This window comes from Aeromonas sp. s8 (assembly GCF_040907785.1).
Taxonomy (GTDB): Bacteria; Pseudomonadota; Gammaproteobacteria; order Enterobacterales; family Aeromonadaceae; genus Aeromonas; species Aeromonas veronii.
In genome coordinates this window covers 115,344-172,056 of sequence record NZ_JBFOCL010000057.1, presented here as the reverse complement: position 1 = coordinate 172,056, position 56,713 = coordinate 115,344, and the positions used below count along the sequence as shown (strand labels likewise).

Here is a 56,713-nt window from a genome sequence, read left to right as displayed (position 1 = left end):
TGCTCGGCGATCTGGTGATCTGCCGTCAGGTGGTAGAGCGCGAGGCCGAGGAGCAGGGCAAGCCCCTGATGGCCCACTGGGCCCACATGGTTGTGCACGGCAGTCTGCATCTGCTAGGTTATGACCATATCGAGGATGAGGAAGCCGAAGAGATGGAAGCGCTTGAGCGCGACATCATGCAGGAGCTCGGTTTTGCCGATCCTTATCTGAACGACGAAGAGTAAAGAACCGGATGGTCATCGTCTTGAAACAGCAGATGGCCATCCTTATATAACCCGAACTATTTCAAGTGTGTTCATACGAGTAACCAAGAGAGAAAATGACCGACGATCACCCTAGTACCGGCTCGCCGAAGAAAACCTGGCTCGACAAACTCAGCCAACTCTTCCAGGGCGAGCCAAAAGACCGCAATGATTTGGTAGACGTGATAGCCGATGCCGAAGAGCGCGACCTCATCGATCAGGACACCAAGGACATGATCGAGGGGGTGCTGGAGATCGCCGATCTTCGCGTGCGCGATATCATGATCCCCCGCTCCCAGATGGTGACCATCGAGAAGTCCCAACCGGTGGATGCGATCCTGCCGGTGATCATCGAGTCCGGTCACTCCCGCTTCCCGGTGATCAACGAGGACAAGGATCATGTGGAGGGCATTCTGCTCGCCAAGGATCTGCTCCCCTTCGGGTTTGGCGGCCATCACGCCAGCGAGCCGCTACAGCTCGAGAAAATCTTGCGCCCCACGGTGATCGTGCCGGAAAGCAAACGGGTTGACCGTCTGCTCAAGGAGTTCCGTGAAGAGCGCTACCACATGGCCATCGTGGTCGACGAATTTGGTGGCGTCTCCGGTCTGGTGACAATCGAAGACATACTGGAACTGATCGTTGGCGAGATCGACGACGAGTTTGACGACATCGAGGATGAGCCGGACGAGATCCGCCGCCTCAGCAAGCGGGTCTTCTCCATCAGCGCCCTGACCGAGATCGAGGATTTCAACGACTTCTTCGGCACCAAATTCAGCGATGAAGAGGTGGATACGGTAGGCGGTCTGGTGATGCACGCCTTCAGCCACCTGCCCAAGAAGGGTGAGGAGATCGAGCTGGATGGCTACCTGTTCAAGGTGATGCATGCCGACCGGCGTCGTCTGCAGCAGCTGCAGGTGAAGATCCCCGAGCACCATGCGGCGGCGCAATCCGAACCGCAATAAGCAGATCCGCTCGATGTGTGAAACAACGCCCCGACCTCGGGGCGTTGTGCTCTCTGCCACCGGTATCGAGGCTCGCCGTTGCCCCGCTTACAGGTTAAGATACCGGCCATTCGACCCCAGTTGCACACCAAGACGAGCACCATCGCCCGTGAGATTATCCCCTGTTACTTCCAAAATTCTGTTAAGCCTCAGTGCATTGGCCTCTGGTGCCATCGCCGTGCTGGCCTTCTCCCCCTTCGGCTACTGGCCGCTGGTGATCCCCTCCCTGCTTGGCCTCTACGCCCTGCTGGACAAAGCCACGCCGAAACAGGCTGCCTGGCGCGGTTTTGGCTACGCCATGGGACTCTTTTTGCCAGGCCTGTGGTGGATCCATGTCAGCATGACCGAGTTTGGCGGCATCCCGCTGCCGGTCGCCTTTGTGCTGCTGGCCGGGCTCTCCGCCTATCTGGCCCTCTACCCGACGCTCGCCAGCTGGGTTTTTGCCCGCTTCTTTGGCGGCCGTCACTGGAGCCGCTGGCTGCTCGCCTTCCCGGCCCTGTGGTTAGTGGCTGACTGGCTACGCGGCTGGGTGATGACCGGCTTCCCCTGGCTCTGGTTTGGCTACAGCCAGATCGACGGCCCCCTCAAGGGCTTTGCCCCCATTCTCGGGGTGCAGAGCATCACCCTCGCCCTGTTGCTGTCCGCCTCCGCTATCTGGCTGGTGTGGAAATCCCGCTCGCCACTGTGGCTGACGGTGCCTGCCCTGCTGGTGGCAGGTGCTCACGGTCTGATGCAGCTCAACTGGGTGACCCGTGGCGAGCCGGTCAAGGTGGCACTGGTGCAGGGCAATATCGCCCAGTCCCTCAAGTGGGATCCGGAGGCGCTGGCCCCCACGGTGCGCACCTATCAGGACTTGAGCCGCGAGAATCAGGATGCCGACATCATCATCTGGCCGGAGTCGGCGATCCCGGCCATCGAGAAGGCGATGGGCCCCTATCTGGAGAATCTGGACAAGGCGATGAAGGTGAACGATACCGGCCTGCTGGCGGGGATCATTCACTACGACGAGCAGCAACAGCGTTTCTACAATACCGTGCTCGGCATGGGGGTGCAGGATGCGGATGGCAAGGAGTCCTACTTCTACAACCACTCCAACCGCTACAACAAATACCACTTGCTGCCCATCGGAGAGTTCGTGCCGTTTGAAGATCTGCTACGCCCCATCGCCCCCTTCTTCAACCTGCCGATGTCCTCCTTCAGCCGGGGTGACGAAGTACAGCCAAACCTGATCGCCAAGGGGCTCAAGTTTGCCGCCGCCATCTGCTACGAGATCATCTTCCCGGAGGAGGTACGCCGCAACGTCAATGCCGATACCGACTTCCTGCTGACCGTCTCCAACGACGCCTGGTTCGGCACCAGCATCGGCCCCTGGCAACACATGGAGATCGCCCGGATGCGCGCGCTGGAGCTGGCTCGTCCGCTGCTGCGCGACACCAACACCGGCATCACCATCGTGACCGAGATCGATGGCAGCATCATCGGCCAGATCCCGCAGTTTGAAGCGGGCGTGCTGCGCAGCGAAGTGCGTCCCGCCCACGGCGAGACCCCCTACATGCGCTTTGGCAGCTGGCCCCTCTATGGCCTGACCGTGCTGCTGCTGGGTCTGGCGCTGGCGCTGCGCCCCAAGGCGCACCCCTGGGCCCGCGAGCTGTAATGACCACCCGCAATTCCCGATAAACAACGAGGCGCCCGCAGGCGCCTCGTTGTTTACGACAACTTATCACGCATCTTTTTGCAGGCAGCAGATCACATAGCCGTAACTGCCCAGATATTGGCGGTGGATGGCCACTTCCCGGTTCAAGTCCTGCCAGGCGGCACTCTCCCCCAGCTCGTCTCGATAGCGCACCAGATTGACCTCGATAGGGTCCAGATAGTTGTTCCAGGCGCTCATCGGCAAGGGAGTGTGTGACAGGCAGCGGTAGCCTGCCGCTTGTATCGTCTCAAGCAGGCCCGCCAGCGTCTGCATGGCGGGATAATCCTGCTGCCAGAATGCCAATGCCTCCTCGGGCGGGTTATCGGTCAGCCAGACCGCATCACTCAGCACGATGCAAGCCTGTGGGCTCGCGAGCAGCGGGCTCCACGCCTTCAGTGCATTGGCAACCCCCATCACGTAAGCGCTCCCCTCTGCCCAGATGAGGTCGGCTGGGGCCAGATCGTCCGGCAGTGCCGCCATGTTGGCGCAGAGGGTGGAGACATGCTCAAAGCCTGCTGCACGGGCGGAGTGCGCCACGGCGGCCAGTGCCTCCTCTTCCAGATCGATGGCTACGATGGCGGCATCGGTCACCTGAGCCAGCGCCATGGTCGAGGCACCGCGCCCGCAACCCATGTCGAGGATCCGGCGCGGCCGGATGGGCAAGGCGGCAAACTGCTGCTGGGTGAAGGCGCGATCCCCCGGCCCCCAGTAACTCATGCCATCCAGCAGCTGGATAAAGTCCTTGATGTAACGCTCATGTTCATTCATGTCTTTGCTCAACCATTGCAAGTGGTAGCGATCTTTCTCGCTAAAACCCTGTTTCATCACCCACGCGAAGTAGGCCTCCGGAGCCTCGCGCTGCAGTTGCAGTTGCAGCTGCCAGGCCTTGAATTCCTCACCGGAGCGCGGGCGCAGCCCTGCCAAGTCCGCCAGCAGATCCCGAGCACGCTGCATCCGCGCCAGCTCCTCATCCAGCTCCCTGACCCGGGCCTGCAATGCTGCTTGATCTATCTCGCCAGCCAGACAGGCGAGGCACTGCTTGAGGCTGAGACCACCCGCCTGCAGGGCCTGCACCATCTGCAGTCGCTGCAGATCCCCCTCGTCATAATGGCGATAGCCGTTGGCGGCCCGGGTACCGGCAATCACCCCCAGCTTCTCGTAATAGAGCAGGGTGGAGCGGGCGAGGCCGCAGCGGCGGGCCAGTTCGGATATTTTCATGGCAATCACTCACGGTGCGGGCCCTCAAGTGACCCGATAGAGATGAGCTTAAACTGTGAAGCTATAGACAGGTCAACGCCCTTTTCCAGAGGTCCGCCATCAAAAACGGCCACCCAAGGGTGGCCGTTGTCAGCGATGTCAGCGATCAGAGCAGCAATGCTACCGGCTCAGAGACCGGCCGCCTCCAGATGTTCCACCAGCAGCTGCACGCTGCGGTTGCCGCGCCACTCGTTGACGTCAAGCCGGTAGACAAGCCGCACCCGCTTGACCGTGGCATCGGGCCAGCGCTTGAGATCGACGCCAAAGGCGATGGCATCCACCGCGTGACCGGAATCGGTTGTCAGCATCATCTTGAGGTGCTTCTCCCCCACCAGCCGCTGCTGAACCAGCACGAACTCGCCGTCGAACAGCGGCTCGGGGAAGGCCTGACCCCAGGGGCCGGAGGCGCGAATAAGCTCCGCCAGCTCGAGGTTGAGCTCGTCTGGCAACAACTCGCCATCGGTGAGCAACACCCCGGTCAAAAGCTCCGGTGTCACCAGCTCACTAATGACCGCCTCAAAGGCCCGACCGAACGCCTCGATGTTGGCCTTGGGCAGGGTCAGCCCCGCCGCCATGGCGTGACCGCCAAACTTGCCCATCAGGCCCGGATGACGAGTGTCGAGCAGTTCCAGTGCATCGCGCAGGTGCACGCCGGGGATAGAGCGGCCGGAGCCCTTGAGCTCGCTCTCGCTGCTCTCGGCAAAGGCAATGACCGGGCGGTAGTACTTCTCCTTCACCTTGGAAGCCACCAGCCCCACCACCCCCTGATGCCATTCGTTGCGGTGCAGCACTATGCCCGACGGCACCTCGCCATCGCGAAAACGGATCTGCTCCAGGGTGGCGAGGGCCTCCTGCTGCATCCCCTGCTCAATCTCCTTGCGCTCCTGATTGAGGCTGTCCATCTCGGCCGCAAGCTGGCGCGCCAGATTGAGATCATCGCAGAGCAGACAGGCGACCCCGAGGGACATGTCATCGAGGCGCCCTACCGCATTGAGGCGTGGCCCCAGTGCAAAACCGAGGTCGGCGGCGGTGAGGCGGCGACCATCGCGGCCCGACACATCCACCAGCGCCTGAATGCCGGGACGACAGCGCCCGGCCCGGATCCGCTGCAAGCCCTGATGGACCAGAATGCGGTTGTTGCCATCGAGCGCCACCACATCGGCGACCGTGCCGAGGGCCACCAGATCGAGGTAATCCGCCACATTGGGGGCGCGTAACCCTTGCCGTTCGTACCAGCCGAGCTGACGCAGATGGGTGTTGAGGGCCGCCATCAGGTAGAAGGCCACCCCCACCCCGGCCAGCGACTTGGAGGGGAAATCGCAACCGCGCTGGTTCGGGTTGACGATGGCATCGGCGTCAGGCAGCTCCTGACCCGGCAAATGGTGATCGGTAACCAGTACCTGCATGCCGGCCGCCTTGGCTGCCGCCACCCCGGCGATGCTGGAGATGCCGTTATCCACCGTGATCAGGAACTCGGCGCCACGGGCCACCGCCAGCTTGACAATCTCGGGGGTGAGGCCGTAGCCAAACTCGAAGCGGTTGGGCACCAGAAAATCGATGTGGCGACCGCCCATGGCGCGCAGGGCCAGCACACACAGGGCCGAACTGGTGGCACCATCGCAGTCGAAGTCGCCGACAATCAGGATCCGTTTCTGGGCGGTCAGGGCATCCGCCAGCAGCGGCACCGCCTGTTCCATGCCATAGAGGCGCTGGGGCGGCAACAGCTGGCTGGCGCTGCGCTCCAGCAGGGCGGGATCCTCTACGCCACGGCTGGCGAAGATTTGGCGAAGCAGGGGATGCAGGGTGGCAGGCAGATGGGAATCATCAACTCGCGGACGACGACGGATTTGCAGGGACATCAATATGATCCAGTATCTTGAGCAGCTGTTCGGGGCTCTGATACCCGCGCACCAGATCCCCGTCGGAGGAGACCCAGGCCGGCAGTACCTTGACCCCCAACCATTGGCTCAGGCCAATATTTTGGATAAGGGTCTCACTACATGCCGTTTGAGGCAAATAGGCTTTTAACGGATCATTTTGCAGCAGGGGATCGCTGCACCAGTCGGCGGCCCGTTCGGCGTGATCAATCACCGGATAGAGAGCCACGCTCACCCCGGATGCCTGCAGGTGTTGCAAGGTGCCGGAGAGCTGACGACGCTTTGCGTCCTGCTCGCCGAGAAACAGCGCGACCCGGTGACGCTCATCCCGAGCCTTGAGCACGATGGGGGCATGGGCCACCTGTGCCAAGCCAAGTCGGCGCTGCTCGCGCATACCCGAAATGGTCAGGTTCTTCATGTCGCGGGTCATATCCAGCATGACCCCCTGCACCACATAATCCCCTTTGGCATCGCTGTAAAGCACCCCCTGTGAGGTGCCCAGCATATACAACCCCGCGATCGGGGTCGGTTCAACCAGATAGACGGGGACCCCCAGCCGGGCTGTGATGGTCTGTTTCAAGGCTTGGGTATCCATCCCCGCTCTGGCAGCAAATGTGCACAAAAGCATCATTCCCAGTAGTAAATACTTCACTTGTTTACTCACGTGGTATGAATGAATCGACCCAGCAAACTACAGCAGCACAGCTCATCATTCAACCAGCTACTTACCAAAAAATTAATATCACTTTGTACCAAAAAAATGGTTCCCCCCGATTGCCAAGGACTCATAACGCCCGCAAGCTAGTCAGGACGACAGGAACAACGCGGCTTAGCCTCTGTTTTTCCTGACAAGAGTTCGCCCTTTGGCAAGGGTAATCAACGCGCTATCTTGTTTAATTTCGGAGGAAATAATGAGTCTGATTCAAGAGTTCAAAGCCTTTGCCGCCCGCGGCAACGTCATCGATATGGCGGTCGGTATCATCATTGGTGCCGCCTTCGGCAAAATTGTCTCCTCTTTTGTCGGTGACGTGATCATGCCGCCCATCGGCCTGATCCTGGGCGGCGTGGACTTCAGCGACCTGGCGGTCACCCTGAAGGCCGCAGAAGGTGCAACACCCGCCGTAGTTATCGCCTATGGCAAGTTCATCCAGACCATCATCGACTTTCTGATCATCTCCTTCGCCATCTTCATGGGACTGAAGGCCATCAACACCCTGAAGAAGAAGCAGGAAGAGGAAGCCGCCGCCCCGGCAGGCCCGACCAAGGATCAGGAGCTGCTGACCGAGATCCGTGATCTGCTGAAATCCCAGCAAGGGAAATAAGCGCCATCTCCTGTCGTGTAGAGATAAAAAAACCGCCTGCTGGCGGTTTTTTGTTGTTGGGAGGCCAGCCACTCAAGCTCTGGGGTGATGCTCACCGTGCAGCGCCTTGAGCCGTTCGTTGGCCACATGGGTGTAGATCTGGGTGGTGGAAAGATCCGCGTGACCCAGCAGCATCTGCACAACCCGCAGGTCTGCGCCGTGGTTGAGCAGATGGGTGGCGAAGGCGTGGCGCAAGGTATGGGGGGATAGCTCGCCGTTGATCCCGGCCCGCAGGGCATAGAGCTTGATGCGATGCCAGAAGGTCTGGCGGGTCATCATACGGGCCTGCTTGGAGGGAAACACCACATCCGAGCTGGTGCCCCCCAGCAGCAGGGTGCGGGCCTCGCGGTAGTAACGCTCCAGCCAGTGCATCGCCTCCTCGCCCATGGGCACCAACCGCTCCTTGTTACCCTTGCCAATAACCCGCACCAAACCCTGACGTAAACTGACATGCTCGGCGGTGAGCCCCACCAGCTCGGAAACCCGCAGCCCGGTAGCGTAGAGCAGCTCCAGCATCGCCTTGTCCCGCAGCTCCAGCGGGTCATCCACCAGCGGCGCACTCAGCAACGCATCCACTTCCGCTTCGCTTAAATCAGAGGGAAGTTTTTTCGGCAGCTTGGGCCCCTCCAGCAGCACGGTCGGATCGTCGCTGCGCAGCTTCTCGCGGTTGAGATACTGGTAAAAACGGCGCAGGGCCGAGAGAAAACGGGCGGTGCTGCTGGCCGCAAACTGGTGATCGACCCGCCAGGCAAGGTAGTGCTGGATCTCGTCCATCCCCGCCAACAGCAGCGAGCTCCCCTGCTCGTCGAGCCAGAGGGAGAACTTCTCCAGATCGCTGCGATAAGAGCTGACCGTGTTGTCAGACAATCCCCGCTCCAGCCAGAGAGCATCGAGAAAGGGTTCAATCAGGGGATGGGGGTCGGGTTTGCTCATAGTGCGCTGCAATCAGGGGAAAGATGGCCCATTGTAACGCGCCAACTCCTTGGAAAGACAAGGCACTTTCATTGGAAAGATAAGGCACGTTTGCCACGCCCCTTGCCAGGCGGTGAAGGTCGAATGGCAATCTGCTAGACTGGCGCCCTCCCATTACGTTACCCATCGTGTTGCCAACATGGCGCAACCCACACGAGCATGCGAGAACGCGCCAAAAGCAAGCGAGAAAGCGCCAACAGAGAGAAGAGCGATGAAGATTGGTCTGTTTTACGGTTCCACCACCTGCTACACCGAGATGGCTGCCGAGAAGATCCGCGCCCTCATCGGCCCCGAGCTGGTGGATATTCACAATATCAAGGATGTCTCCCTGCGCCGGATGGAGGATTACGAGATCCTGATCCTCGGCATCTCCACCTGGGATTTTGGCGAACTGCAGGAGGACTGGGAGTCCCGCTGGGAAGATATCGCCGATCTCCATCTGGAGGGACGCATCGTGGCCCTGTTTGGCCTCGGCGATCAGCTCGGTTATGGCGAATGGTTCCAGGACGCCCTTGGCATGCTGCACGATCAGCTGGTGCCAAAAGGGGTCAAGCTGGTGGGCTACTGGCCCAACGAAGGGTACGAATTCGATGCCTCCAAGGCACTGATCGACGATGGCCGTCACTTCGTCGGGCTGGCCCTTGATGATGCCAACCAATATGACCAGACCGATCCGCGCATCGAGCAGTGGGTCGAGCAGATCCTGAGCGAAATCCACGCCCTGCTCTGATCTTTCCCACGTTTTGGCAAAACGACCCTGAGCGCCTGGCCCTGGCCGTCGGGCGCAGTTATCGCACCGATTTTCTCAATCGGTATCATCGCATGACGCTATAGCGACTTTTTTGTGCTGGTCTGCAACAATGGACTCGACATCCCATAACAATCAGAGCCGGATGTCGGAAGCAAACGGACAGACCAGAAAAGGATATTCTATGACCCCATTCTCCCTGTTGGCCCCCGCCATTGCCCGTGACGTGCTCGATCACGCGCTGGCGCTGGGTGCCGATTTTGCCGAGCTGTTTGTGGAGCGCAAGCGCCGCAGCCAGCTCAGCCTGCTCTCCAGCCAGATAGAGAACATCAGCGGCGGCCTCGATTTCGGCATCGGTGTGCGCCTCTGTTACGACCACAAGGTGCTCTACGGCTACACCAATCTGGCCAACCGCGACGAACTGCTGCGCATCGTCACCCTGCTGGCGGCCAAAGACCGCCGCGACCCAGTGGTGACCGCCACCGCCTTCGATTTCACCCGCTTGAGCGATCGCAACCCGGTGGCGCTGCCGCTCTCGGCAGACAAGCTGCTGGAGCAGAAGATCGCCTATCTGCACGCCATGGATGCGGCGGCCCGCGCCGAGAGCAGCAAGGTGAGCCAGTTCTCCGGCAACGTGCTGGGCTGGGAGCAGGAGGTGGAGATCTTCAACAGCGAAGGGCTGCAAGTGGCCGATCGCCGCCACTACAACCGCATCATGGCCCAGACTATCGCCATGGAAGGGAGCGAGCAGAGCGTCGGTTACGAGGCCCCCGGCGCCCTGATGGGGTGGGAGCATGCCGATCGCATCGATCCGCGCGAGCTGGCCCTCACCGCCACCCGTCAGGCACTGGTGAAGCTGGGCGCGGCTCCCTGTCCGAGCGGCACCCTGCCGGTCATCATGGAGAACGGCTTTGGCGGCGTCATCTTCCACGAGGCGTGCGGCCACCTGCTGGAGACTACCTCGGTGGCCAAGAAGGCGTCGGTGTTCCACGACAAGATGGGCCAGCTTATCGCCAATCCGGTGGTCAATGCGGTGGATGAAGGCTTGCAGAGCAACGCCTGGGGCTCCATCAACGTCGATGACGAGGGGATGGCGACCCAGCATACCCAGCTCATCAAGGACGGCGTACTGACCGGCTTTCTGGTGGACAGAATGGGTGCCCTCAAAACGGGCTACGCACGCACCGGCTCGGGGCGGCGCGAATCCTACAAGTACGCCCCCACCTCGCGCATGCGCAACACCTATATCGAACCGGGCCACCACAGCCTCGACGATATGCTGGCCACGGTAGAGCACGGCATCTACGCCAAGAAGATGGGGGGCGGCTCGGTACAGCCCGGCACCGGTGAATTCAACTTCAATGTGCAGGAAGCCTACCTCATCGAGCACGGCAAAATCACCAAGCCGCTCAAGTCAGCCACCCTTATCGGCACCGGCCCGCAGGTGCTGAAAGAGATCTCCATGGTGGGCCGCAATCTGGCGCTGGCTGCCGGCATGTGCGGCTCTGTCTCGGGCTCGGTCCCCACCTCGGTGGGCCAGCCGGCGCTGAAAGTAGACAATATTCTGGTGGGAGGGAACGCCTGATGAGCCAGCTCGACATGAACCAACTGCTCACTCGCCTGCTCGACAAGGTGGCCGACCTCAACGCCGAGGCAGACATCATCGCCAATCAGGAGAAGGCCTTCTCCCTCAAGGCAGACAAGGGCGAGCTGGGTGAATACAAGGTCACCAGCAGCCAGCAACTGGGTATTCGCCTGATAAAAGAGGGTCGGGTCGGCATCGCCTACTCGGAATCCCTCGATGAGCTGGCGCTGGATGCCATGCTGCAGGATGCGCTCGATGCCAGCCGCTTTGCCAAGGTGGATGCGGATCAGCGCATCTCGGTGGCCAATAGCCGGATCACCACAGATTGCGCCGAGATCAACCAGCCCGATACCACGCCGGTTGAGGAGAAGATCGCTCTGGCCCTGCGCCTGGAATCTGACATGCTGGCCATGCCCGATGTGAGCGGCGCTCCCTACAACAGCTTCTTCGAAGGGGAGAGCCAGCTCTGGCTCGCCAACAGTCAGGGCACCCTCTGCCAGCACGGCGAGTTCAGCGTCGGCTGCTACACCTCGGCGCTGGTGGAACGGGATGGCCGCCAGTCGATGCACTCGCAGGGCCAGTATGGCCGTCGCTTCGACGAGCTGAACAGTCAGGCCCTGATCGAGCAAATCTACGCCATCGCCGATGGTCTGCTGCCCGGTGAAGCGGTGCCGAGCAGTCGCTACAGCGTCATCTTTAGCACCAACTGCTTCGCCAGCCTGTTTGGCTGCTTTCAGGGGGTGCTGTCGGGCAAGTGGGCCCAACAAGGGATCAACCCCTGGCGCAGCAAGGTCGGCCAAAGCGTAGCGTCACGCTGGCTTACTCTGGAGAGCCGGGTCTATATGCCGGGCGGCATGAACATCAAGGCGTTTGATGGCGAGGGGGCGGCCAGCTCTGATCTGCTGCTGATTGGCGAAGGGGAGCTGAAGACCCTGCTCCACAACAGCGCCACTGCCCACCACTTTGGCGTCGCCAGCAACGGCTCGGCCGCTCGCGGTGCCCGCAGCGCCCTCGATGTGACCGCTCGCCATCTGGTGTTTGGCGCGGGCCCCCACTGCGAAGCGGAAGTGCAGAGCGGCGACTATCTGGAGCTGGTCAAGCTGGATGGCCTGCATTCCGGTGCCGATGCGGTGAGCGGCGACTTCTCGTTTGGCGCGTCGGGCTTCCTCTGCCGCGATGGGGTGCGACTGCAGCCGGTGCGCGGCATCACGGTAGCAGGCAACTTCTACCGCCTGCTGGGCGAGCTGGAAGCGGTCGGGGATACCCTGCACCACAACGACGGCAAGGGCTTCTACGCCCCGCTTATCCGTTTTGGTGGCCTCTCCATCGCGGGCAAGTAAACGTCCCGACGAAACCTGCAAGCAAGAAAAAGGCGCCTGATGGCGCCTTTTTGCTCGTTGTCTCGTCCGCCTTGATGGCATGACTCAGGGCGAGAGCGGCTCGCGGTGATACTCGGCGCAGCCGCATTCGGGGCAAGTATCGAGCTGCTGGGGATGCAGCACGGTATGGCGCCAGCCACACTGGTCGCACACCATGACCCCGAGCCCTACCCAGTCACCCGCTTCGTAAACACCCTTGTGCTCCAACTCGTCGGCCAGCTCCCGCCACTCCACCTGGGCGCGGTCGGTCACATCCGCCAGCCAGGACCAGGCGGTGTCTTTGAGGGCCAACATAAAGGCAGACTCTTCGACCTGCGCACTATCGTCATGGCGCCCCTCGTCATAGTTGCCCAGATCCCGCTTCACGTACTCGGCGATCAGCGCCAGTTCGTCCTGAGTCAGGTCGCTGGCCGCCTCCAGATAGGCCTGCACCTTGGCAATCATCCGGTTGAGGCGCTCCCCCTGGAACTCTTCAGTCTCTTGCCACTGTTTTTGCAGCTCGGCAATGAAGGCTTCGTACCCTTTTTGACGTTTGTCCATGGCTCTAACTCCTCTACTAAACCCTGATCTGGCCCGGCTTAAGGCCCAAGGGACGCTGGCGGTTGTTGCCGCCGCAGGATATGGGTATTCTATTGCGATTTCCCAGCTGATTTATCTATTCATTTCACAGATCCGGATGTCACCAATGCAAGAGCAATACGTTCCCCAATCAATCGAACCAGCAGTGCAAAAGCACTGGGATGCCAAGAAAACCTTCAAGGCCGTGGAGAAGGTAGACAAGGAGAAGTTCTACTGCCTGTCCATGTTCCCCTATCCGTCTGGTCGACTACACATGGGGCACGTTCGTAACTACACCATAGGTGATGTGATCTCCCGTTATCAACGCCTCAATGGCAAGAACGTGCTGCAACCCATAGGTTGGGATGCATTCGGTCTGCCGGCCGAGAACGCCGCGATCAAAAACAATACCGCACCGGCGCCCTGGACCTACGAAAACATCGAATACATGAAGAACCAGCTGAAGATGCTGGGTCTGGGTTATGACTGGGATCGTGAAGTCGCCACCTGCAAACCGGATTACTACCGCTGGGAGCAGTGGTTCTTCACCAAGCTCTACGAGAAGGGTCTGGTCTACAAGAAGACCTCCTCCGTCAACTGGTGCCCGAACGACATGACAGTGCTGGCCAACGAGCAGGTAGTCGACAACTGCTGCTGGCGCTGTGACACCCCGGTGGAGCAGAAAGAGATCCCCCAGTGGTTCATCAAGATCACCGACTACGCCGAAGAGCTGCTCAACGACATCGACAATCTGGAAGGCTGGCCAGAGATGGTCAAGACCATGCAGCGCAACTGGATTGGCCGCTCCGAAGGGGTCAACATCAGCTTCGCCATCGAGGGTCAGGCTGAGCAGCTGGAGGTCTATACCACCCGTCCGGACACCTTCATGGGCGTCACCTATGTCGGTATCGCTGCCGGTCACCCGCTGGCGCTGCAAGCAGCCCAGAACAATCCTGAGCTGGCCGCCTTTATCGAAGAGTGCAAGAACACCAAGGTCGCCGAAGCCGAGTTGGCCACCATGGAGAAGAAGGGCATGGCCACCGGCCTCTATGCCATTCACCCGCTGGATGGCCGCAAGGTACCGGTCTGGGTCGCCAACTTTGTGCTGATGAACTACGGCACCGGCGCCGTGATGGCAGTTCCGGCCCACGATCAGCGTGACTTCGAATTCGCCACCAAATATGGCCTCGACATCAAGGCGGTGATCAAGCCGGTTGATGGCGACGTCGACGTGAGCGAAGCCGCTTACACCGAGAAGGGCGTGCTGTTCAACTCCGGCGAGTTCGACGGTCTCGACTTCCAGGGCGCCTTCGATGCTATCGCCAGCAAGCTGGAAGGGCTCGGCAAGGGCAAGCGCACCGTCAACTACCGTCTGCGTGACTGGGGTGTCTCCCGTCAGCGTTACTGGGGTGCCCCCATCCCGATGCTGACTCTGGCTGACGGTACCGTAGTGCCGACGCCGGAAGACCAGCTGCCGGTACTGCTGCCGGAAGACGTGGTGATGGATGGTATCCAGAGCCCGATCAAGGCCGACGCCGAGTGGGCCAAGACCACTTACAACGGTCAGGAAGCGTTCCGCGAGACCGATACCTTCGACACCTTTATGGAGTCCTCCTGGTACTACGCGCGCTACTGCTCCCCGGACTACGACAAGGGCATGCTGGATCCGGCGGCTGCCAACCACTGGCTGCCGGTGGATCAGTACATCGGCGGTATCGAACACGCCTGTATGCACCTGCTCTATGCCCGCTTCTTCCACAAGCTGCTGCGTGACGCGGGTCTGGTCAACAGCGACGAGCCGTTCAAGCGCCTGCTCTGCCAGGGCATGGTGCTGGCCGACGCCTTCTACTACAAAGACGAGAAGGGCGGCAACGTCTGGGTCAGCCCGACTGACGTCAAGGTAGAGCGTGACGAGAAGGGTCGCATCACCAAGGCCATCGATAACGAAGGCCGCGAAGTGCTCCACTCCGGCATGACCAAGATGTCCAAGTCCAAGAACAACGGCATCGACCCGCAGCTGATGGTCGAGCGTTACGGCGCCGATACCGTCCGTCTGTTCATGATGTTCGCCTCCCCAGCCGAGATGACCCTGGAGTGGTCCGACTCCGGCGTAGAGGGTGCCCAGCGCTTCCTGCGTCGCCTGTGGCGCGTCACCTTCGAACACGTTTCCGGTGGCGCCGTTGCCGCACTGGATGTGGCTGCTCTCACCAACGAGCAGAAAGCGGTACGCCGTGAACTGCACAAGACCATCGCCAAGGTAAGCGATGACGTGGGTCGCCGTCAGACTTTCAACACCGCCATCGCCGCCATCATGGAGCTGATGAACAATCTGGCCAAGCTGGGCAACGACGAGCAGGACCGCGCCCTGATGCAGGAAGCGCTGGAAGCCGTGGTGGTCATGCTCTACCCCATCACCCCGCACATCGGCTTCGAGCTGTGGAAGATGCTGGGCAAGGGCGACGACATCGATCACGCAGCCTGGCCGGTGGCCGATGAAGCGGCCATGGTCGAGACCGAGAAGCTGGTGGTGGTACAGATCAACGGCAAGATGCGCGGCAAACTGACCGTGCCGGCCGAGATCAGCCAGGCCGACGTCGAGAAGCTGGCGATGGCCGATGCCTCCGTGCAGAAGTTCACCGACGGTCTGACCGTGCGCAAGGTGATCTATGTACCGGGCAAGCTGCTCAACATCGTTGCTAACTGATCGGTTGCCAACTGATCATTGCCAATCTGTGACAGCAAACGGATGATAACGGCGGGCCCTGCGCCCGCCGCTTTCCCTTAATGCAAAGAGGATTTTCTATGGGCACCATCTTCACCCGCTGGATGGCCATCGTGCTGGCTGGTCTGCTGCTGCAAGGCTGCGGCTTTCACATGCGCGGTAACGGCATTCCGAGCGAGCTGATGACCATGAAGGTCGTGGGCGACAACAAGAGCGACTTCTACCGGATGGTTACCACCCGCCTGAAGGCCTCTGGCGTGACCCTGGCCGACAAGGAGGGCATTCCGGTGCTCACTCTGGGCGGCGTAGGCAGCACCAGTCAGGTTGCCTCGGTCAACGCACTGGGGACGGACACCGAATATGTGCTGGGCTTTGGTACCCAGTTCACCATCTCGGTACCAGGCAAGCCGACTCAGGTCTTCCCCATCAACTTCAACCGCAGCTTCCTCAACAAGCCGGATGCAGCGCTCGCCTCCTCCCGTGAGCAGGAGCAGCTCAACCGCGAGATGCAGGAGCAGGCGGCCAATCAGGTGATCCGGCAGTTGAGTCAGGTCAGCTTCTGATGCGAGTACTTTGATGAGAGTCTACCCCGAACAATTTGGTGACCACCTCAAAGCAGGGCTTCGGCCCTGCTATCTCGTTTTTGGCGACGAGCCCCTGTTGCGACTGGAGGCAATCGATGCCATCCGTCAGATCGCCCGCAAGCAGGGTTTCGATGAGCGCCACACCTTCGTGGTGGAACAGGGGCTGGACTGGAATCAGGTCTACGATGCCTGTCAGGCCATGAGCCTCTTCTCCGCCCGCCAGATCATCGAGCTGGAGCTGCCCGCCAAGGTGGACAAGGATCTGGCCGCCCGCATCAGCGAAATTGGCAAGCAGCTTCATCCCGACCTGCTGCTGGTGCTGAGTGGCGGTCGCCTCAACCAGACCCAGATGAAAGCAGCCTGGTTCGACAAGCTCTACCAAATTGGCACCTATGTGCCGGTCAACCATCCGGAGCCCAAGTTTTTCCCGCGCTGGATGAGCGCCCGTTTTGCGCGTTTCGGCCTCAAGGCGCTGCCGGATGCCATCAACTTCATGTGCCACTCCTACGAGGGCAACCTGCTGGCCGCCAGCCAGGAGATCGAGAAGCTGACCCTGCTCTCGCCGCCCCAGCCCATCAGCGTCACCTATCTGCAAGAGACCATTATCCGCCACGCCCACTTCACCCCGTTCCAGCTGGTCGATACCCTGCTGGAGGGCAAGGTGAACCGGGCCCAGCGCATTCTGGCCGCCCTGCGGGCCGAAGGCACCGAGCCGGGGATGCTGGCCTGGACCCTTTGCCGCGAGCTGGAGCAGCTGACCGAGCTGTCGTTGGCGATGCGCAACGGCCAGCCGCTGGGTGAGCACTTCAGCCGCCTGCGCATCTGGCAGAGCCGCCAGCAGCTCATTCAGCAAGCACTGACCCGACTGCCATTTGCCAAGTTGCAGCAACTGTGGCAACTGATGGCCCAATTGGACGATGCCCAGCGCCGCTTCGATACCGAACAGGCGTGGCTGATGCTGCAGACCATTGCCCTCGGCTTTCGTGATGGCACCCCGCTGCCGCTGGTGATGGAGAGCAGCCCGTGCTGAAGGCGCCTGTCGGTTTGCTTGGCGGCACCTTCGACCCCATCCATATCGGTCATCTTCGCCCGGCCATCGAGGCGCGTGATGCCCTAGGTCTGGCCGAGATGCGGCTGATCCCGAACCATATCCCGCCCCACCGTGCCAATCCGTTCTGCTCGAGCGAACAGCGCCTCGCCATGGTCAAGCTGGCGGCGGCGGAGAACCACCACTTTGTGGTGGATGAGCGGGAGCTGAAGCGGGATAAACCCTCTTACACCATCGATACCCTGATCGAGCTGCGTCGTGAACTGCCCGATACGCCGCTCTGTTTTCTGATGGGGATGGATTCCCTGCTGAGCCTGCCAAGCTGGCACCGCTGGCAGGAGCTGCTCGACTATGCCCATCTGGTGGTGAGCGTGCGGCCGGGCTGGCAACCGGATTATCCGGCCGGGGTGGCGCAGCTGCTGGCGCACCATCACACCACGGATGCCAACGCGCTGCATCAGCGTCTGGCCGGTCATATCTGGCTGGCGGACAACCAGCCCATCGAACTGTCAGCCACCCGACTGCGAGCCTTGCTGGACGCGGGACAAGACACCCGCTACCTCTTGCCCGAGTCGGTTGCGCACTATATTGATCAACAGGGGCTCTACCGCGCCAACCGCCGCTAGCCCCTGTCGTAATCCCGCCCCACCCGATGGGAAACGGGAGTGACCATGATATAATCCGCCGCCCTGACGCAAACGCTGCGCGCCGGAATACAGGAGAGACTCATTGCAAGGCCAAGAATTGCATGCCTTTATCATCGACAAGATCGATGACATGAAAGGCCGCGACATCATCACCCTCGATGTACGCGGCAAATCCAGCATTACTGACACCATGATCATCTGTTCCGGCAACTCCAGTCGTCACGTCAGCGCCATTGCCCACCATCTGGCCAGCGAGGCCCGCCACGCGGGTCTGGATCTGCTGAGCGTGGAAGGACAACTGAGCGGTGAATGGGTGCTGGTAGATATGGGCTCGGTGATCGTGCATGTGATGCAGGATGAACATCGTGACTTCTACCAACTGGAAAAGCTGTGGAGCGGTGCCGCTCAAATGAATACGCAATAAGAGCACAAGTGTAACGACCATGAAGATCCAGTTGATTGCGGTGGGCACCAAGATGCCCGCCTGGGTAGAGCATGGCTTCGAAGAGTATCGTCGCCGCTTCCCCAAAGACATGCCGTTTGAACTCGTCGAGATCGGCGCTGGCAAACGGGGCAAAAATGCCGACATTCCGCGCATCCTGCAGAAGGAAGGGGAAGCCATGCTGGCGGCTGCGGGGCGCTCGCGCATCGTCACCCTCGACATTCCGGGCAAGCCCTGGACCACGGAGCAGCTGGCTACCCAGCTGGAGGCGTGGAAACTCGATGGCCGCGATGTAGCCCTGCTGGTAGGCGGGCCGGAAGGCTTGTCCCCCGAGTGCAAGGCTGCCGCCGAACAGAGCTGGTCACTGTCACCGCTCACCCTGCCCCATCCGCTGGTGCGGGTGCTGGTGGCAGAGAGCCTCTATCGGGCATGGAGCATCACCACCAATCATCCGTATCATAGAGAGTGAGCCATGCGTCTCTGGAGTCTCACCTCTCATATCCACCCCTATCACAGAGAGTGAACAATGCAGTTCCTGCTCTTATTGCCCCCAAGGGTCTTGAGGTAAAGGCATGCTGAAACAACGCATCGAAATGCGCGATCACAGTGCCGAGGGCAATCTGTTCTTCCGGCGCACCCTGGTAGCCTACATCGGCATCGTCGTGCTGATGCTGGTGCTGCTGGGCAATCTCTATTATCTGCAGGTCGAGTCCTACGACACCTACCAGACTCGCTCCAACTCCAACCGCATCCGCGTGGTACCGGTGGCGCCGCCACGGGGCCTCATCTATGACACCAACGGTGTGCTGCTGGCGGAAAACCGCCCGGTCTACAGTCTGGAAATCGTGCCGGAAGAGACCAAGGATCTCGAAAAAACCGCCGACCAGCTGATCACCCTGCTGGGTCTGCCGGAAGGCACCAAGGAGAAGTTCCTCGCCGAAGTGAAGCGCCAGCGCCGCTTCAAGCCGGTCGCCCTCTACGAGAAGCTGACCGAATATCAGGTGGCCCTCTTCTCGGTCAACCAGCACAACTACCCGGGTGCCAGCATCGAGGCCTACCTCAAACGCTACTACCCGTTTGGTGACACCCTCACCCACGCTTTGGGCTATGTGGCCAAGATCAATACCCGTGACGTGGAGCGCCTCGAGAAGGAAGAAAAACTCGCCAACTATGCGGCCACCAAGGATATCGGCAAGCAGGGGGTGGAGAAGTATTACGAGGATGAGCTGCACGGCGTGGCGGGCTATCAGGAGGTCGAGGTGAACAACCGCGGCCGGATTGTCCGCACCCTCAAGTTCCAGCCGCCTATTCCCGGCAAGGATATCTACCTCAATATCGACGTCCGGATGCAGCTCAAGGCCCAGCAACTGCTGGCTGGCCAGCGCGGTGCCATCGTGATGATGGACCCGAAAACCGGCGCCATCCTGGCCCTGGAGTCGAGCCCGAGCTATGACCCCAACCTGTTCGTGACCGGTATCTCCAGCGCCAACTACTCGGCGCTCCTCAACGATCCGGCGCGGCCACTGGTGAATCGCACCACTCAGGGCATTTATGCCCCTGCCTCCACCGTCAAGCCCATGATGTCCATCATGGGTCTCAACGAGGGGGCCATCACCCCGGGCTACCGCTATTTCGGCGGCCCGAGCTTCTCCATTCCCGGTACCACCAAGAAGTTTCGCGACTGGCGCCGCTGGGGTCATGGCTGGCTCGACGTCTATCGCGCCATCGAGGTCTCGGCAGATACCTACTTCTACGATCTCGCCTATCGAGTCGGCATCGACAAGATCCACAGCTACATGACCAAGTTTGGCTTCGGTCAGTACACAGGGGTCGATCTCTATGAAGAGACCAAGGGAGTTATGCCGTCCCGTGACTGGAAGATGGCCCGCTGGCGCCAGCCCTGGTATCAGGGTGACACCATCTCTGTCGGTATCGGTCAGGGCTACTGGAGCGCCACCCCGCTCCAACTGGCCAAGGCGATCAGCATCCTGACCCAGAATGGTCACGACGTCACCCCGCACCTGCTCAAGAGCACAGCCTCCCAGGCGGGGGTGGTCGATGCCCCCATCAACCCCAATATCGCCCTCAAGCTCAAGAACGACAGCTTCTGGAAAGTGGCGCAGGATGGGATGTGGCGAGTCAACCATGGCAGTGAAGGCAGTGGCCGTCACTCGTTTGCCAAGGCGCCTTACTCCTCAGGCGGCAAATCGGGCACAGCCCAGGTAGTCGGTTTGAAGGAAAATCAGGTTTACAACATCAAGACGGTCAAGGCGGAGCATCGCGATAACGCTTTGTTCGTTGCTTATGCCCCCTTCGAGGCACCCAAAGCGGTGGTAGCTCTGGTACTGGAAAACTCCATCGGAGGTGGTGGTGGTCGAGCTGCATCGCCCATTGCACGCCAGATGCTGGATGCCTATCTGCTGCCCCCTGATCCGCAACTGCCACCGGCACCGGAAAAGCCGTCCCAACCGAGTGAGGTCGCTCCCAATGAGTAATTCTGCCCGCCAGCAGAGCATCTGGTACAAGCTGCATATCGACTTGCCCCTGCTGCTCGGTCTGCTGGCCGTGATGACCCTCTCCATGGTGGTGCTCTACTCCGCCTCCGGTCAGGATATGGACTCTATCGTGCGCCAGCTGGTGCGCGGCGGCCTCGCCTTTGCCCTGATGATCGGCCTGGCCCAGCTGCCCCCCTCCCTCTACGCCCGCTGGTCGGTGCCGCTGTTCGCCGTGGTGGTGCTGATGCTGATTGCGGTGGACGTATTCGGCCACATCGGCAAGGGGGCCCAGCGCTGGCTCGATCTGGGCTTTATGAAGTTCCAGCCCTCCGAGGTGATGAAGCTCTCCATGCCCATCATGGTGGCCGCCTGGCTCAGTCGCCACTCGCTGCCCCCCAAGTTCAGCCATGTGGTGATCGCCCTCATCATGGTGCTGCTGCCCACCCTGCTGATCGCCGCCCAGCCTGACCTTGGCACCTCCATTCTGGTGGCCGCCTCCGGCTTCTTCGTCATCTTCCTGGCGGGGCTCAGCTGGTGGCTGATCGGCTTGGCGGTCCTGCTGATGCTGGCCTTTATGCCGGTGCTCTGGTTCTTCCTGATGCACGACTACCAGCGCCAGCGGGTGCTGATGCTGCTCGACCCGGAGAAAGACCCGCTCGGCCGCGGCTACCACATCATCCAGTCCAAGATTGCCATCGGCTCCGGCGGCGTCTTCGGCAAGGGGTGGCTGCAAGGGACCCAGTCCCAGCTGGAGTTCCTGCCCGAGCGCCATACCGACTTTATCTTCGCAGTATTCAGCGAGGAGTTCGGTCTGGTAGGGGTTGCCCTGCTGCTGGTGCTCTACCTCTACGTCATCAGCCGCTGCCTGTTTATCTCGATGCAGGCCCAGAACAGCTTCGAGCGACTGCTGGGTGGCGCCATCACCCTCACCTTCTTCGTCTATGTGTTCGTCAACATGGGCATGGTAAGCGGCATCTTGCCGGTGGTAGGGGTGCCCCTGCCGCTGGTGAGCTATGGCGGCACCTCCATGGTGACCCTGATGGCCGGATTCGGTATCCTGATGTCCATCCAGACTCATAGAAGACTGCTCGCCTGATGAGACGGGTTGGATTGCTACTCTCGCTCGCCACCACGATGGCGACCGCCGCCGTGTCGCCGGATCGGTTGGCCCTGCTCGCCGAACAGCAGCAGGTGCCGCTGGCGGAGCTGCAGGCGGCCGTCGCCAGCGCCCAGTTGCGCCAAGAGGTGCTCGACACCATCAGCAAGCCGTGGGAGGCCAAGCCCTGGCATCGCTACCGGCCGCTGTTTGTTACCCCGGATCGCATCCGTGATGGCCAGCAGTTCTGGCAGCAGCATGCCGAAACGCTGGCCCGCGCGGAGCAGACCTATCGGGTGCCCGCCTCGCTCATCGTGGCCATCATAGGGGTCGAGACCTTCTACGGTCGCCAGATGGGCCGCCATCCGGTGCTCGATAGCCTCTACACCCTGGGATTTCACTACCCGGAGCGGGCGGACTTCTTTGCCAAGGAGTTTGCCCAACTGGTGGTGCTGGCCAAAGAGGAAGGGTGGCAACTCGATGCCCTCAAGGGCTCCTATGCCGGCGCCATGGGGATGGGGCAGTTCATGCCCTCCAGCTACCGCCACTACGCCGTCGATTTTGACGGGGATGGCAAGCGGGATCTGTTTGCCAACCCGGTCGATGCCATCGGCAGCGTGGCCAACTATTTTGCCAGCCACCAGTGGCGCTGGGGCGAATCCGTGGTGGAACCGGCCCAGATCGGGTTGATGGCAGTCGAACCTCTACTCAGGCCTGAGCCCGAGTTAACACAACAGTGGTCAGAACTGGCGGCGGCAGGGATTGAGCTCGCCACGCCGCTGGCCCCACAGACGCCGGTCAAGTTGCTGGCGTTTGCCCAAGCCGATGGACCGGAATACTGGGTCGCACGGCATAACTTTTATGTGATCACCCGTTACAATCGCAGCCCACTCTATGCGATGGCGGTGTATCAACTTAGCCAAGCCATTCAGGAAGCGTATGCATCTTCGTCACAAACTCCTCCCGCTCAGCCTGAGCTTGTTGCTGGCCGCCTGTAGCAGCCAGCCGGAACAGAGCGCCCCCATCGAGCCGCAAGCACCGGTCAGCAAACCACCCGTTATCGAGATCCCGCAAGCCACCGGCGCCATTCCGCGCCCCGAGCCCCTGAGTGCCAGCGGCAACCGGGACTACTGGATTGGCAAGCAGAAGCACGAGGTGTGGCGCGACATCAAACACTACAGCGAAGAGGGCACCGCCAGCTGGCTGTCGCCGGATCTGGACGGCCAGAAGACCGCCAACGGCGATGTGCTGGACAGCAAGCTGTTCAGTGCCGCCCACCGCAACCTGCCCATCCCGAGCTATGTGCGGGTCACCAATCTGGACAACGGGCTGGAGACCATAGTGCGGGTCAACGATCGCGGCCCGTTCAACAGCCCGCGCCTGATCGACCTCTCCTACGCAGCGGCCAAGCAGCTGGAGATGGTCGATAGCGGTGAGGCCCGAGTACGGCTGGAGCTGATCAGCGACACTCCGGATCAGATGGTGATCATGGAGCCGATGAAGCCCATCGAGATGACCCCGACCACTCCGGCTGCGGCCTCCAACACGCTGTCGCAAGATGGCTTCCTGGGTGAACCGACCGCGCTTGCGATGGCCACTCCCGCCGCCGATCCGGCTCCTGTCAAGGCACCCGCCGCCAAGCCCGCCAAAGCGGTGCCTGTCAAACCAGCGTCAGCCAAGGCTGCAGCGCCCGCCAGCAGTGGTGATGGCAAGATGATCCAGGTACTGGCCAGCGGCTCCCGGGATCGGGCCGAGGCTATGGGCAAGGTGATGACCCAGCGTTACGGCGTACCCTACCGAATCGATGCCCATGGCGCCATTTTCCGGGTGCTGATTGGCCCGGTCGCCGCCGACCAGCAGGCAAGTGTGCTGGAAAAAGTACGTCAGGGCGGGCTGGAACAGGCCTTTATCGTGCCCTGATCGCCCCCTTTTGCTGCGGATGTGACTAACCGCTTACTCACTGTCATCACGTCGTTTTATGGCGTGATGACAGGGAGTGATGGATAAAAAACCAGTTCTGATCGCCATCTCGGGCTATAACCTGCGGGCGCATCTGGTATAGTTAGGCCCGCATTTTATCCCCATCTGGCTCGCAGGAATTTCAAGATGTCCAAATTTGCCCGTTCAGTTCTTCTGGCCTCACTGATCAGCGTAACCGCCCAGGCCAATACGCCGGTGCCGACACCGACCCCGAATGCCATGCCCATGGTGGTTCCCGCCGCGCCGGAGATCTCCGCCAAGGCCCATATTCTGATCGACTACTACTCAGGTCAGGTGCTGGCCGAGCAGAACGCCGAAGAGCGTCTGCCGCCCGCCAGTCTGACCAAGATGATGACCTCCTACATCATCGGCCAGGAGCTGCTGAAGGGGAACATCAAGCGCACCGACATGGTGACCATCAGCCAGAACGCCTGGTCCAAGAACTACTCCGACTCCTCCAAGATGTTTATCGAGGTGGGCAAGCAGGTCTCCGTCGATGACCTGAACAAGGGCATCATCATCCAGTCCGGCAACGACGCCTGTGTCGCCATGGCTGAGTTCCTGGCAGGCAGCACCGACTCCTTCGCCAGCCTGATGAACAGCTGGGCCGCCAAGCTCGGCATGAACGACAGCCACTTCATGAACCCGCACGGTCTGGATGCGGAAGGTCACTACAGTACCGCTCACGATATGGCCCGTCTGGGTCAGGCGCTGATCCGCGACCTGCCGGAGGAGTACAAGATCTACTCCCAGAAATCCTTCGTGTTCAACGGCATCACCCAGCACAACCGCAACCGCCTGCTGTGGGATCAATCCCTGCAAGTGGATGGCATCAAGACCGGCCACGTCAGTCAGGTCGGCTATAACCTGGTCTCCTCTGCCACCAACAACGAAGGCATGCGCCTGATCGCCGTGGTACTGGGCGCCAGCAGCGAAGCCTCCCGCGCCGCCGAGAGCAAAAAACTGCTCACCTACGGCTTCCGCTTCTTCCAGAGCCTGACCCCGTACAAGGCAGGCACCGAGCTGGTTACCCAGAAGATCTGGATGGGCGACAAACCGGAAGTGAAACTGGGCGTCGACAAAGATGTCTCCGTGCTGGTCACCCGCGGTCAGGGTAACAACCTGAAGGCTGATTTCCAGCTCGACAGCGAGCTGAAAGCGCCGCTGGCCAAGGGGCAGCGCGTCGGTACCGTGTTCCTGAAACAGGGCGACAAAGAGATCAAGCAGGTGCCGCTGGTTGCCCTGGAAGAGGTGCAGGAAGGTGGCCTGATGAGCCGTCTGTGGGACTATCTGGTACTGCTGGTCACCAGCTGGTTCAAGTAATCCAACGCACAATCCTCACCAAACAGCGGCGCCAACAGGCGCCGCTGCTGTCTGTGACCGGCAAAGGCAGTGAATAACCCTGTAAACTGCAGGTTCCGCCTCACCCTGATTTGTGGTAAAAAGCAGCACTTCCATCCTTGTCTGACCGATCCTGGCCTTGATCCCGGTCCGGGCAGCGCCCATATAGTTATGAGCCGTGCCCATATAGACTTGAAATGGCGGCCTCCACGGGCCATCGGCCACTAGCCATCCAAGATGAAGTCATCCCGGTGATGACGCAAAAGGTGAGTAAATGAATACCAAGTTTGATGAACTGCTGGAGTTTCCCTGCAAATTCCCGTTCAAGGTACTCGGCGTTGCCGACCCGGCACTGCCGGAAATGGTGGTTGAAGTGCTGCAGCAGCACGCCCCCGGCACCTACAGCCCGACCGTCCAGCCCAGCTCCAAGGGCAACTACCACTCGGTCCGCGTGACCGTGACTGCCCAGAGCAAAGAGCACATCGAAGCGATGTACCACGCCCTTGGCAAGATCGAGCTGGTGAAATACGTACTGTAATTTCTCTCTCGCCCCGTTCTGCGGGGCGACTGTTTTTGGCCGCAGCACGCCGCGAGGACGCCATGTCATCCCAGATCCCCGCCCAGTCCAGCCTGATTGTCAGGCAGCTGGGTCGCCGCCCCTACCAGCCGGTATGGGACGCCATGAAAGCCTTCACCGACAACCGCACCAGCGACACCCCGGACGAGTTCTGGGTGGTCGAGCACGATCCCGTCTACACCCAGGGTCAGGCCGGCAAAGCCGAACACCTGCTCAATCCGGGCAATATCCCGGTGGTACAGAGCGATCGCGGCGGTCAGGTGACCTATCACGGCCCGGGCCAGCTGGTGCTCTACGTACTGGTGGATGTCCGCCGCTGCAAATTCTCGGTTCGCGAGCTGGTGACCGCGCTGGAGACAGCCATCATCAATACCCTCGCCAAAAGCGATATCCAGGCTTATGCCAAGGCCGATGCCCCCGGGGTCTATGTGAAAAATGACCTTGGCATGGAGGCAAAACTGGCCTCGCTGGGTCTGCGCATCCGCAAGGGGTGCTCGTTCCACGGGCTGGCACTCAATATCAACATGGACATGACCCCCTTCCTGCACATCAATCCGTGCGGCTATGCGGGCATGGCCATGACCCAGACCAGCGCTCTGGGCGGCCCGCAAAGCGTGGCCGAGGCGCAATCCATTCTGGTGGCCGAACTGGCCCGCCTGATTGGCTATCAAACAATAACAAACACCGAGAGTGAATCATGAGCAAACCCGTTCGTATGGAGCCGGGCGTCAAGCTGCGCGATGGCGACAAGATGGCCCTGATCCCGGTGAAATTCATGCCGGATCCCAACGAAGAACTCCTTCGCAAGCCGGACTGGATGCGGATCAAGCTGCCCCCCTCCAGCCAGAAGATCGAACACATCAAGAGCACCTTGCGCAAGAACAAGCTGCACTCGGTCTGTGAAGAGGCCTCCTGCCCCAATCTGGCGGAGTGCTTCAACCACGGCACCGCCACCTTCATGATCATGGGCGCCATCTGCACTCGTCGCTGCCCCTTCTGCGACGTGGCCCACGGCCGCCCGCTGGCGCTCGATCCGGAAGAGCCGAAGAAGCTGGCGCTGACCATCAAGGAGATGAACCTCAAGTATGTGGTGATCACCTCGGTGGACCGCGACGATCTGCGCGACGGCGGTGCTCAGCACTTCGCCGACTGCATTCGCGAGATCCGCGAGCACAGCCCGCAGACCCGCATCGAGATCCTGACCCCGGACTTCCGTGGCCGGATGGAGCAGGCGCTCGAGGTGTTCCGCGAGACCCCGCCGGACGTCTTCAACCACAACCTGGAAACCGCGCCGCGCATGTATCGCGTCGCCCGCCCGGGTGCCGACTACAAGTGGTCGCTGGAGCTGCTGCGCCGCATCAAGGAGATGCACCCCCACGTACCGACCAAATCCGGTCTGATGATGGGCCTTGGCGAGACCAACGAAGAGATCGTCGAGGTGCTCAAGGATCTGCGCGCCCACGGCGTCAACATGCTGACCTTGGGTCAGTATCTGCAGCCGAGCCGCCACCACCTGCCGGTCAAGCGCTACGTGCCGCCAGCAGAGTTTGACGAGCTGAAAGATGTCGCCATGGAGCTGGGCTTTACCCACGCCGCCTGCGGTCCTTTCGTTCGCTCCTCCTACCATGCTGATCTGCAAGCCAAGGGCGAAGAGGTCAAATGATCTGGCACGACAGAGAGGTCAAATAACTTCCTCCCTCGCAATAAAAAAGAGCGCCTATTGGCGCTCTTTTTGTTGGTATCACTGACCGTTGCAGCTTGATGTACTCATCAGCCGTGGTCGAAGATTCCCTGCTGATGCCAGCGTTGCAGCTGGGCCAGCACCCGGGTCTCCCTCGCCGTCCACTGGGGACAGGGCCCCGCCAGCTGGGTCTTGTTGGTCTGCAGCGCCTCGTCGAGGGCAAACCAGCCGGGCACGAAGCCTAGGCGGATCTCGTAGGGCTGTGGCTGCGGGGCCACCAGCTGATCGCCAATCCGGCATAAATAGTAGAGCGAGCGGATGCAGTAGGCATCGAACCCCGGCTCGCGGGCGGCGCGATATTCACGGGTCTCGCCAAGCAGGCCCCCCACTTCCCGCAGCTCGGCACCGCACTCCTCCAGCAGCTCGCGAGCGAGTGCCACATGGTGGCTCTCCCCCGCTTCAATACCGCCCCCGGGGAACATCAGATCGCCGTTGACCCGGGAATGCACCAGCAGCAGCTCGCCGCCACGGGGCACCACGGCACGTACCGTGAGGCGCTCAAGCGTGCGGCCATCGGTACGCACCTCGCCATGAACGAAAGAGAGATCGAACGGATTGGGCCAGCAGCTGGCCGGAGAGAACGTCGTCATCACTGCCTCAGGGCCGGTAGTTGCCATGCTTGAGCTGCTCGACAATCTCGGCAGCCCGCACATCGTAGCCATCCTGCTCTGTCTTGCTCAGGGTGTGGTAGATGCCAAAACGCTTGGCTGAGACCTCGGGGCTATCCTGAAACGACTCGCTCACCTTGCCCCACAGATAGGCCAGCCCATACTGTTTCTGGCCCATATAGAGGGTGCTGAGGGAGGTGAATATACGGCTGTTTACCTTGTCCCCCTCCTGATAGAGGGAGAGCCCGTGCTGCAGGGTGGCGATGGCCTTTTCCGGGTCGCTCTTGGCGTAGATACCGCCGAGCGCCAGTTGCAGCTCGGGTTCATCCAGCGCCTTGGTACCTTCCAGCGCCATAAACTGCTGGCGAGCCAGCTCGTTGGTGTTGTTGGTCCAGTGCCAGAGCAGCAGGTAGGGATCTTGTGAATTGCGGGTCGCCGCATCGAGCTGGGCCAACTGATCCCCGGCCGCCAGCATGCCCTCGACCCGTGGACTCTTCTGCTCGCGGGCATTCTTGTATTCAATGCTGGTGGAGCGCTCGGCACATTTGAGATAGCGCTCAAGGTTACGCATCAGCTCGTACTTGCGCCGATCCGTCCCCTCCTCCTTGAGATAGAAGCGACTGCGGATCACATCGGTACGCTCGTAGCGACACCAGCCATCGTCCACCAGATCCTGGCAGAGCTCGGGATGATTGCCACAGATGTTGTGGATCCGGTCGTCATTGCAGCCAGCCACGGCAAGGCCGACGGAAAGCATGATGAAGGTCTGTCGCAGGGGGAAATTGGCCATGGTTCACATCTTGTTGGTAACGCGGGTTGGTAACAACTGGCGCCTTTACGGGCCACCTCCGGCTAGCAAACCGGTTACATATCCATTACAATGCGCGCGCTATATAAGGCCGCGATTGCAGAATAATATAACGAAATATACACCCCTACACTGATCTGCATTCGACGAATTTTCTATTTACACCAACAACGTGAAATAAAGGATCTGGTCAATGACCCACGAGCACTACTTGCAAGCGTGGCAGGAGAGCCAGGAGCTCGCCGAAGCCATGCAGCCCTTGATTGGTCGCCTCTACCGACAACAAGGGGTCGAGATCACCCTCTACGGCCGCCCGCTGCAAAACGCCTCCACCATCGATATCCTCAAGGCCCACCGGGTCGTCCGCCGCCACCAGGGCGCCCCCCTCCCCATCCAGCAAAGCTTCCCCCTGCTTCAGGCCATCGTGGCCCTCAAACCCACCGCCGCCGAGGTTGACCTTGGCAAGCTGGCAGTCGGCTACTGGCAGGATCATCAGGATGAAGCGGGGATCGAGGACTATCTGCAAGCGCGACTGGCACCTGCCCTTGGCTGCAGCCAGATGCCGCAGCCGACCGACGTGGTGCTCTACGGCTTTGGCCGTATCGGCCGCCTGCTGGCCCGCCTGCTGATCGAGCGTACCGGCGCCGCCAATCCACTGCGCCTGCGGGCTATAGTGGTACGCGGTGGTCGCGACGGGGATCTAGAGAAACGCGCCAGCCTGCTGCGCCGCGACTCGGTGCACGGCCCCTTCAATGGCTCCATTGAGGTGGATGTGGAGCGCAGCGCCATCATCGCCAACGGCACCTTCATTCAGGTGATCTACGCCAACAGCCCGGCCGACATCGACTACACCGCCTACGGCATTCACGATGCACTGATCGTCGACAACACCGGCGTCTGGCGTGACGAGGCAGGCCTCTCCGAGCACTTGAAAGCTCGCGGTGCTGGCAAGGTGCTGCTGACCGCCCCCGGCAAGGGGGAGATGAAGAACGTGGTGTTCGGGGTCAACCATGAGGTGATAGGCCCGGATGACAGGATCATCTCCGCCGCCTCCTGCACCACCAACGCCATCACCCCGGTGCTCAAGGTGATGCAGGAGCGGTTCGGCATCCGCCACGGCCACGTGGAGACGGTCCACTCCTACACCAACGATCAGAACCTCATCGACAACTACCACAAAGGCGAGCGCCGCGGTCGCAGCGCCGCCCTCAATATGGTGATGACCAGCACCGGCGCCGCCAAGGCGGTGGCCAAGGCGCTGCCGGAACTGAAGGGCAAGCTGACCGGCAACGCCATCCGGGTGCCGACCCCCAATGTCTCGCTGGCAATTATCAACCTGTCGCTGGAACAGGCCACCGATCGGGAGAGCCTCAACGCCTATCTGCAGCAGATGGCGCTAAGCTCAGCCCTGCACCGCCAGATCGACTTCAGCGCCAGTACCGAGCTGGTCTCCTCCGACATGGTAGGTTCCCGTTATGCGGGCATCGTCGACTCCCAGGCGACCATCGCCGAGGGGGATCACTGTGTGCTCTACGTATGGTATGACAACGAATTCGGGTACAGTTGTCAGGTAGTGCGGGTGATGGAGCAGATGGCTGGCGTAGTCCGCCAGGATCTACCTGCATAGACCCCGATAGAGTCTACCTGCACAGCCCGCCAGGATCTCTGCCGGGCTGACCCCGAAGTTTATGGCTCAATAGTTCAAGGAGAGGCCGGATGTCGTTTCAACAGGGTGAGTTTTTGCAAGCAATCATGCAGATGCCCGCAGAGGTGTACGAGCGGCTCAAGACCGCAGTCGAGCTGGGCAAGTGGCCCGATGGCAAACCCCTCACCGACGAGCAGAAGGCCACGTCGCTACAGGCTGTGATGGCCTGGCAGTCGATGCACATCGACAATCCCGAGCACATGAACATTGGTCGTGACGGCGAGATCGTGATGAAGAGCAAGAGCGAGCTCAAGCGTCAGTATCGCGACGAGGAAGAGATAGTGCGGGTCGACCTCAACCACTGAACCTGACCCGGCAGGCCGCTCGCAGCGGCCACAACAGAGAGGGGAGCCATGATGGCTCCCCTCTTTTTTCCTAACTTATCACCCCTCGTCACCGGTGCAATGCGCTGCGCTTATTGCACCCTACCGCGAGGGTTATCAGGGAGTCAGCTCCCCGCGCAGCGACTGCTGCATCAGCTCGCGAATGCGGTGGGAGGGCAAGTCCTGGCTCAGCAGGAAGTGCAGCTTGGTGAGCGCCGCTTCGGCGGTCATGTCAAAGCCCGAGATCACCCCGGCCCGCGACAGGGCATTGCCGGTGGCATAGCCCCCCATATTGACCTTGCCGTGCAGGCACTGGCTCAGGTTGACGATGATGACGCCGCGGGCAGAGGCCTCGGAGAGCAGCGCCAGCATGGCCGAGTTTTGCGGCGCATTGCCGACCCCGAACGAGAGCAGGATCAGCGCCTTCACCGGCTGTTGCAGGATATTGGCGATCACCTCACTGGAGATCCCCGGATAGAGGGTTACCACGCCGATGGGCTGGGGGGTAATGTCGTGCAGCACCAGCGGCCGCTCGGAGGGCACGCCCAGCTCGCCCGCTTCCAGCGAGATGGCGATCCCGGCGTTGAGCAACGGCGGATAGTTGGGGGAGTCGAAGGCGTGGAAGCCGTCGGCGTGCACCTTCTTGCTACGGTTGCCGCGATAGAGCTGATTGTTGAAGAACAGCGTCACCTCGTGGATCGGGTAGTTGGCCGCGATATAGAGGGCGTTGAGCAGGTTCTGCTGACCGTCGGAGCGCAGCTCGGCGAGCGGGATCTGGGAGCCGGTGATGATGACCGGCTTGTGCAGATCTTCCAGCATGAAGGAGAGCGCCGAGGCGGTGAACGACATGGTGTCGGTGCCATGCAGGATCACGAAGCCATCGTATTTCTCGTAGTTGTCGCGAATATCCTCGGCGATACGCTGCCAGTCCGCCGGGGTCATGTCGGAGGAGTCGATGAGGGGCGCATATTCGTGGATATGGTAATCCGGCATCTCGGGGCGGTGGAACTCGGGCATCCGCGCCAGACAGTCTTCCATAAAGCCCGCCATCGGCACGTAGCCGTGATCGGAACGCTGCATCCCAATGGTGCCGCCTGTGTAGGCAATGTAGATAGACTTCTTCACACCCTCTCCTCTTGATGAAGTGAACACCGCCAAAACATGAACCATGTCGGGGTGAACCACAATGTCAACGCCCGCCAGCGCCTCTGCGTGCAGCGGAAACCGGCGAATTATAGAGATTGGCGCCCCAAATGACAGCCGTTCCATGCACCCTTTTCGGCTTTTATGCCCTCTACCTACATAGTGTTAAATGTCACAATAAACCACTAAAACGAGCATTAATACGACAAAGATGGAATTAAACGATGCTTTTTGCTACAATCCGCCGGATTTTACTAAAATCTCATCTGGATGCCTGAGTATTTCAGGCCCGCACAAGCCCCATCTTTCCTGGGGCGGGGAGATGTTTCCCCTTCTTTGCTGGCACATAAGCCACACTGTTTTCATCCCGGCTGAATCTGTAAGTCTTTTGCTATGAAAGACACAGCCAATCAACATGGGAGTACTGAATGTTACAACTTGATTCCTACGCAACGCTGGTCGCTGCCACTCTGGTATTGCTGCTTGGCCGGGTGTTGGTTACCCGAGTCGGGCTGCTGCGTACCTTCAACATCCCCAAACCGGTAGCCGGCGGCCTGGTGGTCGCGCTGGTACTGCTGCTGCTGCGCTCCACCCTGCAGATGGAGCTGCAATTTGATACCAGCCTGCAAACCCCGCTGATGCTGGCCTTCTTCGCCTCCATCGGTCTCTCCGCCGATCTCGCCAGCCTGAAACGCGGCGGCAAGGCGGTGGTTACCTTCCTGATGGTGGTCACCGGCCTGCTGCTGGTGCAGAACAGTCTGGGTGTCGGTCTGGCGACCCTGCTCGGTCTGGATCCCCACATGGGGCTGCTGGCCGGCTCCATCACTCTCTCCGGCGGCCACGGCACCGGTGCTGCCTGGAGTGCCACCTTCTCCGAGAAATACGGCGTGCAATCCGCCGCCGAGCTCGCCATCGCCTGTGCCACCTTCGGTCTGGTGCTGGGCGGCCTGATCGGTGGCCCGGTCGCCCGCTATCTGGTGAAGAAAGTGCAGGTGCCCGGTGAGGAGCACAATCAGGATGAGGCCCCCCAAGGCTTCGAAATGCCTGATATGGAGCGCCCCCTCACCACTTTCAGCGTTATCGAAACGCTGGCATTGATCGCCATCAGCCTCAAGGGTGGCGAGCTGCTCTCTGCTTCCCTCAAAGGAGGTGCCTTCGAGCTGCCGATCTTTGTCTGCGTGCTGTTTGTCGGCGTGCTGCTGCGCAACGTCCTGACCCTGCTGAACTGGCATGAGGTGAGCGATCGCGAGGTCTCCCTGCTGGGCAACGTCAGCCTGTCGCTGTTCCTCGCCATGGCGTTGATGAGCCTGAAACTGTGGGATCTGGCCAGCCTGGCGCTGCCCATCTTCATTTTGCTGGCCGCCCAGACCGTGGCGATGGCGCTCTACGCCATCTTCGTCACCTTCCGGGTGATGGGCAAAAATTACGATGCAGCCGTGCTGGCGGCGGGTCACTGTGGCTTTGGCCTGGGGGCCACCCCGACAGCCATCGCCAACATGCAGGCCATTACCCAGCGCTTCGGCCCCTCCCACCTGGCGTTTCTGGTGGTGCCCATGGTGGGCGCCTTCTTTATCGACATCATCAACGCCATGGTGATCAAGCTGTTTATGGCGATGCCATTCCTGTAATTCCCTTTCCGTCAGACGTATATGATCAGAGCCCACCTTTCGGTGGGCTCTTTGCTTGCTCTCTACTCGCCAGCAGACGCAGGCAGAGCCGGGGCTCGCATCCGCCACCAAGGTGGCCCGCGAGCAACTCAGAAAACCCGGAATCCCCACATCCCGCACTCCCCCGAACAACAAAAAGCCCCGCACTCGACAGAGGGCGGGGCTTGTTTATCTCAGCCGGAACAGGCCGGGACGTGCACTTTACAGGATAAAGGTCGACACCTGCTGGTTCAGGTCAGCAGCACGCCCTTTGAGGCTGTGGGCCTGATCCAGATCGCGCATGGCGGATGCGGTGATCTCGTCACTCACATCCTTGATGGCGGTGGTGTTCTGGGTGATCTCGCCGGTCACCTGGGTCTGCTCCTCGGCGGCGGTGGCGATCTGACCCGCCATGTCGGAGATGAGGGAGATGGCGCTGGTGATCTCTTCCAACGCGCGTACCGCCTGATCGGCATCCTGCACGCTGTTGTCCGCCAGCCCCTGACTGGTCTGCATCAGGCTCACCGCACGGGCAGTGGTCTGTTGCAGGGTCTCGATGGTGGACTGGATCTGCTGGGTGGAGTCCTGGGTACGGCGCGACAGCACACGCACCTCGTCAGCGACCACCGCAAAACCACGACCCTGCTCACCGGCACGGGCCGCTTCAATGGCCGCGTTCAGCGCCAGCAGGTTGGTCTGCTCGGCAATCCCCTGAATGGTGGAGAGGATGCTGGTGATGGCCTGCGCGTGGCGGCTCAGCTCACCGATCACCTCGGTCGCCTGCCCTACCTCTTCGGCCAGACCATTGATGGACTGGCGGGTCTTGTTGACCAGCATCTTGCCCTGCTCACTGCTCTGGGCAGATTGCTGGGCAGCGGCGGCGGTGTTCTCGGCGTTACCGGCGATCTCCATGGTGGCGCTCGCCATCTCGGTGACCGCAGTGGCGACCATGGTCACCTCCTGCTGCTGACGCTGCAACTCGTCCACCGCGGCCTGGTTGGTCACCAGACTGCGCTCGGCATCGGCGTTCAACTCGTTGGCCAGCTGACGGATATTGCCGATCAGCTGATGTTGACTGCCGACGAAACGGTTGAAGCTGTTGGCCAGTTGACCCACTTCGTCGTTGGCGTCGATCTTGATGCGCTGGGTCAGATCGCCGTTGCCATCGGCAATGCGGGCCAACGCCTGGGATACCTTGGTGAGCGGGCCAAGCAGCATGCTGACCAGCCAGGATATAGCGAGGATGCTGCCCACCAGCACCAGCAGCGCCATCCCCAGTTGGGTCATCAGCAGGGAGGAGAGCGGCGCTTCCAGCGCGGCCTTGTCCAGCACCAGTACCAGTTCCCAGTCTGTGTCGGGGATATCAACCGCCCACAGCAGCTTGTCGCGACCTTCGCTGTCGAAGTAGGCAGGCACCAGATCCTTGCTCGACTTGCTCTGCTCGATCAGCGCGTTGGTCAGATCGTTGTCGATCTCGCTGGCCGGTTTCATCGCCTTGGCAGCATCCTTGTAGGCGATGATGGTGCCATCCTTGTGCATCATGATGGCGAAACCGTCGGCAGGCAGCTGCATCTTGGTCACGTCTTCCACCAGCGAGGCGATGGAGAGGTCACCACCGACCACCCCGCCAGAAACCGGCTGGGCCAGGGTCACCACCATGATGTTGTAAGCCACGTCGAGATAGGGTTTGGTGACAATCAGGCCACCTTTGCTCATCGCCTCCTGATACCAGCCGCGGGAGCGCGGGTCGTAGCCATCGCGGTTGATGGAGGGATCGGAGTCATTCATCTTGCCGCTGCTCTCACCGAAATAGGTGAGCTGGAAACGGCCGGAAACTTGTGCCTGTTGCAAGGCATTCAGGGGTTCGGCACCGGCCTTGTTGCCGAGTGCCTGGATCACGTCGCGACGGGCGGCGAGCCAGTCGCTGACACGCTCGGCCTGCTGGGTACCCAGCCGTTGCAACTGCTCCTGGCTGCCTTGCAGCAACAGGGACTTCTGGCTGCTATAGCTCTGCCAGGAGAGCAACAAAATCACCAACGAAAGGGCGATCACCACTGACAACAGTATCTTCTGCTTGAGTGACAGGTTTTTCATCATGTGTTCTTCTTATTGAGGTGAGGAGCGGGTTTTTCCCTAAATTGCACAACACTACACGTAGTCATTAGCGACCCGAATGGCCAAAACTGAACCTGAAAATGGGTCGGCGGGCGATATTTTCTACCGAGGTGGAGAAAAGTGCACCAGAAATTGACAGCATGAGCCGCACAAGCCAAGGCAACCCTGTTTATTCCTTCCACAATTGGCTAGAATATCCCGTTTTTAAATCACATCGACCCTGAGAGTTTTCACGATGTTCGAAGTTAATCCCGTATTAAATAAACTTAAGGAGCTGTCTGAGCGGACCGAGCTTCTTAGGGGGTACCTTTGACTATGACGCCAAGAAAGAGCGTCTAGAAGAGGTCAACGCCGAGCTGGAACAGCCGGACGTATGGAATGAACCCGAGCGCGCACAGGCGCTGGGCAAAGAGCGCGTCGCGCTGGAAAACGTAGTCGGCACCATCGACACCCTGACCCAGGGCGTGGATGACGTCGAGATGCTGGTGAGCCTGGCCGTGGAAGGGGAAGACGAAGAGACCTTCAACGAAGCCATCGCCGAATCCGAACAGCTGGAAGCCAAGCTGGTGGATCTCGAGTTCCGCCGCATGTTCTCCGGTCAGCACGACGGCTCCGACTGCTATATCGATATTCAATCCGGCTCCGGTGGTACCGAAGCACAGGATTGGGCCAACATGGTACTGCGCATGTACCTGCGCTGGGGCGATGCCCACGGCTACAAGCCCGAGCTGATTGAATGCTCCGAAGGCGACGTGGCCGGTATCAAATCCGCCACCATCAAGTTCACCGGCGAATATGCGTTCGGCTGGCTGCGTACCGAAACCGGCGTTCACCGTTTGGTTCGCAAGTCCCCGTTCGATTCCGGTGGCCGCCGTCACACCTCCTTCTGTTCTGTGTTCGTCTACCCCGAGATCGATGACGATATCGATATCGAGATCAACCCGGCGGATCTGCGGATCGACGTCTACCGCGCCTCCGGTGCCGGTGGTCAGCACGTTAACCGAACCGAATCCGCGGTGCGTATTACCCACGTTCCGACCGGTGTCGTGGTACAGTGCCAGAACGACCGTTCCCAGCACAAAAACAAAGACCAGTGTATGAAGCAGCTGAAAGCCAAGCTCTACGAGCTGGAAATTCAGAAGCAGAACGCTGAGAAACAAGCCCTGGAAGAGACCAAGTCTGATATCGGTTGGGGCAGCCAGATCCGTTCCTATGTGCTGGATGACTCCCGTATCAAGGATCTGCGCACCGGCGTCGAAACCCGTAATACCCAATCGGTGCTCGACGGTGACTTGGACAAGTTTATCGAAGCCAGCCTGAAATCAGGTCTGTAAACAAGCAGGAATCACCATGTCTGAACAAACCATAACTCCGGAAGTCGACCAAACTCTCGAACTCAACAACGAGATGACCGAGCGTCGTTCCAAGCTGGCCGCCCTGCGCGCCCAGGGTAATCCTTTCCCCAACGACTTCCGTCGCGACAGCCTCTCTGGCGATCTGCACGCAGAGTTCGACGACAAAAGCGCCGAGGAGCTGACGAGCCTGGGTAAACGGGTGAAGATTGCCGGTCGCATCATGACCCGCCGGATCATGGGCAAGGCTTCTTTCGCCACCCTGCAGGACATGGCCGGCAAGATCCAGGTCTACGTCACCCGTGACGACCTGCCGGAAGGTTTCTACAACGAGCAGTTCAAGAAGTGGGATCTGGGCGACATCGTGGGTGTCGAAGGTACCCTGTTCAAGACCCAGACCGGTGAGCTCTCCGTTCACGTTTCCGATATTCGCCTGCTGACCAAGGCGCTGCGTCCGCTGCCCGAGAAGCACAAAGGCCTGACCGACCAGGAAGCTCGCTGCCGCCAGCGCTACCTGGATCTGATCGCCAACGAAGAGTCCCGCAAGACCTTCATGATCCGCACCCAGGTGGTTGCCGGTATCCGCAAGTTCTTCAACGAAAAACGCTTCATGGAAGTGGAAACCCCGATGATGCAAGTCATCCCGGGTGGTGCCTCCGCGCGTCCGTTCGTCACTCACCACAATGCGCTGGACATCGACATGTACCTGCGTATCGCTCCGGAGCTCTATCTGAAGCGTCTGGTGGTCGGTGGTTTCGAGCGTGTCTACGAGATCAACCGCAACTTCCGTAACGAAGGTATCTCGGTTCGTCACAACCCCGAGTTCACCATGATCGAGTTCTACATGGCCTACGCCGACTACATCGATCTGATGGACCTGACCGAAGAGCTGCTGCGCACCCTGGCGCAGGACATTCTGGGCGACACCAAGATCCGTTACGCCAAAGAGGGCGAAGAGGGCCTGACCATCGATTTCGGTCAGCCGTTCCAGCGCCTCACCATGGTCGAGTCCATCCTGAAGTTCAACCCGGACGTAACTCTGGACGATCTGGCTAGCCTCGAGAGCGCCAAGGCCGTTGCCAAGCGTCTGCACATCGAGCTGATGAAGGGCTGGGAACTGGGCCACGTGATCACCGCGATCTTCGAAGAGACCGTGGAGCACATGCTGCTGCAACCGACCTTCATCACCGAGTACCCGGCCGCCGTTTCTCCGCTGGCTCGCCGCAACGACGTGAACCCGGATGTAACCGACCGCTTCGAATTCTTCATCGGTGGCCGCGAGCTGGCCAACGGCTTCTCCGAGCTGAACGATGCAGAAGACCAGGCCAAGCGCTTCCAGGATCAGGTTGATCAGAAAGAAGCAGGCGACGACGAAGCCATGTTCTACGACGCCGACTTCGTCACCGCACTGGAGCACGGCCTGCCGCCGACTGCCGGTCAGGGTATCGGTATCGACCGTCTGGTCATGCTGTTCACCAACAGCCACACCATCCGTGACGTCATTCTGTTCCCGGCCCTGCGTCCGCAGAAATAAGGCCCACAGAAGTCAGCTACATCCCTTGGGTCAATCCCAAGCGTGATAGCCAATAAATACGCCCCGCAACTGCGGGGCGTTTTTTTATAATGCTCACAACAATTGACGAATGCTTACCGCTTATGAGGCTGGCGGTAGCAGCCACTCTCCCTGCCACAAGGTGACGGCCTGACCGGCCATCAGTACCCGCGCCTCCTGCAGTTCAAGCCGCAACTCACCACCACGGGCCGAAATCTGACGGGCCCGCAGTTGCCGTTTACCAAGCCGTTCGGCCCAGAAGGGCACCAGAGCGCAGTGGTTGGAACCAGTAACCGGATCCTCATCGACGCCCACCCAAGGGGCGAAATAGCGGGAGACAAAGTCATGGTTCGGGTCGTTTGAGGGCGCCGTCACTATCACCCCCCGTCCCGGCAGGGCGCGCAGAGCATGAAAATCAGGCGAAAGCGTACGGATCTCCTCTTCACTTGCCAGTTCCAGCAAGAACTTGGCCCCGACCGCCAGGGTCTGTCGTGGCTGGCAGCCGAGCGCGGCAGCATAGGCTAGGTCCAGAGTCAGTGGAGCCAATGCGATACGTGGAAAATCGAGCCAAATCCACTCATCTTCGCGCTGGGCCAGCAGCTCACCACTACGGGTCTCGAAGCGGATAGTCTCGTGTGCAGCTACCGCCCCTGTCTGCCACAACACATGAGCAGCCGCCAAGGTGCCATGACCGCAGAGATCAACCTCGACTTTCGGCGTGAACCAGCGCAACTGATAATGGGCTCTGCCAAGTTGTACCAGAAAGGCTGTCTCGGAGAGGTTGAACTCGGCCGCCATCGCCAGCTGGCTGGCATCCGGCAGGGCGGGTCCCAATACAACCACTGCGGGGTTGCCACCAAGGGGCTGCCGACTGAACGCATTGACATGAAACAATCTGATATTGGACATGGCACTTCCTGTGTTATTAAGTGGCTCTCATTTAACGCCCTTTATACCACGCCCCTCTTTTGCTGCGGGAACAGGCGTACCTCTGCCCCTTTAATGCATTAATAGAATAAAGAAGACATTTTTATTCTTTGTTGTTATCCAACACGCCCTTTAATCTGGCCAAAAATCAGACCATGGAAGACGCGTGTGATGCAATTGAAGGATTCCCCATTCAACCTCTCACCCCTCTCTGACGAGCAGCAACGTCAGCTGGGCCAGGTACTCTCGACCCTCAATACCCAGCAACTGGCCTGGGTGAGCGGATATCTCTACGGCCTCTCCCAGGCGGGCGTCCAACCCGTTGCGACCGCCGGCGCAGAAGTCGTGGCTCCCAGCGGTAGCCTGACTATTCTCTACGGCTCCCAGACCGGCAACGCCAAAGGTGTCGCCAGTGCCATCAAGGCGCAGGCCGAAGCCCGTGGCCTACCCGTCACCCTAGCGTCGATGGCCGACTACAAACCCAAGCAGCTCAAGAAAGAGAGCCACTTGCTGGTGGTAGTGAGCACTTACGGGGAGGGTGAACCGCCAGAGAGCGCCGTCGATCTGTTCGAGCAGCTTAAAAAAGGCAAGGTCGGCAAGCTGGACGGCCTCAAGTTCGCGGTGCTTGGGCTGGGTGACAGCTCCTACGAATTTTTCTGCCAGACCGGCAAAGATTTTGACAACTTCCTCGCCAGCGCAGGGGCCGAGCGCATTTATGAACTCGCCAGCCTCGATGTGGATTATCAGGATGCAGCCAAGGCGTGGGGCGAACAAGCACTCAATGCCATTGAAGCGACGCTCTCTATCGGTGCTGCCAGCAACAGCGTAGCCAGCGCGGTGCAGCAGGCGGTTGGCCACAGCCAGTACAGCAAGGAGAATCCCTTCCCTGCCCGCCTGTCGGTCAATCAGAAGATCACCGGCCGAGATTCCACCAAGGATATCCGCCATATCGAGATCAATCTGGCCGACTCCGGCCTCACCTATCAGCCGGGGGATGCCCTCGGTGTCTGGTTCGACAATGACGCCGAACTGGTGGACGAAGTGCTGGCCCTGACCGGCCTCTCTGGCGATGAAGCCACGACTCACGGCACCTTGCGCGCCGCCCTGACCACTCACTTCGAACTGACCCGGCTGCACGGCGGCTTTATCACAGGACTCGCTGACATATCGGAGAACGCGGCGCTGAAAGACTTGGCTGGTGACAAGGCCCAGGTCAATGCACTGGTGGCCTCCGCTCAGGTGGTGGATGTGCTGAAACGCTTCCCGACCGCGCTCACGGCCGAGCAGCTGGTTGGCCTGCTGCGCCCCCTCACCCCGCGCCTCTACTCCATCGCCTCCGCCCAGAGCGAGGTGGAAGAGGAGGTGCACCTGACCGTCGGCGTGGTGCGTTACCCGCAGGAAGATGGCACGGTGCGCTCTGGCGCAGCCTCCTCCTATCTGGCGGATCGGCTGATTGAGGATGGCGAGGTGCGGGTATTCGTCGAGCACAACGACAACTTCCGCCTGCCGCAAAACCCCGACACACCCGTCATCATGGTGGGCCCGGGCACCGGTATCGCCCCGTTCCGCGCCTTTATGCAGGAGCGGGAAGCTCAGGGCGCGGAAGGCAAGAACTGGCTCTTCTTCGGCAACCCCCACTTTACCCAGGATTTCCTCTATCAGGTGGAGTGGCAGCGTTATGTGAAATCGGGGCTGCTGTCGAAGATCTCCCTGGCCTTCAGCCGGGATCAGGCCAACAAGATTTATGTGCAGGACCGTCTGCGCGAGGCAGGGCTTGAGCTCTACCAGTGGCTGGAAGCAGGCGCTCACTTCTATGTGTGTGGTGACGCCAACAAGATGGCCAAGGATGTACAGGAGGCCCTGCTGGATGTGATTGCCGAACACGGTCACAAGAGCCGTGAGGAAGCAGAAGAGTATTTGAGCGAATTGCGTCGTGCCAAACGTTATCAAAGGGATGTCTATTGATGAGCAAACAACCTCTTTCTCACCCAAAAGCGGGACCGGTCGAAGGGCCGCTGGCCGACAACGAGCGCCTCAAGCGCGAGAGCAACTTTCTGCGCGGCACCATAGAGCAGGATCTGCAGGACCCGCTCACCGGGGGTTTCAACGGCGACAACTTCCAGCTGATCCGCTTTCACGGCATGTATCAGCAGGATGACCGCGACATCCGCCCGGAGCGCGCCGCCCAGAAGCTGGAGCCGCTGCACAACGTCATGCTGCGTGCCCGCCTGCCGGGTGGGATCATCACCCCGGCCCAGTGGCAGATCATCGACAAGTTCGCCGAAGAACACAGCCTCTACGGCAGCATCCGCCTTACCACCCGACAGACCTTCCAGTTCCACGGGGTATTGAAGCGCGACATCAAGCTGATGCACCAGACCCTCAACAGCACCGGCATCGACTCCATCGCCACCGCAGGCGATGTAAACCGCAACGTGCTCTGCACCAGCAACCCGGTGGAGTCCGAGCTGCATCAGGAGGCCTACGAGTGGGCCAAGAAGATCTCCGAGCACCTGCTGCCCAAGACCCGCGCCTACGTGGAAATCTGGCTGGACGGTGAAAAACTGGGGCAGGACGAGGAGCCGATCCTGGGCTCCAACTACCTGCCGCGCAAATTCAAGACCACTGTGGTGATCCCGCCTCACAACGATGTGGATATCCACGCCAACGACCTCAACTTCGTGGCGATTGCCGAAGGTGGCAAGCTGGTGGGCTTCAACGTGCTGGTGGGCGGGGGTCTGGCCATGACCCACGGCGACACCAGCACCTACCCGCGCAAGGCGAGCGACTTTGGCTTTATTCCGCTCTCTCACGTGCTGGAGGTGGCGGCCGCCGTCGTCAGCACCCAGCGCGACTGGGGCAACCGGGTCAACCGCAAGAACGCCAAGACCAAGTACACCCTGGAGCGCGTTGGCGTCGAAGCCTTCAAGGCAGAGGTCGAGAGCCGCGCCGGCATCCAGTTCGGGCCGGTTCGTCCCTATGAGTTCACCAGCCGTGGCGATCGCTTCGGTTGGGTCGAGGGGATCGACGGCAAGCACCACCTCACCCTGTTTATCGAGAATGGCCGCCTGCTGGACTTCCCAGGCAAGCCGCTCAAAACCGGCATGCTGGAGATCGCCAAGGTGCATCAGGGAGATTTTCGCCTGACCGCCAACCAGAACCTGATCATCGCAGGGGTGCCTGCCTGCGAGAAGGCCCGCATCGAAGGGCTGGCGCGCCAGTACGGCCTGCTGGATGACGGTGTGAGCGAGCAGCGCAAGCAGTCCATGGCTTGTGTGGCCCTGCCCACCTGCCCGCTGGCGATGGCCGAGGCCGAGCGCATGCTGCCGGCGTTTGTCACCGACATCGAGGGCTTGCTCACCAAGCATGGGCTGGCGGATGACGCCATCATCTTCCGGGTCACCGGTTGCCCCAACGGCTGCGGCCGCGCCATGCTGGCGGAGGTGGGTCTGGTGGGCAAGGCGCCCGGCCGCTACAACCTCCATCTGGGGGGCAACCTGGAAGGCACCCGCATTCCGCGCCTGCACCTCGAGAACATCACCGAGCCGCAGATCCTGGCCGAACTGGACGCGCTGATCGGCCGCTGGGCCACCGAGCGCAATCAGGGTGAGTGCTTCGGCGACTTCGTGATCCGGGTTGGGGTAATTGCCCCCGTTATCGATTCTGCGAGGGACTTCTATGCCGCTTAATCTGCCGCTTAATGTCACTGAAGATGGCCGCCTTGACCTGCAGGCACTGCTGGCCCTCGGCCGTGAGGAGCAAGTCGAGGCACTCGCGCCCCTCAACCGGGAGCTGGATACCATGAGCGCCCCCGAGCGGGTGCGCTGGGCCCTGGCAAATCTGCCGGGGGAGCATGTGCTCTCATCCAGCTTCGGCATTCAGGCGGCACTGATGCTCCATCTGGTGAGCCGCGAGCGGGCCGACGTGCCAGTGGTGCTGACCGATACCGGTTATCTGTTCCCGGAGACCTACCGTTTCATCGACGAGCTGACCGAGCGCCTCGTACTAAATCTCAAGATCTATCGGGCCGAGCTCAGTCCTGCCTGGCAGGAGGCGCGCTTCGGTCTCCTATGGGAGCAGGGGGTGGAGGGGATCACCCGCTACAACCAGCTCAACAAGGTGGAGCCGATGGACCGCGCCCTGCGTGAGCTGGGGGCCCAGACCTGGTTCTCCGGCCTGCGCCGGGAGCAGTCCGGCAGCCGTGGCAAGCTGCCGGTGCTGGGCATCCAGCGCGGCCGCTTCAAGTTCCTGCCGGTGATCGACTGGAGCAACAAGGATGTCTTCTACTACTTCAAGGAGTTCGACCTCCCCTACCACCCGCTGTGGGAGCAGGGTTATCTCTCGGTGGGCGATGTCCACACCACCGCCAAGTGGGAGCCGGGCATGAGCGAGGAGCAGACCCGCTTCTTCGGCCTCAAGCGCGAGTGCGGTTTGCACGAGGAAAATGGCGAGAACGACGGCTCAGGCATCTAATCCCGTCTTGAAAACCCAACAGAACAACAAGGGCATCCGAAGATGCCCTTGTTGTTATTTGCCCATTAGCATTCGTCCGTCAGCGGCGCTGCCAGGTCTCGAAGCTATAGGGATGCGGGTTTTTCTCATCGGCAGGGTGGCTCTCGCACTCAATCCGTTGCCACTGGCCATCATCAAAAGCAGGGAAACGGGTATCCCCCTCCACCGCCAGATCGATGCGGGTCAGATAGAGGCAATCCGCGCTCGGCAACATCTCGGCATAGAGATGACCGCCACCGATCACCATCAACTCCTCCACCGGGCTGCCTGCCAACAGCGCCAGCGCCGCCTCGACGGAGCCCACCACCTCAATGCCCTCAGCCTGATAGTCGGGATTGCGGCTGATCACCAGATTGCGCCGTCCGGGCAGCGGTCGACCGATGGATTCGAAGGTCTTGCGCCCCATCAATACCGGTTTACCGAGGGTGACACGCTTGAAGTGGGCCAAGTCAGCAGGCAGATGCCAGGGCATCTGGTTGTCCTTGCCGATCACCCTGTCGTAGGCCATGGCGGCAATCATGGAAATCTTCATGGGGCCTCTCACCGTCTGTCAGATTATGGGGCGGTTACGGTACACGACCAGAGAGGGGATCGCCAAACCGAAACTGAGGGCACCGACGATAAAGAGCGCCTTGAGGCCGTTCTCCACCGCACTCTGGATCAACTCCATGGTCACGCCATTGATGTTGAGCTCCACCACCGCAATCATGGTCTTGAACGCATAACTGCCCGGGATCATCGGAATGATGGAAGCAACGCTGAACACCGGACGCGGCGCCAGCAGACGGCGCGACCAGTAGACGCAGACAAAGCCGACCGTGGTAGCCGCCGCCAGCGTCGCCCACTCGATGGGCATGCCGTAGTGGATCAGCAGGGTACGCAGGCTGTGGGCCAGCGCGCCGCCCATGGCGCAATATTTCAGCATCCGTGGTGGCACGTTGAACAACATGGCAAACCCCACCGCCGGAATGGAGGACCAGAAGGCATCCTTGGCCAGTAGCCAGAGCAAATCCATCATACTTTCCACCCCCAGATCCCCGTGACCGACATGGCGAGAATGATGCCGATCGCAGCGCTGATGGTCAGCAGGGTCGCGGTCCCCCAGCGGGCCAGCCCCATGTTGAAGTAGCCCTTCACCATGTCTGAGACCGCATTGATCAGCGGAAAGCCCGGCACCAGCAGCAGCACGCTGGCCGCCATGGCGAGATAGGGCTGGTCACCCCAGTTAAAGAAGGTGGCGCTGGAGGAGAGCAAGGTAGCGATAAAGCCGGTGGCGGCAAAGTTGATGAGCGGGCTATGGTGATGGCGGGCCATCAGCTGGCGCACCCGCATCGCCACGGCAGACGAGAAACAGGTCACCAGGAAGATGGGCCAGTCACCGCCAAACAGCAGGCTAAAGGCGCCGCAAGAGAGCCCCACCATGGGGACCACCAACCAGGGGTGATAGTGAAAGGGGACGATGGCCTCGAGGCGCTGACGCACTTCACGGGCGCCGATCAGCTCTTTCTCCGCCATGATGCAGATCCGCTGGATCTCGCACACCACCTGCATGTTGATGCCATGTTCGCGCACCCGCCGGGTAGTTGTGACGCAACCCCCCTGATAGAGACTGGTGAGCACGATGGCACTGGAAGAGATGGCCATTTCGACACTCTCCAGCCCCAGCGCCATCCCCAGCCGCACCGTGGTCTGCTCGATGATCCGGCTCTCCGCCCCGAACTGGGCCAACATCTGACCCACCTTGACGATAATGCGGGTGATCTCTGTCTGTTGCTCCCGCGACAACACCCGTCTTGGTGTGATACTTCTCATAATCCCTTCGAGTCGTAGCAATAAAAATTTCGGCCATATTAGCCTAACTTTTACTGTTATTCATCCACCCCTATCACAACCTGACTAATTAGTTATTACAAGAAAGAGAAAAGAGGTTACATCACAAATACATTACGACTAACATTAAAAACCATAACAATCAGGTCGCCAGCAATTCCCTTTATTATGGCCTCACCGATTTGGCTGAAATATCAACCAAGGGGGTTATTGCAGATTATTTACGACGTCGATAGTCCGCCAGACGGATTATTTTACCACTGCCATCGCTTTCAGGCGGAGGGTCCCCCTCTTCCCTGAACTGGCTCATTTCGCTGCGCATCAAATAAAAAGATTCCCGCATCATGTTGGTAATCCGGATACAGCTATCAAGATTGTTTTTCGCCAGACGGCGCTGACCATCAATCTTGAACTGCAACCCGCGCAGACGGCGCTGCTGATCGGGGCTCGCTCGGGCCATCAGCTGGTCGATCTGCTGCTCCAGAATCGCATCCAGCCGGGAGGGCTCACTCGCAGCCAACTCCTTCAGGGTGTCAAAATCAGGCAACTCCATATGCCCTCCTTGGCGACTATTGCTGGCAACACACTGCGGTACCACACCATCACGTCCCAGCCATATAAATCTGTATATACGACGCGGCTAAAAAGGGTTCAATCCATCCACTGCCGACTAAACCGGACAATGGTCACTACGAGGGTGTCTATCTATTTTAATTGTGTTTGGAAACAAGCGATTGTTTTTAATTCAGGCGAGATAAAACACTTATACATTTTAGGTTGTGATTTTCTGTTTTTTATTGCAAATAAAAATCCGGGTGGCCTTATTTTGCTTCATTCGACACTTTATTCTTCCCTCACCGACCCGCGTCATCTCCTGACGGTTTAACATATCTCACTGATTATGTTATTTTAATTGCCACTTTTATCGGACATTCAAGAGCAAACCATGAGCAAGGCAAAAATCGGTATCGTCACCGTCAGCGATCGCGCCAGCGCGGGCATCTATGAAGACCTCTCCGGCAAGGCCATCATCGACACCCTGAACGCCTATCTGACCTCGGAGTGGGAACCTGTCTATCAGGTGATCCCCGATGAGCAGGAGCTGATTGAAGCGACCCTGATCCAGCTGGCGGATGAGGAGCAGTGTTGTCTCATCGTCACCACAGGCGGCACCGGTCCGGCCAAGCGGGATGTCACGCCGGAAGCGACCGAGGCGGTATGTGATCGCATGATGCCTGGCTTTGGCGAGCTGATGCGGGCCGAATCCCTCAAGTTTGTGCCGACTGCCATTCTATCGCGCCAGACTGCCGGGCTGCGGGACGATACCCTGATCGTCAATCTGCCAGGCAAGCCCAAATCAATCCGCGAATGTCTGGATGCAGTCTTCCCCGCCATCCCCTACTGCATCGATTTGATGGAAGGGCCATATCTCGAGTGCGATGAAACCGTCATCAAACCATTTCGGCCGAAAAAATAGCGAACCCGACCATAAAAAATAATGGCGAGCCACGGCTCGCCATTATTTGTAACTCATCTGTCTGCGCAGAAGAACCGCATCAATTATTTGCGGCCGAATACTTTTACGCCCGCTTTGCTGCGCTCTGAATTACCGTACACTTCGATTTTTTTCACACAACGGCGCGAGCCCAGTGATTTCCACTCGGTCTCTTTATCACTGCTCATTTCCCGATCGAAACGAATGGTCTTGGTACGATCACCACCATAGGTCACCACCACCCGATCCAGGGTCAAATCACGCTCCGCCTTCACCTTGATATATTTGGTCTGACGGCAAACCACCAAAGGAATTGTCGCACCATGATCACCGGCTCCCAGTAAAATAGTCCGCCCCAGCGTGAACTGATCGTCACCGGCATGGCTGGCTGACGCCACCACCAGCAAGACACCACCCAGCAAGCTGCGTGCAGAAAAACGGGAATTCCAGATAGACATCAAGGACATAACACCTCCAATAAAAAATGGAGTGTGATGATAAGGGTTAAACCATAACGGAAGCTGTATCACGGCTGAATTTGCTGCGAATGTGCGGGGATCAACAGAGAAAACAGCGCGACTTTTCGGCAAAAAGAGAAGAGCCGCAGATAGCGGCCCTTGCGGCAAGAGAGCGCTTAGCGCTCCATGATTTGGGTCACGTCATCTTTCTTGATCATCACCTCGCGCCCTTCATGATCGTAATAGCGATACATGCCGGTACTCTCATCCAGCTTGGGTTTGCTCTCTGTGGTGATCATCTTGCCATCCTTGGTGCTCATGATGTATTGGGAGCTGCATGCCACCAGCCCCAGGGCACACACCAGGATCATCATCAGTTTTTTCATTGCGGCCTCTTCTGCGATCATCCTCACCACGAGGATGTTTCTTGAAGCCTAGTTCAATCGCACGGCACGGGATGGCGCGATGAGCAAAGCGGGATCGCCGTCAATAATCAGCGACTTAGCCTCGCTATCTGGCCGGGTGGCGAGCGCAATGAAAAAGGCCGGACATCTCTGTCCGGCCTCTTCTTTTCAGCGCAAGAGCGCAATCATGACTTGGCGGGCTGACGCTCACCGGTCACGGTCGGGTTCTTGGGATCGGAACTCCACTCGTACCAACCGCCGTCGTAGACGCTGATCTGTTTCCAGTCCATCAGCCAGGCGTAGAAGAAGGCCTCGGAGGCGCGCCAGCCGGTACCGCAGTAGAACGCAGCCTGCTGAGTTGGCTCGATGTTCCACTGGTCCCACATGGCGAGGATCTCGCGGGCCGGCTTCATGGTGCCGTCCGGGTTGTGGAAGTCGCTCATGCTGTTGGCATCGACGCCACCATGACCCCACTTGGCCCCCGGGATATCGCCCTTCGGCTTGATGTAGCTGTAACCTGAGGTGTTGCCGACAAACTCGTCCCAGGTACGCACGCTGACCAGTGCGCTATCGGGCTGCTTGAGCAGCTCTTTCGCCTGACTTAGCGTGGTGTAGTACTCGGGGTGAGCGGGAATGGCCACGCCAAACTCCTTCACCGGCTCATACTTGTTGGGCAGACCGGTTTCGGTACGCAGGTGCTGGATAAACCAGGCATCCAGACCACCGTCCAGCAGGCGTACATCTTCCACCCCCGCATACATCATCAGGTGCGCGGCACGGGCAGCCGCCATGGTGTTGCGACCGTAAAGGATCACGGTGGTGTCGTGACGGATGCCGTTATCCAGCAGCAGCTTCTTGAGCGCTTCGTCAGAGACCTTGTTCCACAGCGGCTCCTCTTCGAGGCTGTTGGTATCGATATAACCGGCCCCCGGGATGTGGCTGATGAGGTAGGCCTTGGGTGAACCCCAATCCACTTCAAACAGCTTCCAGTCACCCTTGGGCGCCGCGGCAACCGGCTTGCCCTCTTGCAGATCCGCCAACCAGCGCGGATAGACCAGCTGCTGCCAGCGTGCCAGCGACTCGCGCGGTGCGGCTTGCCACCCTTGCAGCTCGAACAGCTGCTTGATCCCCTGCTTGCGCAGCAGACGGGCCACCTCGGCCACTTCGCGGGACGCACCGTAGAGGGCAACCGGACGATCGGCCTTCAGCCCCTTGATCTCGAGGGCCTTTGGCCACTCTTCATCGCTGTATTTCCACTCGGCAGAGAGGTTCTCGGCGCCCGCCACATGGCCGCCCTGCTTCTCCCCTTCCATCGGCCACCCCTGATAGAAGTAGCTGGCGCGGGTATCCAGGATGACAGCCTGTTTGGCCTTGGCATCGGCCAGCGAGAGCGGTGGCAACTCCCCTGCCACGGCGGGCAGGGCACACCAGAGCAGTAAGGTCGCCAGCGCGGCCTGCAAGAAGCGAAGATGTCGTTTCATGGTGATTTCTCGATTCATAGTGAACAAGGTTAAAAAATGGAGCGACCCAGCCGCTCGGCCAGCAGCTCCAGCGCCGCCGTGCCCGCCAGCGAGTTACCGGCTTTGTTGAGCTCGGGCGACCAGACACAGACGCAGAGCTCGCCCGGGATCAGGGCGATGATACCGCCGCCGACACCCGATTTGCCCGGCATGCCGACCCGATAGGCAAAATCGCCCGCCTCATCATAGAGACCGCAGGTGGCGAGCAGGGCGTTGACCTGCTTGGTGGTGCGGGCGGGCAGCAGCGGTACGCTCTCGCCCAGTGGCACACCACGGTTGGCCAGATAGATGAATGCCCGCGCCAGATCGACGCAGCTCATGCGAATGGCACAGGCATTGAAGTAGCTTTGCAGCACCTTGTCCACTTCGTTTTCGAAGTTGCCATAGGCCTTCATCAGATAGGCGATGGCGGCGTTGCGGGCAGAGTGCTGATATTCGGAGCGAGCGACCACCTGATCCGCCATGATGGCTGGGTTGCCCGAGAGTCGGCGCACCAGCTCTAGGGTACGCTGACGGGGCGCAGTGAGGCGGGTCTCCAGCAGATCGCTCACCACCAGCGCCCCGGCATTGATAAAGGGGTTGCGGGGGATCCCCTGCTCGAACTCGAGCTGAACCAGCGAGTTGAAGGGCTGGCCGGAGGGCTCCTTGCCCACCCGGGCCCAGATCTCCTCCTCCTGATAGAGGGTGAGTGCCAGGGTCAGGCTCAGGGCCTTGGAGATACTCTGGATGGAGAAGGGTTCAAAAGCGTCACCGGCGGTGAACAGCTCCCCCTCGACGGTACAGACTGCGATACCAAGCCGATCGGCCGGTACCTGAGCCAGTGCCGGAATGTAGTCGGCCACCTTGCCTTGTCCCAGCAACGGGCGCACCTCTTCAAGGATGCTGGCCAGTAATTCGGATGACAACACCATAAGCAATAAGCGATTCCATGACTAAAACAGCGGTGGAGATCCCATCCCCACTGACAAAAATCCCGCCAGCGGCGGGATTTTTCAGTTACCCACAACAAGGCGCCAGATGCGGCAGCCTTGTATCAGGCCGGTTCACCGTACCAGAGGTCGAACAGTTCGGTAACGACCACGGCTTCCATCCCCTTGCCTTCCAGCCAGGATTTGACGGCAGCGCGGTCTTCTTCGGTACACTTGCCCAGTTGCTGGGTGCAGATCATCCCTTCCCAGGCCAGGTGACCGGAGCCGGCAAAAGCCAGTTTGCGGGGTTCAACAACCTCATCGATCATCGCATCGACTACCGCATCGATGGTCTCTTCGGCAGTGCCGACCGGGAAGTTGAAACTGATGTCGAAACCCATTTCCTGGAATTCATCGACGCGCAGTTTCTTGCGCAGGCGGCGGCTACGATTGGCCATGATAGCTCCTCAAGTTAGTTGATACGCTAGGTGTGTTGACGTGCCAGCTTAGCTGACACGCTTGAAAATCAGATCCCAAACCCCGTGGCCGAGACGGTGGCCACGTTGTTCAAATTTGGTCAGCGGACGCCAGTCCGGACGAGGCACCCAGTTACCGGTGGCAGAGGTATTCTCGTAACCCTCGGCGGCGCTCATCACTTCCAGCATGTGCTCGGCATAGTTTTCCCAGTCGGTCGCCATGTGGAACACGCCACCGATGGCCAGCTTCTGGCGAATGTCCTGGGCAAACGCAGGCTGTACGATGCGACGCTTGTGGTGACGGCTCTTGTGCCAGGGATCCGGGAAGAAGAGCTGCAGGCAGGAGAGTGAGCCGTTCGGGATCATGTGCTCCAGCACTTCCACCGCATCGTGGCAGATCACCTTCAGATTGGTGACGCCCGCTTCCTGAGCGGTACCCAGACAGGCGCCCACGCCCGGGGAGTGCACTTCAATGCCGATGAAGTTCTTCTCGGGGGCATTCTTGGCCATCTCCACCAGAGAGGCGCCCATGCCAAAGCCGATCTCCAGCACCACAGGTGCTTCACGGCCAAACAGCGCGACCAGATCGAGCTGCTTTGGCTCAAAATCGATGCCCATGACCGGCCAAAGCTCTTCCAGGGCCTTCTCCTGCCCTTTGGTCAGGCGGCCTTCGCGACGGACAAAGCTGCGGATCTTGCGCATGAACTTGCCGTCTTCGTTAAATACATCTTGGGTCACAGGCATAATGGTCTCGTTATTTCATCAATCCGGGTAATACATCTTGTGTCCGATCCCGAGCGGGACCGCTCGCGGCTCGGCATTTCATCGACCCGCGAAAACAGGGGAGCGAATTATCCCAAGATAGGCCCAAGGCGCAAGTGTTTCGCGCAACAAATATTCCGGCCATCCACTTCCCTGCTCCCTCACTGGCATCACCACACCGACTAACCGTCCAATATAATCCGCAGTAGAGTCGTTCCAGCCCTTTTTTGGCGATTTTTGTGACAATCATTGCCTCATTTCTGAAATCTGATACAAACGGATAACCTGGCGGTCGAATGGAGCGACCGCCCACATGCCGAGAGAATTGTCTATGCAGCCGTTTTTTGCCCAGCGCTTCGAGAAGGTTGAACCTTCCTTTATCCGTGAAATCCTCAAAGTTGCCGCCAATCCGGAGATCATCTCCTTCGCTGGTGGCCTGCCCAATCCCCACCTGTTTCCGGTCAAGGCGATCGATCAGGCCTGTCAGGATGTGCTGCGCGAGCAAGGGGCTGCCGCCCTGCAATATGCGGCGACCGAGGGCTTCGCCCCGCTGCGCCAGTATATTGCCGACCGCTATCTGGCCCGCCACGGCATGCAGATCAATCCGGACAACATCCTCATCACCAGCGGCTCCCAGCAGGCGCTGGATCTGCTGGGCAAGGTGCTGATAGACGAGGCTCAGGATCTCATCATCGAAGAGCCGGGTTACCTTGGCGCCATTCAGGCCTTTTCTGTCTACCAGCCCACCTTCAAGCCGATCACCCTTGAAGAAGAGGGGCTGGACCTGGCGGCGCTGGATGCGCTGCTGGCAAGCGGATCCAATGCCAAACTGCTCTACGGCGTGCCCAACTTCCAGAACCCGAGCGGTGTCTCCTACAGTCGTGCCAACCGCGAGGCACTGGCGGAGCGGCTGATCAGCCACGAGCTGTTGATGGTGGAAGATGATCCCTACGGCGAGCTGCGCTTCGAAGGGGAGCATCTCCCCCCGATTGCCAAGCTGGCGCCAAACAATACCGTGCTGCTCGGCTCTTTCTCGAAAACCGTGGTGCCTGCCTTCCGTCTGGGCTGGATGGTGATGCCGGAGTGGCTGCGCAAGAAGGTGACCATCGCCAAGCAGGCGACCGATCTGCACAGCAACGCCTTCAGCCAGCAGGTGCTGCACCGCTTCCTGACCGACAACTCCCTCGACGCTCACTTGGAGAAGATCAAGGAGGTCTATGGCCGCCAGCGCGCTGCCATGGAGGCCGCTTTGGCCCGTCACTGCCCGCCCGGCGTCAGCTACACCCGACCGGAAGGGGGCATGTTCCTCTGGCTGACTCTGCCAGCCCACATCAGTGCCATGGCGCTGTTTGACGAGGCGATCAAGGAGAAGGTGGCCTTCGTACCCGGTGCCCCCTTCTACGTGCGCCCCGAGATCAAGAACACCCTGCGCCTGAGCTTCTCCTGCGTCGATGAAGCGACCATTGAAGAGGGGGTCAAACGCTTGGCCCGCGCCCTCCAGCGCATGCTCTGATCGCCCAAGCCAAACCGTACCAACAAAAAACCAGCGAGCGATCGCTGGTTTTTTTTATGCTCCCCATTCAACCGTTCAGCCAAACAAGGTCTTGCAAAACTGCTTCATCGGGATGGGGCGGCTGTAACGATACCCTTGCAGATAGTCAACGTGGCGCGCCCGCAGGTAGTCCGCCTGCGACTGCTTCTCGACCCCCTCCGCGATCAGGATCAATTCAAGTCGCTTCGCCAGATCAATCACGTTTTCAACGATATGGCTGGAGAGTGCATCCGTGCCGATCATCTCTACAAAGCTCCGATCAATCTTGAGTGCATCGACCTGAAACTGTTGCAGATAGGTGAGACTGGAGTGACCGGTGCCAAAGTCATCGATAGAGATTAAGACGCCCAGTTTGCGCAGTTCAGCAAACATCTGAGCGGTTGTCTCATCAGCTACCAGCAGTTCACGCTCGGTCAGCTCCAGCCCCAAATCAACGGGATTGTCCTTAAACGCGTCGAGAAAGGCCTTGCAGTCAGCCAACAGGTCGAGATCCTGAAAGTGTTTGGCGCTGATATTGAAGCAAAAATGGAACTTGGCCGGCAGCTTGCGGGCATAAGGGGAGAAGTGGTCGCGCACCTGGGCCATCAACAGGCTGGTCATGGGCACGATCAGCCCGCTATCTTCCGCCAGCGGAATAAAGCGATCCGGCGAGATCATCCCCTGCTTGGGATGCTGCCAGCGCATCAGCACCTCACAGCCACGCCACTGCTCATCCTCACCGGAGACCACCGGCTGCAGATAGGGGATAAACTCCTCCTCGATCAACGCCCGCTTGAGCTCTTCCGCTGGTGAGCTGCTACGCCCCATCAGCCTGAAGGTGCCGAATCCAATCAGCAGTGCCAGCAGCGGAGAGAGGAACAAGGTATATCTGGAGTAGCGCCATGCGTGGCTCCAGTAGTCATGCACCGTGACCCGGGTGACGACCTGATAGGGGAAATCGGCCGAAGCGAGGGCAATATAACCCTCTTCTGTCGGAGAGGGCGCCGCCCCGACCTGACCTGAGCCAAACAGAGCCCTCTGCCCCACCACCAGAGCCATCGGGGAGTTCTTGCTGGAGATCTCCAGGGTATTGCGCAGGTAGTAGCCATCTACACCGATCAGCACACTCCCCTTGTCAGTTTCATGACGCAGCACGATCAAGGGGCGATCCGGTGTGACCTCATTGCCAGGCAGCAGTTGCAACCTGCCATCCACATAGCGGTCGGGATTGAAGGGGCCATCGTAGTCACCATAGAGCGAGGTGCAGTAGATGTGGCTGCCGACAGCCAGATTGGCGGACCGCACATCGGGGATCGTAGCCACCTGCTCGCGTAGCAGTTGTGCCGCCTCCTTGCACGAGTGACCCAGCATCCCCTCCACATTGATGGCCGCTTGCCGGGCATGGCCGATGGTGCGATCAAACATCACACGGGCATGCTGCAACCGTGAATCGGCATCACGCTCTATCTCCGTCACGGTCTGCCAGATAACTGCAATAACCCCCAGCAGCAGGATCCCGCCCCCCATCAGCAGCGCCACCAGAATCCTCGAGTAAAGCTGGCGAAGTTTCAAACGACGAAATGGCATGGCGGCCTCTTTGATGCTCGGATGATGGGTGACAGCCTCGTTGGACAGGCGAAAAGGGTCGCCATAATAGCGATTGATCAACAAATGTCCACCCAACAAAAATCAATCAATTCAAACTATTGTTCAACAATATGTCGTAAGAAGAGGATAGAGTTAACAAACGTCAAACAGAAAACTCCCGAAGCACGTCTCACTTGTTGAAGGGAAGCCACACCATTAAAGTTGAGCAAACGGCAGCAGGAGCATGCAGCGATGAAGATTCTTATTACCGGAGGGACCGGCTTTATCGGCCGCAAGCTGGTTGCCCATCTCAAGGTCAATCACGAGGTCGTGGTATTGAGCAGGCAGGGGAGCCGCGCTTACTCCCTGCTCGGTCACGATATCAAGGTATTGGATAACCTCGACCGGCTTGATGACCTCAATGACGTGGACGCGGTGATCAATCTGGCCGGCGAACCCATCGCCGCCGGACGCTGGAGCGAGTCGCGCAAACAGCTGCTCTGCGATAGCCGCTGGCTACTGACCGAGCAGCTGGTCGATCTCATCAAGCTATCCAGCACGCCGCCCAAGGTGCTGATCAACGCCTCCGCCATCGGCTGGTATGGCAGACAGGGCACCGAAACCCTCGACGAGCAGTGCCGCTCTCCCAACGACGAGTTTACCCACCAGCTCTGCCAGCAGTGGGAAACCCTGGCGCAAGAGGCCCAGAGCCGCCAAACCCGGGTCTGTATCGTGCGGATCGGGCTGGTGCTTGGCATGGATGGGGGCGCCCTGCCCAAAATGCTCCCTCCCTACCGACTCGGACTCGGCGGCCCCATGGGGTCAGGCAGCCAGATGATGAGCTGGATCCATGTGCAGGATCTGGTGCGCGCCATGCTGTTCTTGCTGGATCACGAAGAGTGCAGCGGCATCTTCAACGGCACTGCGCCCCATCCGGTCAGCAACCGGGAGTTCAGCCAAACCCTTGCCACCACGCTGCACCGTCCACACATCTTCTTCGTCCCGGCGCCGCTGTTGCAACTGGTGATGGGGGAGGCGGCAGATCTGCTGCTGACCGGACAAAAGGTGATACCAGCACGGCTGCAACAGGCCGGTTTTCACTTCAGCTATCCCGAGCTGCCGAGCGCCCTCACCAATCTTCTGCGTGAGCCCCGCTAACTCACACCCGCTCGCTGCGTCCACTCGTCAGCGCCCCACATAGCAAGCAGCCCGGCCAATGGCCGGGCTGCTTGTTTATGGTGGCTGCGCTATTGCACCTTGTGTGCATCGGCTCGCGCTGGCGGGATTACAACACCCCCTGACCCAGCCCTCGCAGCCGATCGCTCAGGGTGCCAGCCAGCAGCTGACGCTGCATCCCCTGCCCCGCCAGCGTCACCAGCAGTGCCCCCAGTGTCGGCAGGCCGAGCCAGATAGCCCAGTGGAACTGCCACTGCCCCTCGAACCACCACCACTGCAGGCCAAAAGAGCAGAGCTCCACCACCATGGCGGCACAGAACCCCGCCAGCGCACCACTGGCCACCAGCTCCCAGCGCAGCATCTTCCTGAGCAGATCGCTGCTGGCACCCAGAGTGCGCATCAGCAGCAGCTCGCGCCGACGCTGAGCCATGCTGGCCTGGGTCTGGGTCAGCAGCACCAAGAGCGCCGCCACTGTCACCAGCCCCAGCATCAGCGCCAGCGCCCGGCTCACCTGCTCCGATACCTGCGT

General features: G+C 60.0%; 54 protein-coding genes (2 of these 54 only partly in view). 32 read left to right on the top strand and 22 right to left on the bottom strand.

Annotated elements, in window-relative coordinates:
* From ybeY to lnt, 3 genes are all read left to right on the top strand, one after another.
* Positions 1-224: the end of an rRNA maturation RNase YbeY gene (ybeY, locus tag AB5Y86_RS20155; RefSeq protein WP_005354089.1), read on the top strand. 241 nt of this gene lie to the left of the window's left edge; the window shows 224 of its 465 coding nt (coding positions 242-465); its start codon lies beyond the left edge, outside the window; the stop codon is at positions 222-224.
* Between the two features lie 95 nt (positions 225-319).
* Positions 320-1,204, top strand: coding sequence for a CNNM family magnesium/cobalt transport protein CorC (gene corC / locus AB5Y86_RS20150; RefSeq protein WP_005354092.1), 885 nt, complete (start codon positions 320-322; stop codon positions 1,202-1,204).
* Between the two features lie 148 nt (positions 1,205-1,352).
* Positions 1,353-2,897 (top strand): apolipoprotein N-acyltransferase, encoded by a 1,545-nt coding sequence (lnt, locus tag AB5Y86_RS20145; protein ID WP_368193898.1) that lies wholly within the window; start codon positions 1,353-1,355, stop codon positions 2,895-2,897.
* Positions 2,898-2,963: 66 nt separating this feature from the next.
* On the opposite strand, the gene AB5Y86_RS20140 is transcribed toward lnt, so the two are convergent.
* The 3 genes from AB5Y86_RS20140 to AB5Y86_RS20130 form a co-directional block, all read right to left on the bottom strand.
* Positions 2,964-4,154, bottom strand: a complete 1,191-nt coding sequence (locus tag AB5Y86_RS20140) for a MerR family transcriptional regulator (RefSeq protein WP_368193897.1) — start codon at positions 4,152-4,154, stop codon at positions 2,964-2,966.
* A gap of 167 nt (positions 4,155-4,321) precedes the next feature.
* Positions 4,322-6,052 (bottom strand): single-stranded-DNA-specific exonuclease RecJ, encoded by a 1,731-nt coding sequence (gene recJ / locus AB5Y86_RS20135; RefSeq protein WP_368193896.1) that lies wholly within the window; start codon positions 6,050-6,052, stop codon positions 4,322-4,324.
* Entirely contained in the window at positions 6,018-6,665 is a 648-nt protein-coding gene (locus tag AB5Y86_RS20130; protein ID WP_005335146.1) for a disulfide isomerase DsbC N-terminal domain-containing protein, read from the bottom strand. Before AB5Y86_RS20130 ends, recJ begins: the two co-directional genes overlap by 35 nt.
* 316 nt (positions 6,666-6,981) lie before the next feature.
* Here AB5Y86_RS20130 and mscL point away from each other — a divergent pair, with 316 nt between their 5' ends.
* Positions 6,982-7,392, top strand: coding sequence for a large-conductance mechanosensitive channel protein MscL (gene mscL / locus AB5Y86_RS20125; RefSeq protein ID WP_047438040.1), 411 nt, complete (start codon positions 6,982-6,984; stop codon positions 7,390-7,392).
* A gap of 72 nt (positions 7,393-7,464) precedes the next feature.
* Here the strand turns inward: mscL and xerD are convergent, their stop codons facing one another.
* Positions 7,465-8,364: a site-specific tyrosine recombinase XerD gene (xerD, locus tag AB5Y86_RS20120; RefSeq protein ID WP_368193895.1), complete on the bottom strand. Its 900-nt coding sequence runs from the start codon at positions 8,362-8,364 to the stop codon at positions 7,465-7,467.
* A gap of 250 nt (positions 8,365-8,614) precedes the next feature.
* Between xerD and fldB the strand changes: the two genes are divergently transcribed.
* From fldB to AB5Y86_RS20105, 3 genes are all read left to right on the top strand, one after another.
* Positions 8,615-9,133: a flavodoxin FldB gene (gene fldB / locus AB5Y86_RS20115; RefSeq protein ID WP_005335151.1), complete on the top strand. Its 519-nt coding sequence runs from the start codon at positions 8,615-8,617 to the stop codon at positions 9,131-9,133.
* 202 nt (positions 9,134-9,335) lie between these two features.
* Positions 9,336-10,736, top strand: coding sequence for a TldD/PmbA family protein (locus AB5Y86_RS20110; RefSeq protein WP_368193894.1), 1,401 nt, complete (start codon positions 9,336-9,338; stop codon positions 10,734-10,736).
* Positions 10,736-12,076 (top strand): TldD/PmbA family protein, encoded by a 1,341-nt coding sequence (locus AB5Y86_RS20105; protein WP_368193893.1) that lies wholly within the window; start codon positions 10,736-10,738, stop codon positions 12,074-12,076. The genes AB5Y86_RS20110 and AB5Y86_RS20105 overlap by 1 nt, the downstream gene beginning before the upstream one ends.
* Positions 12,077-12,160: 84 nt before the next feature.
* On the opposite strand, the gene AB5Y86_RS20100 is transcribed toward AB5Y86_RS20105, so the two are convergent.
* Positions 12,161-12,655: a zinc ribbon-containing protein gene (locus tag AB5Y86_RS20100; RefSeq protein WP_005335155.1), complete on the bottom strand. Its 495-nt coding sequence runs from the start codon at positions 12,653-12,655 to the stop codon at positions 12,161-12,163.
* Positions 12,656-12,800: 145 nt separating this feature from the next.
* On the opposite strand from AB5Y86_RS20100, the gene leuS reads away from it, so the two are divergent.
* The 14 genes from leuS (at position 12,801) to lipA (ending at position 27,268) form a co-directional block, all read left to right on the top strand.
* Positions 12,801-15,377: a leucine--tRNA ligase gene (leuS, locus tag AB5Y86_RS20095; protein WP_368193892.1), complete on the top strand. Its 2,577-nt coding sequence runs from the start codon at positions 12,801-12,803 to the stop codon at positions 15,375-15,377.
* A 98-nt stretch (positions 15,378-15,475) separates the two neighbouring features.
* Positions 15,476-15,958, top strand: a complete 483-nt coding sequence (lptE, locus tag AB5Y86_RS20090; protein ID WP_005335160.1) for an LPS assembly lipoprotein LptE — start codon at positions 15,476-15,478, stop codon at positions 15,956-15,958.
* 13 nt (positions 15,959-15,971) lie between these two features.
* The gene (gene holA / locus AB5Y86_RS20085; RefSeq protein WP_005362399.1) at positions 15,972-17,009 is read left to right on the top strand and encodes a DNA polymerase III subunit delta; all 1,038 of its coding nucleotides are present in this window, start codon (positions 15,972-15,974) and stop codon (positions 17,007-17,009) included.
* Positions 17,003-17,653 (top strand): nicotinate-nucleotide adenylyltransferase, encoded by a 651-nt coding sequence (gene nadD, locus AB5Y86_RS20080; RefSeq protein ID WP_368193891.1) that lies wholly within the window; start codon positions 17,003-17,005, stop codon positions 17,651-17,653. Before holA ends, nadD begins: the two co-directional genes overlap by 7 nt.
* Before the next feature lie 103 nt (positions 17,654-17,756).
* Entirely contained in the window at positions 17,757-18,098 is a 342-nt protein-coding gene (gene rsfS / locus AB5Y86_RS20075) for a ribosome silencing factor (protein ID WP_005335165.1), read from the top strand.
* 19 nt (positions 18,099-18,117) lie between these two features.
* Positions 18,118-18,585, top strand: a complete 468-nt coding sequence (gene rlmH / locus AB5Y86_RS20070) for a 23S rRNA (pseudouridine(1915)-N(3))-methyltransferase RlmH (protein WP_005335166.1) — start codon at positions 18,118-18,120, stop codon at positions 18,583-18,585.
* Between the two features lie 103 nt (positions 18,586-18,688).
* Positions 18,689-20,611, top strand: coding sequence for a penicillin-binding protein 2 (gene mrdA / locus AB5Y86_RS20065; RefSeq protein WP_005335168.1), 1,923 nt, complete (start codon positions 18,689-18,691; stop codon positions 20,609-20,611).
* Complete coding sequence (gene rodA, locus AB5Y86_RS20060; RefSeq protein ID WP_005335170.1) at positions 20,604-21,707, top strand: rod shape-determining protein RodA; 1,104 nt, start codon at positions 20,604-20,606, stop codon at positions 21,705-21,707. Before mrdA ends, rodA begins: the two co-directional genes overlap by 8 nt.
* A complete protein-coding gene (mltB, locus tag AB5Y86_RS20055; RefSeq protein WP_368193890.1) occupies positions 21,707-22,705 on the top strand; it encodes a lytic murein transglycosylase B in 999 nt (332 codons plus the stop codon). The genes rodA and mltB overlap by 1 nt, the downstream gene beginning before the upstream one ends.
* Positions 22,647-23,627: a septal ring lytic transglycosylase RlpA family protein gene (locus AB5Y86_RS20050; RefSeq protein ID WP_139477381.1), complete on the top strand. Its 981-nt coding sequence runs from the start codon at positions 22,647-22,649 to the stop codon at positions 23,625-23,627. The genes mltB and AB5Y86_RS20050 overlap by 59 nt, the downstream gene beginning before the upstream one ends.
* 186 nt (positions 23,628-23,813) lie before the next feature.
* Positions 23,814-25,010: a D-alanyl-D-alanine carboxypeptidase family protein gene (locus AB5Y86_RS20045; RefSeq protein ID WP_005335176.1), complete on the top strand. Its 1,197-nt coding sequence runs from the start codon at positions 23,814-23,816 to the stop codon at positions 25,008-25,010.
* Positions 25,011-25,302: 292 nt separating this feature from the next.
* The gene (gene ybeD, locus AB5Y86_RS20040) at positions 25,303-25,566 is read left to right on the top strand and encodes a DUF493 family protein YbeD (RefSeq protein WP_005335178.1); all 264 of its coding nucleotides are present in this window, start codon (positions 25,303-25,305) and stop codon (positions 25,564-25,566) included.
* Between the two features lie 62 nt (positions 25,567-25,628).
* Positions 25,629-26,306: a lipoyl(octanoyl) transferase LipB gene (lipB, locus tag AB5Y86_RS20035; RefSeq protein WP_040066806.1), complete on the top strand. Its 678-nt coding sequence runs from the start codon at positions 25,629-25,631 to the stop codon at positions 26,304-26,306.
* A complete protein-coding gene (lipA, locus tag AB5Y86_RS20030; protein WP_005335190.1) occupies positions 26,303-27,268 on the top strand; it encodes a lipoyl synthase in 966 nt (321 codons plus the stop codon). Before lipB ends, lipA begins: the two co-directional genes overlap by 4 nt.
* A 107-nt stretch (positions 27,269-27,375) precedes the next feature.
* On the opposite strand, the gene AB5Y86_RS20025 is transcribed toward lipA, so the two are convergent.
* Together AB5Y86_RS20025 and AB5Y86_RS20020 are read right to left on the bottom strand one after the other, a co-directional pair.
* A complete protein-coding gene (locus AB5Y86_RS20025; protein ID WP_368193889.1) occupies positions 27,376-27,936 on the bottom strand; it encodes an NUDIX domain-containing protein in 561 nt (186 codons plus the stop codon).
* Positions 27,937-27,943: 7 nt separating this feature from the next.
* The gene (locus AB5Y86_RS20020; RefSeq protein ID WP_005335192.1) at positions 27,944-28,744 is read right to left on the bottom strand and encodes a DUF2989 domain-containing protein; all 801 of its coding nucleotides are present in this window, start codon (positions 28,742-28,744) and stop codon (positions 27,944-27,946) included.
* 211 nt (positions 28,745-28,955) lie between these two features.
* Between AB5Y86_RS20020 and AB5Y86_RS20015 the strand changes: the two genes are divergently transcribed.
* Both AB5Y86_RS20015 and AB5Y86_RS20010 read left to right on the top strand, forming a co-directional pair.
* Complete coding sequence (locus AB5Y86_RS20015; protein WP_368193888.1) at positions 28,956-30,389, top strand: glyceraldehyde-3-phosphate dehydrogenase; 1,434 nt, start codon at positions 28,956-28,958, stop codon at positions 30,387-30,389.
* 89 nt (positions 30,390-30,478) lie between these two features.
* Entirely contained in the window at positions 30,479-30,772 is a 294-nt protein-coding gene (locus AB5Y86_RS20010) for a YeaC family protein (protein WP_236325198.1), read from the top strand.
* A gap of 135 nt (positions 30,773-30,907) precedes the next feature.
* On the opposite strand, the gene ansA is transcribed toward AB5Y86_RS20010, so the two are convergent.
* Positions 30,908-31,915 (bottom strand): asparaginase, encoded by a 1,008-nt coding sequence (ansA, locus tag AB5Y86_RS20005; protein WP_368193887.1) that lies wholly within the window; start codon positions 31,913-31,915, stop codon positions 30,908-30,910.
* A 446-nt stretch (positions 31,916-32,361) separates the two neighbouring features.
* Between ansA and gltS the strand changes: the two genes are divergently transcribed.
* Entirely contained in the window at positions 32,362-33,561 is a 1,200-nt protein-coding gene (gltS, locus tag AB5Y86_RS20000; protein WP_005348115.1) for a sodium/glutamate symporter, read from the top strand.
* A gap of 240 nt (positions 33,562-33,801) precedes the next feature.
* On the opposite strand, the gene AB5Y86_RS19995 is transcribed toward gltS, so the two are convergent.
* Positions 33,802-35,673 (bottom strand): methyl-accepting chemotaxis protein, encoded by a 1,872-nt coding sequence (locus tag AB5Y86_RS19995; protein ID WP_113739749.1) that lies wholly within the window; start codon positions 35,671-35,673, stop codon positions 33,802-33,804.
* A 256-nt stretch (positions 35,674-35,929) separates the two neighbouring features.
* On the opposite strand from AB5Y86_RS19995, the gene prfB reads away from it, so the two are divergent.
* Together prfB and lysS are read left to right on the top strand one after the other, a co-directional pair.
* Positions 35,930-37,028, top strand: a protein-coding gene (gene prfB, locus AB5Y86_RS19990) for a peptide chain release factor 2 (protein WP_100645262.1) whose coding sequence is annotated in 2 segments (ribosomal slippage) — positions 35,930-36,004 and positions 36,006-37,028 — 1,098 coding nt in all. Because the reading frame shifts where the segments join, the coding sequence is not laid out codon by codon here.
* Positions 37,029-37,044: 16 nt separating this feature from the next.
* Positions 37,045-38,580, top strand: coding sequence for a lysine--tRNA ligase (gene lysS / locus AB5Y86_RS19985; RefSeq protein WP_368193886.1), 1,536 nt, complete (start codon positions 37,045-37,047; stop codon positions 38,578-38,580).
* A gap of 120 nt (positions 38,581-38,700) precedes the next feature.
* Here lysS and AB5Y86_RS19980 read toward each other — a convergent pair whose 3' ends face one another.
* Complete coding sequence (locus AB5Y86_RS19980; protein WP_368193885.1) at positions 38,701-39,507, bottom strand: PhzF family phenazine biosynthesis protein; 807 nt, start codon at positions 39,505-39,507, stop codon at positions 38,701-38,703.
* 189 nt (positions 39,508-39,696) lie between these two features.
* Here AB5Y86_RS19980 and AB5Y86_RS19975 point away from each other — a divergent pair, with 189 nt between their 5' ends.
* The 3 genes from AB5Y86_RS19975 to AB5Y86_RS19965 are packed head-to-tail and all read left to right on the top strand — an operon-like array spanning position 39,697 to position 43,998.
* A complete protein-coding gene (locus AB5Y86_RS19975) occupies positions 39,697-41,490 on the top strand; it encodes an assimilatory sulfite reductase (NADPH) flavoprotein subunit (RefSeq protein ID WP_219264393.1) in 1,794 nt (597 codons plus the stop codon).
* Entirely contained in the window at positions 41,490-43,214 is a 1,725-nt protein-coding gene (cysI, locus tag AB5Y86_RS19970) for an assimilatory sulfite reductase (NADPH) hemoprotein subunit (protein ID WP_219264353.1), read from the top strand. Before AB5Y86_RS19975 ends, cysI begins: the two co-directional genes overlap by 1 nt.
* Positions 43,204-43,998 carry a phosphoadenylyl-sulfate reductase gene (locus AB5Y86_RS19965; protein ID WP_139494091.1) on the top strand — a complete coding sequence of 265 codons (795 nt, stop codon included), beginning with the start codon at positions 43,204-43,206 and terminating at the stop codon, positions 43,996-43,998. The genes cysI and AB5Y86_RS19965 overlap by 11 nt, the downstream gene beginning before the upstream one ends.
* 79 nt (positions 43,999-44,077) lie before the next feature.
* Here AB5Y86_RS19965 and folA read toward each other — a convergent pair whose 3' ends face one another.
* The 4 genes from folA to AB5Y86_RS19945 all read right to left on the bottom strand — a co-directional run bounded on the left by folA (position 44,078) and on the right by AB5Y86_RS19945 (position 46,420).
* The gene (folA, locus tag AB5Y86_RS19960) at positions 44,078-44,569 is read right to left on the bottom strand and encodes a type 3 dihydrofolate reductase (RefSeq protein WP_368193884.1); all 492 of its coding nucleotides are present in this window, start codon (positions 44,567-44,569) and stop codon (positions 44,078-44,080) included.
* A gap of 18 nt (positions 44,570-44,587) precedes the next feature.
* Positions 44,588-45,055, bottom strand: coding sequence for a threonine/serine exporter family protein (locus AB5Y86_RS19955; protein WP_026035076.1), 468 nt, complete (start codon positions 45,053-45,055; stop codon positions 44,588-44,590).
* A complete protein-coding gene (locus AB5Y86_RS19950) occupies positions 45,052-45,849 on the bottom strand; it encodes a threonine/serine exporter family protein (RefSeq protein ID WP_005348133.1) in 798 nt (265 codons plus the stop codon). The genes AB5Y86_RS19955 and AB5Y86_RS19950 overlap by 4 nt, the downstream gene beginning before the upstream one ends.
* Before the next feature lie 235 nt (positions 45,850-46,084).
* On the bottom strand, positions 46,085-46,420 hold the full coding sequence (locus AB5Y86_RS19945) for a DUF3135 domain-containing protein (RefSeq protein WP_005348142.1): 336 nt from the start codon (positions 46,418-46,420) through the stop codon (positions 46,085-46,087).
* A gap of 393 nt (positions 46,421-46,813) precedes the next feature.
* On the opposite strand from AB5Y86_RS19945, the gene mog reads away from it, so the two are divergent.
* On the top strand, positions 46,814-47,344 hold the full coding sequence (mog, locus tag AB5Y86_RS19940) for a molybdopterin adenylyltransferase (protein ID WP_021229718.1): 531 nt from the start codon (positions 46,814-46,816) through the stop codon (positions 47,342-47,344).
* Positions 47,345-47,427: 83 nt separating this feature from the next.
* Here the strand turns inward: mog and AB5Y86_RS19935 are convergent, their stop codons facing one another.
* The 6 genes from AB5Y86_RS19935 to trmB all read right to left on the bottom strand — a co-directional run bounded on the left by AB5Y86_RS19935 (position 47,428) and on the right by trmB (position 51,872).
* Positions 47,428-47,829 (bottom strand): DUF2541 family protein, encoded by a 402-nt coding sequence (locus tag AB5Y86_RS19935; RefSeq protein ID WP_040066783.1) that lies wholly within the window; start codon positions 47,827-47,829, stop codon positions 47,428-47,430.
* Between the two features lie 167 nt (positions 47,830-47,996).
* Positions 47,997-48,206 (bottom strand): YgdI/YgdR family lipoprotein, encoded by a 210-nt coding sequence (locus AB5Y86_RS19930; RefSeq protein WP_005335219.1) that lies wholly within the window; start codon positions 48,204-48,206, stop codon positions 47,997-47,999.
* A gap of 203 nt (positions 48,207-48,409) precedes the next feature.
* The gene (locus tag AB5Y86_RS19925; protein ID WP_005335221.1) at positions 48,410-49,705 is read right to left on the bottom strand and encodes a sulfurtransferase; all 1,296 of its coding nucleotides are present in this window, start codon (positions 49,703-49,705) and stop codon (positions 48,410-48,412) included.
* Between the two features lie 29 nt (positions 49,706-49,734).
* Positions 49,735-50,655: a glutaminase B gene (gene glsB, locus AB5Y86_RS19920; RefSeq protein ID WP_005348151.1), complete on the bottom strand. Its 921-nt coding sequence runs from the start codon at positions 50,653-50,655 to the stop codon at positions 49,735-49,737.
* A gap of 122 nt (positions 50,656-50,777) precedes the next feature.
* The gene (locus tag AB5Y86_RS19915; RefSeq protein ID WP_005348158.1) at positions 50,778-51,110 is read right to left on the bottom strand and encodes a YggL family protein; all 333 of its coding nucleotides are present in this window, start codon (positions 51,108-51,110) and stop codon (positions 50,778-50,780) included.
* Between the two features lie 48 nt (positions 51,111-51,158).
* Positions 51,159-51,872 (bottom strand): tRNA (guanosine(46)-N7)-methyltransferase TrmB, encoded by a 714-nt coding sequence (trmB, locus tag AB5Y86_RS19910; protein ID WP_005335228.1) that lies wholly within the window; start codon positions 51,870-51,872, stop codon positions 51,159-51,161.
* A 349-nt stretch (positions 51,873-52,221) separates the two neighbouring features.
* On the opposite strand from trmB, the gene AB5Y86_RS19905 reads away from it, so the two are divergent.
* Entirely contained in the window at positions 52,222-53,403 is a 1,182-nt protein-coding gene (locus tag AB5Y86_RS19905; RefSeq protein ID WP_139439930.1) for a PLP-dependent aminotransferase family protein, read from the top strand.
* Between the two features lie 75 nt (positions 53,404-53,478).
* On the opposite strand, the gene AB5Y86_RS19900 is transcribed toward AB5Y86_RS19905, so the two are convergent.
* Positions 53,479-55,008: an EAL domain-containing protein gene (locus tag AB5Y86_RS19900; RefSeq protein WP_368193883.1), complete on the bottom strand. Its 1,530-nt coding sequence runs from the start codon at positions 55,006-55,008 to the stop codon at positions 53,479-53,481.
* 252 nt (positions 55,009-55,260) lie between these two features.
* On the opposite strand from AB5Y86_RS19900, the gene AB5Y86_RS19895 reads away from it, so the two are divergent.
* Positions 55,261-56,166, top strand: coding sequence for a TIGR01777 family oxidoreductase (locus tag AB5Y86_RS19895; protein WP_201942380.1), 906 nt, complete (start codon positions 55,261-55,263; stop codon positions 56,164-56,166).
* A 127-nt stretch (positions 56,167-56,293) separates the two neighbouring features.
* Here AB5Y86_RS19895 and AB5Y86_RS19890 read toward each other — a convergent pair whose 3' ends face one another.
* A protein-coding gene (locus tag AB5Y86_RS19890) for an ABC transporter permease (RefSeq protein ID WP_368193940.1) crosses the window boundary here: on the bottom strand, positions 56,294-56,713 show its 3' portion. Its footprint extends 2,028 nt past the window's final position; 420 of the gene's 2,448 nt are visible here — the last part of the coding sequence; the start codon falls outside the window, past its right edge; the stop codon is at positions 56,294-56,296.

Bases quoted from the DNA above. Each gene is read 5' to 3' on its own strand.
- AB5Y86_RS20110 (WP_368193894.1), top strand. From the start codon at position 9,336: ATGACCCCATTCTCCCTGTTGGCCCCCGCCATTGCCCGTGACGTGCTC.
- recJ (WP_368193896.1), bottom strand. From the start codon at position 6,052: ATGTCCCTGCAAATCCGTCGTCGTCCGCGAGTTGATGATTCCCATCTG.
- corC (WP_005354092.1), top strand. From the start codon at position 320: ATGACCGACGATCACCCTAGTACCGGCTCGCCGAAGAAAACCTGGCTC.
- lysS (WP_368193886.1), top strand. From the start codon at position 37,045: ATGTCTGAACAAACCATAACTCCGGAAGTCGACCAAACTCTCGAACTC.
- AB5Y86_RS20020 (WP_005335192.1), bottom strand. From the start codon at position 28,744: ATGGCCAATTTCCCCCTGCGACAGACCTTCATCATGCTTTCCGTCGGC.
- trmB (WP_005335228.1), bottom strand. From the start codon at position 51,872: ATGCCTGTGACCCAAGATGTATTTAACGAAGACGGCAAGTTCATGCGC.
- AB5Y86_RS19975 (WP_219264393.1), top strand. From the start codon at position 39,697: ATGCAATTGAAGGATTCCCCATTCAACCTCTCACCCCTCTCTGACGAG.
- AB5Y86_RS19980 (WP_368193885.1), bottom strand. From the start codon at position 39,507: ATGTCCAATATCAGATTGTTTCATGTCAATGCGTTCAGTCGGCAGCCC.
- mrdA (WP_005335168.1), top strand. From the start codon at position 18,689: ATGCTGAAACAACGCATCGAAATGCGCGATCACAGTGCCGAGGGCAAT.
- AB5Y86_RS19935 (WP_040066783.1), bottom strand. From the start codon at position 47,829: ATGTCCTTGATGTCTATCTGGAATTCCCGTTTTTCTGCACGCAGCTTG.
- AB5Y86_RS19905 (WP_139439930.1), top strand. From the start codon at position 52,222: ATGCAGCCGTTTTTTGCCCAGCGCTTCGAGAAGGTTGAACCTTCCTTT.
- lptE (WP_005335160.1), top strand. From the start codon at position 15,476: ATGGGCACCATCTTCACCCGCTGGATGGCCATCGTGCTGGCTGGTCTG.
- AB5Y86_RS20050 (WP_139477381.1), top strand. From the start codon at position 22,647: ATGCATCTTCGTCACAAACTCCTCCCGCTCAGCCTGAGCTTGTTGCTG.
- AB5Y86_RS19930 (WP_005335219.1), bottom strand. From the start codon at position 48,206: ATGAAAAAACTGATGATGATCCTGGTGTGTGCCCTGGGGCTGGTGGCA.
- AB5Y86_RS19900 (WP_368193883.1), bottom strand. From the start codon at position 55,008: ATGCCATTTCGTCGTTTGAAACTTCGCCAGCTTTACTCGAGGATTCTG.
- AB5Y86_RS20140 (WP_368193897.1), bottom strand. From the start codon at position 4,154: ATGAAAATATCCGAACTGGCCCGCCGCTGCGGCCTCGCCCGCTCCACC.
- folA (WP_368193884.1), bottom strand. From the start codon at position 44,569: ATGAAGATTTCCATGATTGCCGCCATGGCCTACGACAGGGTGATCGGC.
- gltS (WP_005348115.1), top strand. From the start codon at position 32,362: ATGTTACAACTTGATTCCTACGCAACGCTGGTCGCTGCCACTCTGGTA.
- AB5Y86_RS20100 (WP_005335155.1), bottom strand. From the start codon at position 12,655: ATGGACAAACGTCAAAAAGGGTACGAAGCCTTCATTGCCGAGCTGCAA.
- mltB (WP_368193890.1), top strand. From the start codon at position 21,707: ATGAGACGGGTTGGATTGCTACTCTCGCTCGCCACCACGATGGCGACC.
- AB5Y86_RS19995 (WP_113739749.1), bottom strand. From the start codon at position 35,673: ATGAAAAACCTGTCACTCAAGCAGAAGATACTGTTGTCAGTGGTGATC.
- lipB (WP_040066806.1), top strand. From the start codon at position 25,629: ATGTCATCCCAGATCCCCGCCCAGTCCAGCCTGATTGTCAGGCAGCTG.
- ybeD (WP_005335178.1), top strand. From the start codon at position 25,303: ATGAATACCAAGTTTGATGAACTGCTGGAGTTTCCCTGCAAATTCCCG.
- leuS (WP_368193892.1), top strand. From the start codon at position 12,801: ATGCAAGAGCAATACGTTCCCCAATCAATCGAACCAGCAGTGCAAAAG.
- fldB (WP_005335151.1), top strand. From the start codon at position 8,615: ATGAAGATTGGTCTGTTTTACGGTTCCACCACCTGCTACACCGAGATG.
- AB5Y86_RS20130 (WP_005335146.1), bottom strand. From the start codon at position 6,665: ATGGATACCCAAGCCTTGAAACAGACCATCACAGCCCGGCTGGGGGTC.
- xerD (WP_368193895.1), bottom strand. From the start codon at position 8,364: ATGAGCAAACCCGACCCCCATCCCCTGATTGAACCCTTTCTCGATGCT.
- AB5Y86_RS19895 (WP_201942380.1), top strand. From the start codon at position 55,261: ATGAAGATTCTTATTACCGGAGGGACCGGCTTTATCGGCCGCAAGCTG.
- AB5Y86_RS19925 (WP_005335221.1), bottom strand. From the start codon at position 49,705: ATGAAACGACATCTTCGCTTCTTGCAGGCCGCGCTGGCGACCTTACTG.
- AB5Y86_RS19955 (WP_026035076.1), bottom strand. From the start codon at position 45,055: ATGATGGATTTGCTCTGGCTACTGGCCAAGGATGCCTTCTGGTCCTCC.
- mscL (WP_047438040.1), top strand. From the start codon at position 6,982: ATGAGTCTGATTCAAGAGTTCAAAGCCTTTGCCGCCCGCGGCAACGTC.
- rlmH (WP_005335166.1), top strand. From the start codon at position 18,118: ATGAAGATCCAGTTGATTGCGGTGGGCACCAAGATGCCCGCCTGGGTA.
- cysI (WP_219264353.1), top strand. From the start codon at position 41,490: ATGAGCAAACAACCTCTTTCTCACCCAAAAGCGGGACCGGTCGAAGGG.
- AB5Y86_RS19945 (WP_005348142.1), bottom strand. From the start codon at position 46,420: ATGGAGTTGCCTGATTTTGACACCCTGAAGGAGTTGGCTGCGAGTGAG.
- AB5Y86_RS19915 (WP_005348158.1), bottom strand. From the start codon at position 51,110: ATGGCCAATCGTAGCCGCCGCCTGCGCAAGAAACTGCGCGTCGATGAA.
- AB5Y86_RS20105 (WP_368193893.1), top strand. From the start codon at position 10,736: ATGAGCCAGCTCGACATGAACCAACTGCTCACTCGCCTGCTCGACAAG.
- AB5Y86_RS19950 (WP_005348133.1), bottom strand. From the start codon at position 45,849: ATGAGAAGTATCACACCAAGACGGGTGTTGTCGCGGGAGCAACAGACA.
- AB5Y86_RS20025 (WP_368193889.1), bottom strand. From the start codon at position 27,936: ATGACGACGTTCTCTCCGGCCAGCTGCTGGCCCAATCCGTTCGATCTC.
- AB5Y86_RS20015 (WP_368193888.1), top strand. From the start codon at position 28,956: ATGACCCACGAGCACTACTTGCAAGCGTGGCAGGAGAGCCAGGAGCTC.
- AB5Y86_RS19965 (WP_139494091.1), top strand. From the start codon at position 43,204: ATGCCGCTTAATCTGCCGCTTAATGTCACTGAAGATGGCCGCCTTGAC.
- glsB (WP_005348151.1), bottom strand. From the start codon at position 50,655: ATGGTGTTGTCATCCGAATTACTGGCCAGCATCCTTGAAGAGGTGCGC.
- lipA (WP_005335190.1), top strand. From the start codon at position 26,303: ATGAGCAAACCCGTTCGTATGGAGCCGGGCGTCAAGCTGCGCGATGGC.
- AB5Y86_RS20010 (WP_236325198.1), top strand. From the start codon at position 30,479: ATGTCGTTTCAACAGGGTGAGTTTTTGCAAGCAATCATGCAGATGCCC.
- mog (WP_021229718.1), top strand. From the start codon at position 46,814: ATGAGCAAGGCAAAAATCGGTATCGTCACCGTCAGCGATCGCGCCAGC.
- holA (WP_005362399.1), top strand. From the start codon at position 15,972: ATGAGAGTCTACCCCGAACAATTTGGTGACCACCTCAAAGCAGGGCTT.
- AB5Y86_RS20045 (WP_005335176.1), top strand. From the start codon at position 23,814: ATGTCCAAATTTGCCCGTTCAGTTCTTCTGGCCTCACTGATCAGCGTA.
- rodA (WP_005335170.1), top strand. From the start codon at position 20,604: ATGAGTAATTCTGCCCGCCAGCAGAGCATCTGGTACAAGCTGCATATC.